Here is a 55,867-nt window from a genome sequence, read left to right as displayed (position 1 = left end):
AAGCCGCTGGAGGTGGAGATCGTCGTCGCCGAGGTCGGCGACTCGTGCGACACCGACCAGATCTACCGGCTCACCTACGACGGGTCGGTCGCCGACGAGCGGGGGGTCGTCGTCATGGGCGGCCAGGCCGAGCAGATCGCACCGGCCGCCCGGGAGCGGTGGCGCCCGGACATGACGCTCGCCGACGCGCTGCAGACCGCCGTCGCGGCCCTCGCCGCCGACCCCGCCGGCGGCGCCCCCCGGGAGCTCCCGGAGTCCCAGCTCGAGGTCGCCGTCCTGGACCGGCGCCGCCCGCGTCGCGCCTTCCGGCGGATCTCCGGCCGGCTGCTCACCGAGCTGCTCTCACCCGACACGAGCACGACCGACGTCCCGGTCACCGACCCCGTCAGGCCAGGGCTGCACGACACGCTGACCGGCGACCCCGGCGGCGGGTCCGGCACCCCGGACGGTGGGCACTCGGGGCTGCCCGACGACGAGCCCCGCTAGACGCACCGGGGCACCGGGCCTCCGCCGGCGCCGGGGCGACGTAGTGTGAGGTCATGGAGCGGCGGATCTTCGGCCTGGAGACGGAGTTCGGGGTCACCTGTGCCGCCAACGGGCAGCGGCGGCTGTCCGCCGACGAGGTGGCCCGGTACCTCTTCCGCAAGGTCGTGTCCTGGGGTCGGTCCAGCAACGTGTTCCTGCGCAACGGGGCCCGCCTCTACCTCGACGTCGGCTCGCACCCGGAGTACGCCACCCCCGAGTGCGACGACGTCCGCCAGCTCGTCGTCCACGACCGGGCCGGCGAGCGGATCCTCGAGGGCCTCATGGTCGACGCCGAACGGCGACTGGCCGACGAGGGGATCGACGGGGAGGTCTTCCTCTTCAAGAACAACACCGACAGCGCCGGCAACTCCTACGGCTGTCACGAGAACTACCTGATCGCCCGGCACGGGGAGTTCAGCCGGCTGTCCGACGTCCTCATCCCGTTCCTCGTCACCCGCCAGCTCCTCGTCGGCGCCGGCAAGGTGCTGCAGACCCCGCGCGGAGCCGTCTACACGCTGTCCCAGCGGGCCGACCACATCTGGGAGGGCGTCTCCAGCGCCACCACGAGGTCGCGACCGATAATCAACACCCGCGACGAGCCGCACGCGGACGCCGAGCGGTACCGCCGACTGCACGTCATCGTCGGGGACTCCAACATGTCCGAGACGACGACGCTGCTCAAGGTCGGCGCGGCACACCTCGTGCTGCAGATGGTCGAGGCGGGCGTCGGCATCCGGGACCTGTCCCTGGAGAACCCGATCCGCGCCATCCGGGAGATCAGCTACGACCTCACCGGGCGTCGTCCGCTGCGGCTGGCCAACGGCCGGGAGGCCTCCGCGCTGGAGATCCAGGAGGAGTACCTCGAGCGGGCCAAGGCGTTCGTCGACTCCACCGGGGCGCCGTCCGAGACGACCAAGCGGGTGCTCGACCTGTGGGAGCGCGGTCTGCGGGCGGTTCGCGAGGGCGACCTGTCCCTGGTCGAGCGGGAGCTCGACTGGGTCATCAAGCGCCGGCTGCTCGAGCGGTACATGAGCCGCCACGACCTGCCGCTGTCGAGTCCCCGGATCGCCCGGCTGGACCTGGCCTACCACGACATCTCCCGCCGGCGGGGCCTGTACAACCTGCTGGCCGCCAAGGGCATGGTCGAGCGGGTGACCAGCGACATCGAGGTCTTCGAGGCCACCGCCGTGCCGCCGCAGACCACCCGGGCCCGGCTGCGCGGTGACTTCGTCCGGCAGGCTCAGGAGCGCCGGCGGGACTTCACCGTCGACTGGGTGCACCTCAAGCTCAACGACCAGGCGCAGCGGACGGTGCTGTGCAAGGACCCGTTCCGCTCGGTGGACGAGCGGGTGGACCGGCTGATCGCCGGGATGTGACCCGTGCGCCGGCAGGGCCAGGGCGCGAGTTAGGGTGCCGTGTCCGGACCGGTGCTCTCGCTGCCGGCAGACCCCGATCCCGAAGGCTCCTCGTGCGTCGACTCCTGGTTCTGCTCCTGCTGCCCGTGCTGCTGCTGGCCGGCTGCGCCGACGGTGAGGACCCCGCCACCCCGGACGGGACGGGCGCCGCCGCGCTGGCGGACGTCACCGTGACGGGGGAGGAGGGCGAGAAGCCGTCGGTGGAGTTCGAGGCGCCGCTCACCCTGGAGGACGCCGCGACGACCGTGGTGACCGAGGGGGACGGCGCCGCCGTGGAGGACGGGCAGCAGGTCCGCGCCCACCTCGTCACCTACGACGGGGCCACCGGCCAGGAGCTCGAGAGCAGCTGGGAGCAGGAGTCCCCGGTCGGCTTCCCGATGGACAGCGCCCAGATCAACCCGGCGCTGTACGAGGGCATCCTCGGTGCGGCCGTCGGCAGCCGGCTGCTCATCGGCGTTCCGCCGCAGGCCGAGGGCGCCAGCACCGCCCTCGTCGTCCTCGACGTCCTCGACGCCCGTGTCGTCCCGACCCGCGCCGAGGGGGAGCCGGTCACCCCGCCCGAGGGCCTGCCGACGGTGACCCTGGACGACGACGGGGCGCCGACGATCACCATCCCGGACGCCGAGCCGCCGACGGACCTCGTCATCCAGCAGCTGATCACCGGGGACGGGCCGCTCGTCGAGCAGGGTCAGCGCATCACCGTGCAGTACACCGGTGTGACGTGGCCGGGCGGCGAGGTGTTCGACTCCACCTGGGAGAACGGCCGGACCGCCCAGTTCGCCATCGGGGTCGGCCAGGTCATCCCCGGCTGGGACACCGGGCTGGTGGGTCAGCCGGTCGGCAGCCAGGTCCTGCTCGTCATCCCGCCGGACCAGGGCTACGGCCCGGAGGGCCAGCCCGACGCGGGCATCGAGGGCACCGACACGCTCGTCTTCGTCGTCGACATCCTCGACGCGTACTGACCCTCAAGCGAACCGCTGTTCGTGATCATGCAATCCCGCCACCCTCAGCCCCACCGACCCGCATCGGTGATCATGCAATCCCGCCACCCTGCCTTCATCCACCCCCCACTCGCAGAATGCTGGGTTGGCGGCACGACACGCCGACAAACCCGTGCCAGGGGCAGCATTCTGTGGGCTCGGGGTGGCGGGATTGCATGATCACGGGGAGGGCTCGGGGTGGCGGGATTGCATGATCACGACGAGGGCGCGGGGGTGGCGGGATTGCATGATCACCGAGTGAGGTGGGCGGCGTGGCGGCCGGCGGCTGCGGCGCTGAGGAAGGCCGGCTCGTCCTCGTCCAGCCCGCGGCCCATCGTCGACAGGCTCACCCCGGTCGCCGGCTGGACGGCGTCCAGCGCCGCGCGCAGCCCTTCGGTGCCGACCTCGACCAGTAGGTGTCGACCGCGCGGCAGGCCGAGCGCGGCGGCCTGCTCCCGGACCGTGGCGCCGAGGGGTCCGTCCAGCGCCGGGACGACGACGTCCGCCGGGGCGAGGGCGACCCGGCCGTAGGCGGTCAGCGAGTGGTGGGACACCCCGTGGTGCCGCTCCCGCGGGTCGGCCCCGGAGACCCGCAGGGACGCCACCGGGCGGCCACCGAGCACGGCGGCGGCGTTGACCGCCTCCCCGGCGGCGACCCCGGAGAAGCCCCACCGGGTGCCGCTGCCGAGGTTGCCGGGGCCCTGGGCCACGACGACCACGTCGGCGCCGAGCACGTGCCGGGCGGCCAGCAGGCCGGTGTGCACGGTGACCGCCTCGAGGTCCCCGCCGAACGCCTGGCCGACGGTCACGCAGCCGGTCAGCCAGCCGGCGTCCCGCAGCCCCGCCACGGTGCGGGAGAACCACGCCGGCAGCGCTGCGCCGTCCGTCATGACGTAGGCCACCCGCAGCCCCGGGTCGACGTCCCGGACGCCGGCCAGCACCGCTGGCAGCGCCGAGTGCAGGTCGGCGACGACGACCGGGGCGCCGGCCAGGTCGTCCGCCGCCGCCATCACCGCGTGGTGCTCCGACTCCTGCTCGTCGACGCCGAGCACCATCGCCTGCAACGGGGTGTAGCGCGCCTTGACGAGGTGCCCCGGCCCGTCCGGCGGGTCGGCGGGCAGCCGGTCGGGCACCGCGACGACGAGCGCGAACCCGCCGGTGCCCAGCCCTCGGGCCTGGGCGGAGGTGTTGAGCAGCACCCGGTCCCCGGCCTGCGGCGTCCCCACCAGCGCGGGGTAGGCGAGCGCCCGGGTGACAGCGGCCTCGACGAGGACGTCGACCTCGACCGCTCCGTGCCACCGGCGCACCACACCGACGACGCGGCCCTCCCGCCAGCGCACCGCACCCACCGGGACAACCGGTTCGCCGGAGCCGCCGCCGGAGCCAGCGGCCGTGCCGGCGTGAGAGTCGGACTCGGAGCCCGGTGCACTGTCCACGGCCGGGCACGCTACCTCCGGTACCGTGCCCCACGATGACCGCACAGCGCACCGAGCGCCTGCTCAACCTGGTGATCGCCCTGCTGGCGACGCGACGCTGGCTGACCAAGGACCAGATCCGGGCCGCCGTTCCGCAGTACGCCGACTGCGCGAGCGACGAGGCGTTCGAGCGCATGTTCGAGCGCGACAAGGAGGACCTGCGCGAGCTCGGCGTCCCGCTCGTCACCGGCTCGGACGACGCCTGGTTCGACGACGAGCAGGGGTACCGGATCGACCGGGAGGCGTACGCGCTGCCGGAGATCCGGGTGACCCCGCAGGAGCTGGCCGTGCTCGGCCTGGCCTCACGGGTGTGGCAGCAGGCCAGTCTGGCGGGGCCGGCGGCCCGCGCGCTGACGAAGCTGCGCGCGCTGGGCGTCGAGGCGGACGAGTCCTCCATCGTCGGGCTGGAACCGCGGGTGCGCACCAGCGAGCCCGCGTTCGCCCCGTTGTACGCCGCCACCCGCGACCGGGTGCCGGTCCAGTTCACCTACCGCACCGGCCGGACGGGGGATGTCGCCACCCGGACCGTCGAGCCGTGGCAGATCACCTCCTGGCAGGGGCACTGGTACCTCGTCGGCCACGACCGGGACCGGGACGACGTCCGGGTGTTCCGGCTGTCCCGGGTCGAGGGACCGGTCGCCCGGGTCGGGACGCCGGGCAGCGTCCAGGTTCCCGAGGACGTCGACACCCGGGCCCTGGTGTCCGGTGCCGTGGCCGAGCAGCCCGTCCGCACGGCGCGGATCGCCCTCGCCGCCGGCGCCGGGCAGTCGCTGCGGCTGCGGGCCGGTCGGCGCGACGACGACGCCGCTCAGATCGAGGTGGAGTTCACCGACGCCGACGAGCTCGTCGAGGAGGTGCTGTGGGCCGGGGCCGGGGCGGTCGTGCTCGCCCCTGACGACGTCCGCGAGGCGGTGGTCTCCCGGCTGCGGGGCGCCGCCGCCGCGCACGGCAGCACGCAGCCGGCCGCCCACGGCGGCGACCTGCCGGGTGGGTCCCGGTGACCGGCGCGACCGACCGGCTGTCCCGGCTGCTGGCGATGGTGCCCTACCTGCTGCAGCGTCAGGGGGTGCCGTTGGCGGACGCCGCCCGGCACTTCGGCATCAGCGAGGACGAGCTCGTCGAGGACCTCGAGCTGCTGTTCGTCTGCGGGACCCCGGGGCACCTGCCGGACGACCTCATCGAGGCCGAGTGGGACTCCGGGCGGGTCTACCTCGGCAACGCCGACGCGATCAGCCGGCCGCTGCGTCTCGGGATCGACGAGGCCGTCGCGCTCCTCGTCGGACTGCGCACGCTGGCCGACGTGCCGGGGGCCGGCGACCGGGAGGCGCTCGAGGGGGCTCTGGCCAAGCTGTCGGCCGCCGCCGGCGAGGTGGTCCCGGTGGCCGAGGCGGTGCGGGTACGCCTGGACGCCGGGGCGGCCGAGGAGGTCCTGGCGACGGTGCGCGCCGCCGTGCGCGACCGACGCCGGCTGCACCTGCGGTACCTCGTGCCGGCTCGCGACGAGGCCACCGAACGGGACGTCGACCCGATGCGCGTGGTCTCCCTGGACGGGCACTGGTACCTGGAGGGCTGGTGCCACCGCGCCGAGGACGTGCGGCTGTTCCGGCTCGACCGGGTCCAGCAGGCCCGGCTCCTGGACGCCGACGGGACCCCGCCACCGCAGGCCCGGGCCCGCGACCTGTCCGAGGCGATCTTCGTCCCCGCACCGGACGACCTGCTCGTCACCGTGGAGCTGGAGCCCGCGGCGCGCTGGGTCGCCGACCAGCACCCGGTCGAGGACGTCGAGGAGCTCGCCGGGGGGCGGCTTCGGGTTCGGCTGCGCACCGCGGACCCGGCCTGGCTGCGCCGGCTCGTCCTGCGGCTCGGTGGCAACGCCCGGGTGGTGGCGCCCCCGGAGCTGGTGGACGCCGTCCGGCAGGCGGCCGAGGGGGCGCTGGCCGCCTACGAGTGAACCGCCTCACCGGCTGAGGCGGGCCCGGTGGCTCAAGCGGCAGCGCGGGATGCCGATGCAGGACGGTGACCGTCGCTGCGGCGGTCCCGGACCGGGAGGTGCCCCGTGACGACGATCAAGGCGTCGTGCCCGACCTGCGGTGACGTCGACCTGCGCCCCCGGCAGGTGCGGCTCGTGGTGTGCAGCGTGCCGGAGCGGTCCAGCTACGCCTTCTCCTGCCCCCGGTGCTCGGCCGAGGTCCGGCGTCCGGCGGACGGCGAGGTCGTGCGGCTGCTGCGCGCCGGCGGGGTCGTCGCCGAGCGCTGGGACATCCCCGCCGAGGCGCTGGAGGAGCGCACCGGCCCGGCCTTGGGCTACGACGACCTGCTCGACTTCGTGCTGTGGCTGGAGCGCGCGGACCTGCCTGCCGCCGCCGCCCAGTTCGCCTCCCGGCCCGCCTCGCGGCCCACCGACCGGCAGCGCTGAGGTGCCGCTGAGCGCCGCCCGGTAGGGTCGTGGCCGTGCCGTGGTTCCTCCTGTGGACGCTCCTCGTCGTCGCCGGCCTGGCGCTGATCGGCTGGCTCGTCTGGCGGGTCGTGCGCTCCGGGGTGGCGCTGGGGCGCGAGCTCGCGGAGGCCTCCGAGCGGGTCGCCGCGCTGTCCGCTCAGGTCGAGCGGCTCCAGGAGGCCACCCGGCGGGAGCCTGAGCTCGCGGTCTTCGACGACCCCGCCCGCCTGCGCCGCGAACGGGACAGGCGCGACCGGGAGCGTCGCCGGGCCCGGGCCCGCGCCGCCCGCCGGCGCGCCCTGTCGGGCTGACCGGCCGCCCCCCGGCGTCTCGGGCCTACACTGGCCGCAACCGCGCCTGGAGGGTCGCCCATCATGTTGCGAAACTTTTCTGACAACCCCCTGCTGCTGCTCGTCCTCATCCTGATCATCATCCTGGTGTTCGGGGCGAAGCGGCTGCCGGACGCCGCCCGCAGCCTCGGCCGCTCGATGCGCATCTTCAAGAGCGAGGTCAAGGAGATGCGTGAGGACGACGACGACGACACCGGACGTCGGGCGCCGCTCGAGGGCCGTGTCGTCGACGACCCCGCACGGCGCTCCACCGTCGACCCGACCGGTGAGCGGACCGGCAGCGTGCACCGCCCGGGAGCCGGCCCGGACGAGCCGCACCGCGGCTGACGCAGCGCCGGCACCCCCGCACCCTTCTGAACCGTGGCCGTCACCGCCTCCCGCCGCCGCAACCCCGAGGGGCGCATGCCGCTGCGGGACCACCTCGTCGAGCTGCGCCAGCGCGTCGTCCGTGCCGGGATCGCGGTTGTCCTCGCCACGGCGGTGGGATGGTTTCTCTACGACCCGCTCGTCAGCGAGCTCACCGAGCCGATCCAGCGGATCTCCGCCGCCGAGGGCCGGGTCGCACAGATCAACTTCTCCCAGGTCGCGTCGTCCTTCGACCTCAAGGTCAAGGTGTCGATCTGGCTCGCCGTGATCATCGCCAGCCCGGTGTGGATCTACCAGCTGTGGGCGTTCATCACCCCGGCGCTGACCCGCTCGGAACGCCGCTACGCCCTCGGGTTCATCGCCGCCGCGGTCCCGCTGTTCCTCGCCGGGATCTGGCTGGCCTGGCAGTTCGTGCCGAACGCGGTGCGCTTCCTCACCAGCTTCACCCCCGAGGGCGGGTCGAACATCGTGGACGCCCAGTACTACCTGGGGTTCGTCATGCGGCTCCTGCTGGCGTTCGGGATCGCCTTCCTGCTGCCGGTGGTGCTCGTCGGCCTGAACTTCGCCGGGCTGCTGCGCGGCCGGAGCATCCTGCGGGCGTGGCGGTGGGTCGTCGTCGTGGCGATGACGTTCGCCGCGATGGCGACCCCCACCCCCGAGGTGACGACGATGTTCATGCTGGCGCTGCCGATGCTGCTGCTGTTCGCCGTGGCCATCGGCATCGCCATGGTCAACGACCGCCGCCGGGACCGCCGTGCAGGTGGCGACGGCGACCTGCCGGACGACGTCCCGAGCCCGCTGTGAGCCGGGCGAGCGAAGCCCGACTCACGGCACACGCAGCACGGCCACGGGGTCCCGGAACGCGGCCACGCATGCCGGGACGATCGCAGCCAGGACAGCCGCACCGACCGTCAGTACCGCGATGGCGAGAGGAAACTGCCAGCCTGGCCAGCCGCCGGTCTGCCACCTGACAACGGCAGCCCCGGCCAGAGAGCCGAGCGAGGCGCCGATCGCGGCTGGAATGGTGATCTGGACTAGGACGAGGGCGACGAGCTGCGGCCTGGTGGCACCGAGCGCACGACGCCGGCCGAAGTCACGTCGTCGGGCCGTGACGCCGGCGTAGACGGTGGCGGAACTGAGGAGCAGCCCTACGGCGAGCGCTTGGACAACCACGACGCGACCGAACGATCCCACTTCTCCTTGTACCGCCGCACGCGCACGAGCGAGGTGCTCCGAGACCTCTACGGCGATCGCGGAGGCGTCGTCTGGTGCGGTCAACGACCTGGCGGCATCGGCGACGTTGCTCACGTCCGCCGGGTCCCCAGCTTCGATCACGATGCTGGACAGCGGCCCCACGTAGTCGGGGTCAACGAGCACTACCCCGTCCCCGAGGTCACCGACGACGCCGGAGGCCTCAAAGACGCCGACCACAGGGTAGGTCTGACCGTCGGACGTTCGCAGCGCTCCGGTCGCCGCGTCGAGACCTAGCGACTGCTGGCTGACAGGACTGACAAGGGCCCCCCGGGGTTGAGCGTCCTGGGATGACCGTAGCGCCGGCGAGGACCCGTACACGGGACGGGCAGGCACCGGTGGACCGTTCGGGACGGTAACGGTGTGCGCATCGATGGTGCGCCCGATTCCGAGCGCCCAGCGCACGCCACTCAGCGCAGCGATGCGGTCGACCGCTGCCGTGGAGATGTTCGCCGATCCCGTGCGGTCGACGACCGTGATGGTCCGGGTCCCGCCTTCATCGATCCGAGCCAGCACCGCCCGCTCGGCACTGATCGACTGACCTGTGGTCCCGAGGGTCAGCAGACACACCGCTAGGGAGATCACCGCTAGCAACACGCTGAGACCAGGTTGACTGCGGGCAACCCGGACGCCCTCGATCAGCACCGCGGCCCGATGCCGCAGGGACGAGGCGCCTGCGAGCTCCTCGTCGGTGGCCCGGCTAACCGAGGTGGAGGCGGCCATCGCTGCGGTCGAGCACTCGTGGGTCGTGGGTTGCGATCACCACTGCGGCACCTCGGTCAGCCGCATGTCGCAGGCTGCCCAGCACCGCGTTGCTAGATGTCTCGTCAAGGTTGCCGGTGGGTTCATCGGCCAGAACGACGCGCGGCTCGTGGATGAGGGCCCGGCACAGGGCGACGCGTTGGGCCTGCCCACCGCTGAGCTGTCCCGGTCGCCGACTGGGGTCGACGTCGACGCCCAGGTCGATGAGCATCTGCCGGGCTCGCACCAGTGCGGGCTTGCGAGACAGACCGTTGTAGACGGTGGACTCCACGACGTTGTCCTGGACTGAGCGGCTGCTGTCCAGGGCTGCATCCTGGAAGACGAAGCCGAACTTCCGGCCGCGCAGCCGAGAGCGGGCCGTGTCGCTGAGCTCGTCGATTCGACGGCCGCCCAGAAGGATCTGGCCTCGCTGAGGTCTCAGCATCAGACCGATCACGTAGAGGAGGGTGGACTTTCCGCGGCCCGAAGGACCTGTCACCGCGGTGATCGCACCAGCCGGTGCCGTGAAATCCAGGTCTTCGAACACTGACGGACTGCTCGCATAGGCGAATGTGCAGGACCGAACCTCGATCACGACTGAGCCTGAGGAACCTGGATCCGGTCGCCAGCGTCGATGCCGCTCACCACCGCCAACCCCTGCGCCGCCGCTCGTACGGTCACATCCCTCTCGACGCCGTCAGACATGATCACATATGTCGTCCCATCGGCTCGGGTCCTGATCGCGCCGACCGGCACCTGCGGCCCTTCCACCCGAGGCACGGTGATCGCCTCGGCCGGCCACCGGCTCTCTCCCGCTACGGGCACCAACGAGCACGTCTGGGCGCAGACCGGGCCGCCGTCCGGGCCCGCCAGCTCGACGGCGCGAATGTTGGGGTCGCTGTCATCGGTCGCTCCAGCGGTTGCGGTCCACCTCTGTCCTGGCCCATCGACGGCGATGGTCACGGAGGAAGTCAGCGTCAGCAGCTGATCCTCGGTGACCTCGGCCCGGAAGACCGGGGCCGCCGCCAGCACCTCGTACAGCGGGTCACCGGGCGCGACCCGATCGCCTACGTCGACTGTGGGGCGGACCCTTACCGGAAGCTCAGGGACAAACACGAGCTCTGTCGCCAGGACGCTACCGCTCGGCCGTGGGTTGCCGTTGTCGCGCTGCCAGGCTTGGACTGCCGACTGGGTGGTAGCGCCAAAGGTCCCTGTCGCTTCGTCGGGGAAGTGCCCTTGCCGCTTGAGAAACAGCTGGAGCTGTTCGACGTCCGGTCCGCGCGTTCCAGGAACGAGGTCCCGGAACATCGGGACCTCGCCTTGAGCAAGCCGAACAGCCGCGAGGTCGACAGTCAAGGGTGCTTCACCTTCGCCCACGCTGTCGCCGGCGCCAGCGCTCACGGTGGTGACGACCCCACCTGCCGGTGACGTCACCGAGAACCTCGTCGGCCACGACGCGACCGCGGTGACCGGGAAGGACTCCTCAACGGCTCCGGTCGCGACCGTGTACTCCAAGGCGGCCGGGGGATGAAGAGGGTCCCGGGGAGGGTCGAGCGCGGTCCGCGCGGACCACCACCCCGCGGCAAACACCGTTGTCGCCACGACGAGCACCAGGAGCGTCCGTGCCGCTGTACGAACGGCCGGTCCCCATCCTGGCCGCCGGCGTCGAGCGTCTGGTGCGGACGTAGCCGTCGGCGGCCTTGACTGCTCAGCCGCCTCTGCGCCGACGTCTGCTCGGGCGTCCAGCGTCATCAGCTGCCCGACTCGGCGAGGACCTCGAGGACGTCCTTGGCCGGACACTGCTGCTGCGCCTCGGTCAGCTCGGGCCCGGACACCTTGTCGTACGGAGTCCATGGTCGAACTCCTGCCGGAGGTGCCACCTGCTGCTGGACCCACGCGTCGGACGTCGGTACCTCAGGGACGGGGTAGCCGTTCTGCTTCAGGCAGTCCACAACAGCTACCTGCGCCGGATACGCCGCGGCCCACTCCTGTGCCGTGAAGGGGGCGGGAGCCGGTGGCGGCCCGTACGTCTTGTCGCAGGCGGCCTGCGCAGCGATGAAGGCCTCCTGGCTGCCGGAGCTCGGCGCAGCCGGATCTGCCTCGTAGCCGAGCTGCCCCGGGGTCAGTCGCATCCGGTACCCGGCTTCGTTCAGGCAGTCCACCATGTTGGCGAAGTAGGCGGTGATTCCCTGTAACTCCTGTGCCCGGCTCGACTCACCCTGCGCCGCTGCGGACGTGCTCTCCTGCGTTGATGTGGCCGAGCCGGGGTCTCCAGGGGCTCCCGAGACGCTTGGCGAGGGGCCGCGACCCGAGCCGGTGGCGCCATCATCCGCCGTGCATCCGGTCACCAGCAGCGTCACCGACAGGGAGAGCGCGAGAGTGCGCGCCATGACATTGCGTCTGCTCCCGCTGCGCTTCATCGCGAACATCGAGGAACAGTACCTGCCTCAGCTGCCACTGGTGCAGTAGGACGTTGCTGAGTAGGCCACGCCCGAACGGTTCGGTTCTTCATCCGGCTCCCCGCTCCTGGAATACAGGTTCATCCCGTTCACGCCCCACCTGCGGCGAATCGTAGGCTCGTTCCGGGTCAGTCAACAAGCGTCGAGATCACGTGGGGCTCGACGCTCGGGGACCCTCCGCGACGCCGACGGTGAGCGGCTCGCGGACCTGCCCTGGCGTGCGACGTCGTCCCGGGTGGGCTGCGGGTGCTGGCCCCCGCGGCGGTGCCTTAGCCTGGCGGGCATGGCCTCACCCGCTGAGCGCTACGCAGCGGCCCGGCGGCGGCAGGCGCAGCAGCGCACCGAGCTGGCCGCCTTCCGTCGCAGTCTGGGCTTCGAGCTCGACGACTTCCAGGTCGAGGCCTGCGAGGCGCTCGAGGCCGGTCACGGCGTCCTCGTCGCCGCACCGACCGGCGCCGGCAAGACCGTCGTCGGGGAGTTCGCCGTCCACCTCGCGCTGACCGGCGGCCGCAAGGCCTTCTACACCACGCCGATCAAGGCGCTGAGCAACCAGAAGTACCACGACCTGGTGGCCCGGTACGGCGCCGACCGGGTCGGGCTGCTCACCGGCGACACCACCGTCAACGGGGGGGCGCCGGTCGTCGTCATGACGACCGAGGTGCTGCGCAACATGCTGTACTCCGGCTCACCGACCCTGGCCGGGCTCGGCTACGTCGTCATGGACGAGGTGCACTACCTGGCCGACCGGTTCCGCGGCCCGGTGTGGGAGGAGGTCATCCTGCACCTGCCGGACGACGTCCTGCTGGTCTCGCTGTCGGCGACGGTGAGCAACGCCGAGGAGCTCGGGGACTGGCTGGACACCGTCCGTGGGGACACCCGGGTGGTCGTCACCGAGCACCGGCCGGTGCCGCTGTGGCAGCACGTCATGGTCGGCACCCGGCTGCTCGACCTGTTCGTCGACGCCACCGGCTCGGCGGTCGAGGGCACCGTGGGCTCCGAGCCCGCCCGCACCTCCGGGCTCGCGGTCAACCCCGAGCTGGTCCGGCTGGCCCGCGAGGAGTCCCGCCGCGAGCGGGGCCCGGCCCGCGGCGGACGTCGGGGGCGCGGGTACCGGCCCCATCCCCGGGCCGGCCGCCCGGGCACCCCGTCCCGGGCCCAGGTCGTCGAGCAGCTCGACGCGGCGGGCCTGCTGCCGGCGATCACCTTCATCTTCAGCCGCGCCGGCTGCGACGCCGCCGTGCGCCAGTGCCTGGCCTGGGGGGTGCGGCTCACCAGTCCCGCCGAGCGCGAGGAGATCCGCCGCACCGTCGAGCAGCGCACCGCCGAGCTGCCGGACAGCGACCTCGCCGTGCTCGGCTACTGGGACTGGCTGGACGGCCTGCAGCGGGGACTGGCCGCCCACCACGCCGGGATGCTGCCGGCCTTCAAGGAGATCGTCGAGGAGCTGTTCTCCCGCGGCCTGGTCAAGGCCGTGTTCGCCACCGAGACCCTCGCCCTGGGCATCAACATGCCGGCCCGCTCGGTGGTGCTGGAGAAGCTGGTGAAGTTCAACGGGGAGCAGGTCGTCGACATCACCCCGGGGGAGTACACCCAGCTCACCGGCCGCGCCGGCCGCCGGGGCATCGACGTCGAGGGGCACGCGGTCGTCCTGTGGCAGCCGGGCCTGGACCCGGAGGCCGTCGCCGGGCTGGCCTCGACCCGCACCTACCCGCTGCGCTCGAGCTTTCGGCCCACGTACAACATGGCCGTCAACCTGGTCGCCCAGGTCGGCCGGCAGCGGGCCCGGGAGATCCTCGAGACCTCCTTCGCGCAGTTCCAGGCCGACCGGGCCGTCGTGGGCCTGGCCCGTCAGGCGCGGCGCCAGGAGGAGGCCCTGGCCGGCTACGCCGAGGCGATGACGTGCCACCTGGGGGACTTCCGCGAGTACGCCGGGCTGCGGCGGCGGCTCGCCGAGCTGGAGAGGCGGGAGTCCCGGGAGGCGTCCCGACGGCAGCGCTCGGACGCGCTCGCCTCGCTGACCGCGCTCAGCGCCGGGGACGTCATCCGGGTGCCGGCCGGTCGACGCGCCGGGTTCGCCGTCGTCCTGGACCCCGGCACCGACGGGGACCTGGACGGGCCGCGGCCGACGGTGCTGACCGCCGAGCGGCAGGTGCGCCGGCTGTCGGCTGGCGACGTCCAGGCCCCGGTGCAGAAGATCGCCCGCGTCCGGGTGCCGCGCGGGTTCAACCCGCGGGACGCCGCAGCGCGCCGGGACCTGGCCTCCTCGCTGCGCAACGCCCTCGCCGAGGGCCGCCGGGACGACGAGCCGGCGACCGGCCCGGCCGCCCGCCCCCGGGACGGCGTCCGGGACGGCGTCCGGGACGAGATCGAGGACCTGCGCCGGCAGCTGCGCCGCCACCCCTGCCACGGTTGCGCCGAGCGCGAGGAGCACGCCCGGTGGGCCGAGCGCCACCACCGCCTGGAGCGGGAGACCGCGGACCTGCTGCGTCGCATCGACAACCGGACGAACACGATCGCGCGGGTCTTCGACCGGGTCTGCGACCTGCTCGTCGAGCTCGGCTACCTCGCCCCCGCCACCTCCCCGGCCGGCAGCGGCGGGGCCTCGGCGGACGACGACCTCGTCGTCACCGAGGCGGGGGAGCGGCTGCGCCGGGTGTACTCGGAGAAGGACCTGCTCGTCGCCGAGTGCCTGCGCCACGGGGCCTGGGACGACCTGGACCCGGCCGGTCTGGCCGCCGTCGTGTCCGCGGTCGTCTACGAGTCCCGCCGGGAGACCGAGGGCATGTCCCCACCCGTGCCGGGCGGGGCGGTGCGGGCCGCGCTGGCCGAGACCGTCCGGATCTGGTCCGACCTCACCGACCGCGAGGAGCGCCGCGGCCTGCAGCCCACCGGCGAGCCCGACGCGGCCCTCGCGCTCGCCGTGCACCGGTGGGCCCGAGGCGCCCGCCTCGACGACGTGCTGACCGAGGCCGACGTCGCCGCCGGCGACTTCGTCCGCTGGACCCGGCAGGTGCTGGACCTGCTCGACCAGGTGGCCAAGGTGGCCGACGCCCTCGGCGACACCCGCCTGCGGCGCACCGCCCGCCAGGCGGCCGCCGCCGTCGACCGCGGAGTGGTCGCCTACGCGGCCGGGTCGCTGTCCGCGGTCCCCGGCCCCACCAGCAGCCGACCGGAACCCCACGACCCCGAGGAGGACCGATGAGAGCCGTCGTCGTCACCACCCCCGGCGGCCCCGACGTGATGGAGGTCGTCGACCGGCCCACCCCCGAGCCGGGCCCGGGCGAGGTGCTCGTCGACGTCGCCGCCGGGGGCGTCAACTTCATCGACACCTACCACCGCTCCGGCGCCTACCCGCTGCCCGCCCCGTTCGTGGTCGGCTCGGAGGGCGCGGGCCGGGTGGTGGCCACCGGTACCGGCGTCCGCGACGTCCGGGTCGGCGACCGGGTGGCCTGGGCGATGGTGCCCGGCACCGGGTACGCCGAGCAGGCGGTCGTGCCCGCCGACCGGCTGGTGCCGGTGCCGGACGACGTCGACGACGAGACCGCGGCCGCCGTCCTGCTCCAGGGGATGACTGCGCAGTTCCTCACCCGGTCCACGTTCCCGGTGTCGGCCGGGGACGACGTGCTCGTGCACGCCGCCGCCGGCGGGGTGGGGCTGCTGCTGACCCAGATGGCCAGCGCCGCCGGGGCCCGGGTGATCGGCACGACGTCCACCCAGGACAAGGCGGCCCTGGCCCGGGAGGCGGGGGCTGCGGAGATCGTGCCCGCGGACGCCGACCTCGCCGCGGAGGTGCGGCGGATCACCGGCGGCCGCGGGGTCGACGTCGTCTACGACGGCGTCGGCCGGGCCACCTTCGACGCCGGCCTGGACTGCCTGCGCCCCCGCGGGATGATGGTGCTGTTCGGCGCGGCCAGCGGCCCGGTGCCGCCGCTGGACCCGCAGGTCCTCAACGCGAAGGGCTCCCTGTTCCTCACCCGGCCGTCGCTGGTCCACTACACCGCCGAGCGGGCCGAGCTGCTCGAGCGGGCCGGGGACGTGCTGGAGCTCGTGCGGACGGGGCGGCTCGCCGTCCGGATCGGTGGCCGCTACCGGCTGGCGGAGGCGCGCCGGGCGCACGAGGACCTCGAGGGACGCCGCACGACCGGCAAGCTGCTCGTCCTCCCCTGACCGGTCAGCTGAGCGCGTCGACGACCCGGGCCAGGCTGGAGCCGACACCCCACCGCTGGGCGAGCCGGACGAGGGCGTCGGGGTCCGCCGGACGCTGCGGCAGCCGGTCGTCGTGGTCGGGCAGGTCGGCGTCGCGGAGCACCCGGACGACGGCCGGGGCCGCCGCCAGGTAGTCCCGGGCCGCGGCCAGGCGGGTGCGCTGGGCCCGGGTGAGCGCCGGGTCGCCCGTCTCGACCGCCCGCAGGACGCCGGCGAGGTCGCCGAACCGGTCGAGCAGCGCCGCAGCGGTCTTCTCGCCGATACCCGCGACGCCCGGCAGCCCGTCGCTGGGGTCGCCGCGCAGCACCGCGAGGTCGGCGTAGCGGTCGCCGTCCGGCACGCCGTACCGCTCGCGCAGCCGAGCCTGGTCGACCACCTCGAGGTTGCTTACCCCGCGGCCGGTGTAGAGGACCCGCACCCCGGCTGCGTCGTCGACGAGCTGGAACAGGTCCCGGTCGCCGGTGACGACGTCGACCCGGCGGCCGGCGGCCACCGCCCGGGTGACGAGCGTGCCGATGACGTCGTCCGCCTCGCAGCCCGGCGCCCCGACCCGGGCGATGCCCAGCGCGGCCAGCGCCTCGGCGATGACCGGCACCTGAGCGGCCAGCGCGGGCGGGACCTCCTCGGCGCCGGCGGCCCCGTCGCCGGCCACCCGGTGAGCCTTGTACGAGGGGAGCGCGTCGACCCGCCACTGCGGCCGCCAGTCGTCGTCCCAGCAGGCGACGACGCCCGCGGGCCGGCCCCGCTGGAGCAGCGTCGCCACCATGTCGAGGAAGCCGCGGACGGCGTTCACCGGCGTCCCGTCCGGCGCGGTCAGCGACTGCGGGACGCCGAAGAACGCGCGGAAGTACAGCGACGCGGAGTCGAGCAGCAGCAGCCGGCCGGGCCGATCGGGGGTCGACACGCGCGCATCCTGTCACCGCGGCGGGCTCAAGGTGGACCGCGGACCTGCCGATGCCGGTGCTGCGGGGCTCCCGGTGGGCCCCGTGGGTACGGGACACGGTGATCCCAACGGTCCTCACCGACCCGCCTGCCGGCGGGCACGGAGACGAACGGTCGCCCAGACCGCTGGGGGAGTGAGTGGCGAGACCGGCCCGGCCGTCAGTCGACGGGCGGGAGCACTCTGATGCACCAGTTCCTGAGGGCCGGGGCACGCCGCGCGGCGGCCCCGGTACTGACGGCGGCCCTGGTGGCCGCCGGCGTGACGGGCCTGGCGCTCGGCCCGCGGGCGGTACCGCCCGTGGAGCCGGGCACCGTGCCCGTGGCGGTCACGGACGACGGCGGGGTGCGGCTCGGGCCGGCCACGAAGTACGTCCGGGGAGACGACGGCGAGGTCCGTCGGATCCGGTGACCGCGGGCCCGGGCCCGGGCGGTGCGCCGTCCGGGCCCGGATCCGCCCGCAGCGTTAGCCTGACCGTCGTGGAGGACACCGACCGGGCGATCGTCCGGCTGCTCGTCCGTGACGGCCGGATGAGCTACACCGACCTGGCCCGGGCCACCGGCCTGTCGACGTCCGCGGTGCACCAGCGGGTCCGCCGGCTGGAGGAACGCGGTGTCATCACCGGGTACGCGGCCGTCGTCGACGCCGAGGCCGTGGGCCTGCCGATCACCGCCTTCATCTCGGTGGCGCCGTTCGACCCGTCCGCCCCGGACGACGTCCCGGACCGGTTGGCGCACCTGGCCGAGATCGAGGCCTGCCACTCGGTGGCGGGGGAGGAGTCCTACATCCTCAAGGTGCGGGTGGCGGCGCCGCGCGACCTGGAGGACCTGCTCGCCCGGATCCGGGCGGCCGCGAACGTGTCGACCCGCACGACCGTCGTGCTGTCCACCCCGTACGAGGCGCGGCCCCCGGCCGTCTGACCTCAGGCTCAGGCCTGGTCGGCCTCAGGCCTGCTCGGCGGCGACGTGCTCCTCGTGCTGGGCGGCCGCCGCCGTCCGGGACGCCGCGGCCTGGGCGTAGGCCGCCGCGTGCGCGGCGTCGGTGGCGCCGTGCCGGCGCCACCAGTCCTGGCCGGCCTGCGGCAGCGTGTCGATGGGGTCGTAGTAGACGTACTCGCGCGACAGCGCCTCGTCGTCCGCCGACTCGATCGACGTCCGGTAGTTCTTCGTCCAGTACGAGATGCCCCGCTCGGTGTCGTAGGTGTCGACCTGGTGCACCCACCGCTTGCCGACGAACGGCACGTCGCACACGATGCGCGGCGTCGCGAACCCGGGCAGGTAGCCCATGATCGAGTGCTGCAGCTGCTGGGCCCGGGCCAGCGAGACCCGCCAGTGCTCGCTGAACGGGATCATGTCGCACATGTAGAAGTAGTACGGGGTGATCGACGCCTCGTCCTGGAGGGCGAACGCGAGGTCGAGCAGCGCCTCGGTGCTGTCGTTGACGCCCCGCAGCAGCACCCCCTGGTTGCGGACGTCGCGGACGCCGGCGTCCAGCATCGCCCGGGCCGCGGCGGCCACGGCTGGGGTCAGGGAACGGGCCGTGTTGACGTGGGTGTGCACGGCCAGGTTGACCCCGCGGGCCCGGGCGACCTGGGCCACCCGGGCGACGCCCTCGACGACGTCGCCGGCGAGCCAGTGCTGCGGCAGGCCCATCAGCGCCTTCGTCGCGAGCCGGATGTCCCGGACGTTGTCCACCTCGAGCAGGCGCAGCAGGAACGACTCGAGGTTCTTCCACGGGAGGTTCGCGACGTCCCCGCCGGACACCACGACGTCGCGCACCTCCGGGTGGCCGCGCAGGTACTCCAGCATCGCCTCGTACCGGTCGACCGGTTTGAGACCGAACTTCAGCTTGGGCACCTGGGGGGTGGAGTTGCCGACCAGGTCCATCCGGGTGCAGTGCCCGCAGTACTGCGGGCAGGTCGGCAGGAGCTCGGCGAGCACCTTCGTCGGGTAGCGGTGGGTGAGCCCCTCGGCGACCCACATGTCCTGCTCGTGCAGGGAGTCCCGGGTGGCGAAGGGGTGGCTCGGCCAGTCGGTGCGACGGTCGGAGAACACCGGGAGCATGTACCGGCGCACCGGGTCCGCGTAGAAGGCCTCGGTGAACGCGGCCCCCGCCGCCGGCATCACCCCGTCGTCGAAGACCCCGGTCGCCGGGACCATGGTGTTCATCATCTGCGGGGTGACGAGCATCGACATCGTCGCCCGCTCGGCCTGGTCGCGCTCCAGGTCGGCGTAGAAGCGGTCCTCGAGCAGGTCGCCCATGAGGGCCCGGAGCTGCTTGACGTTCTTCACGCAGTTGGCCCGCTGCCACTGCACACTGGCCCACTGCTCGGCGGTGACGTCGCGCCAGCCCGGCAGCCGGGTCCAGTCCGGCTCGACGAGCTCACGACGACGGTAGACGTACGGCTGCGGCGGTGTCGTGCCCGGGAAAGCGCTCACACCTGGCAGGATAGCCGCAAGAAGTACTGCGGTACGAGAGCCGTGCCGTAAATCTTCCCGCATGTCGTCGTCTGGGCGAACAACATGGCGAACAACATGCGGCGGACCAGGAGGAGGCACCGTGCCCGTGATGTCCAGCCCGGCAGGGCGCCCGGGGTCCCCGGTCGGCCTGCACCGGGTGCTCGAGCCGGCCGGCGTCCTGCCGCAGGCGGCGACCCGCCTCGACGACCGGCCCGAGCTGTGGCCAGACGAGGTGCGGATCGACGTCGAGACCCTCAACCTGGACGCCGCCAGCTTCCGCCAGCTGTCCACGGCGGCCGGGGGCGACGGGGACGCCGTCCGCCGCGCCGTCCTCGACATCGTCGCCGCGCGCGGCAAGATGCAGAACCCGGTCACCGGCTCCGGCGGCATGCTCATCGGCACGGTCGCAGAGGTGGGGCCGCGCTCACCGCTCGGCCTGCACGTCGGTGACCGGGTGGCCACCCTCGTCTCCCTGTCGCTCACGCCGCTGCGGATCACCGACGGGCTGGCCCGGTGGGACGGGCGCACCGAGCAGGTCCCCGCGGCCGGCCACGCCATCCTGTTCGGCCGCTCCATCGCCGCCGTCCTGCCCGACGACCTCGACCCGGCGCTCGCGCTCATGGTGCTCGACGTGTGCGGGGCGCCGGCCCTCGTGCGGCGGGTCGTCCAGCAGCACCGCACCCTGCGCGGCACCGACCCCACGGTCGCGGTGGTGGGCGGGGCGGGCAAGTCCGGGTCGCTGTCCCTGGCGGCGGCCCGTGACGCCGGCGCGGCCGCCACCGTGGGCGTCGTCCCGGTCGAGCACGAGGCCGAGGCGCTGCGGGCGGCCAGGATCGCCGGGTCCGTCGTCCGCGCCGACGCCCGGGACCCCCTCGCCCTGGCCGGTGCCGTCACCGGCGCCCTCGACGGCCCGGCGGACGTCACCGTGGTCTGCGTCGACGTCCCGGGCTGCGAGCACGGCGCGGTGCTGTCGACGGCGGACGGCGGGACGGTGGTGTTCTTCTCCATGGCGACGTCGTTCAGCGCCGCGGCCCTGGGCGCCGAGGGGCTGGCCGCCGACGTCACGATGCTCGTCGGCAACGGCTACGTGCCCGGACACGCCGACTACGCCCTCGACCTCGTCCGCCGGGACGCCGGCGTCCGGGGGCTGTTCACCGCCCGGCTGGCCGACGGCGCCCGCGGCTGAGAGCCCGCCGGGCGTGCCCGTGCGTCGCGGCCGGGCGGGGCCCGGCACACTGACGGCGTGCCCGTCACCCTCTACCGCAACGGCGCGGTGTACACCCCGGCCGACCCGTTCGCCACCGCCCTCGTCGTCGACGGCGAGACCGTCGCCTGGGTCGGCTCGGACGACACCGCAGCGACCTTCTCCGACGGCGTGGACGAGGTCGTGGACCTGCAGGGCGGCCTGGTCGCGCCCGCCTTCGTCGACGCCCACGTGCACGTCACCGAGACCGGCCTCGCCCTCGGCGGCGTCGACCTGTCGGCGACCCGCACCCTGACCGAGGCGCTCGACCTCGTGGCGGCGGCGGCCCGCCGCGCCCCGGGGCAGCGGGTCCTCGGCCACGGCTGGGACGAGCGGCTGTGGCCCGAGCAGCGGCCGCCGTCGCGCGCCGAGCTCGACCGGGCGGCGTCCGGGGCCGAGGTCTACCTGTCCCGCGTCGACGTCCACTCCGCGGTGGTCTCCTCGGCGCTGGCGCAGCGCGGGGGGCTCGCGGACCTGCCCGGCTGGGACGACGGGCGGGTGGAGCGGGACGCCCACCACCGCGCCCGGGACCTCACCCGGAACCTGTCCGCCGCCGAGCGGCGTGCTGCTCAGGAGCGGGCGCTGCGCGCCGCCGCGGCCGCGGGGGTGGGCGCCGTGCACGAGTGCGCCGCCCCGCACATCGGCTCGCCCGAGGACCTGCAGGCCCTCCTGGCGCTCACCGACGGCGGCGGGTACCCGGTCGTCGTCCCCTACTGGGGGCAGGCGGTCGCCGACGACGAGAGCCTGCGCGCGGTGCTCGACGCCCTGGGCGCCGAGGTCGGCCCGCGGGTCGCCGGGCTGGCCGGGGACCTGTGCGTGGACGGGTCCGTCGGGTCGCGCACCTCGGCGTTCCGGGAGCCCTACGCCGACGCGGTCGCCGCCGGCCTGCCGGCAGACCACCGAGGCCACCTGTACCTCACCGCCGAGGAGGTGGCGGCGCACCTCGTCGCCACGACCCGCGCCGGGTTGCAGGGCGGCTTCCACGTCATCGGCGACGCCGCCGTCGACGCCGTCCTGGAGGGGGCCGCTCGAGCGGCCGAGCAGGTCGGTCTCGAGGCGCTGCGGGGCGCCCGGCACCGCCTCGAGCACGTCGAGGCGGTCGACGACGCGGCCGTCGCGGCGCTCGCCCGGCTCGGCCTGACGGCCAGCGTGCAGCCGGCGTTCGAGGCGTTCTGGGGCGGCCCGCACGGGATGTACGCCGAGCGGCTCGGCGCCGAGCGCGGCACCCGGCTCAACCGGTTCGGCTCACTGGCCGCGGCCGGTGTCCCGCTGGCCCTGGGCTCCGACTCACCGGTCACCCCGTTCGACCCGTGGTCGTCGATCCGGGCCTGCGCGTTCCACTCCGACCCCGAGGAGCGGATCTCCGCGCGGGCCGCCTTCCTCGCTGCCACGCGCGGTGGGTGGCGGGCCGCCCGGCGTGACGGCGAGGGGGTGCTCGTGCCCGGCGGCCCGGCGACCCTCGCGGTCTGGGAGCCGGCGGAGCTCGTCGTCCAGGCGCCGGACGAGCGGGTCCAGGCCTGGAGCACCGACCCGCGCTCGGGGACGCAGGGGCTGCCCGACCTCACCCCCGGCGTCACCCTGCCCCGGTGCCGGCGGACCGTCGTGGCCGGTGCCGTCGTCCACGACGCCCTCTAACGCCCCCACCCCCGTCCCTCTCCCGTGATCATGCAATCCCGCCACCCTCCCTCCCTATTTCGTGATCATGCAATCCCGCCACCCCAGCGCACCCCTCCTCTGCGCAGAATGCTGGGTTGTCGGCGCGACATGCCGCGAGACCGGTGGCGAGTCCAGCATTCTGTGGACGGACGCCTGGCGCTCCGAAGCCAGCAGGCCCCGTTCCCGGGTGGCGGGATTGCATGATCACGAACGGGGTGTTGGGCCCCACGAGGGTGGCGGGATTGCATGATCACCGAGGGGTGGGGGAGGCGGGGGAAGATTTGCGGCGAAAGAGGTTCGTCGCGGGAAGTTCGCCGCCAGGTATGGCGTAGGCTCCGAACATGTCGTCCCGTCCTCTGACTGCACGGACGCGTGCCGACCGGCCCCGACAGCTGCTGGACCTGGACCCGGTCACCGTCCGCAAGGCCCGGTCGCTGGCCCGGCGCGCCACCCGACCGGTCGTCCGTCTGGCCCGGACGCACACGACCGTCTCGGTCGAGCGCGCGACGCTGCGGATGGCCGGCCTGGCCGGAGCGGACGCCGAGCGGGTGCCCTGGGTGAACCACCTCGTGGACGCCGTCCGCGAGCAGGTGGGGATCGAGCACGGGGTCGCGCTCCCGGTCTGGGACGCCCTCGCCCGCGGGCAGGCGCCTGACCTGCTGACGCTGGCGCAGAAGGCGAGCTCGGGCGCGGTGTCGTTCCGGCTGCCGCAGGGTCGGGACGCCGACCGGGTCGCTCGCGCCGCGCGCCGGGACGTCTCCGCCGGGGTCCGGCGGATCGACCGGGCCCGAAAGGACCGGGAGCGCCTGGTCCGCCGCCTCGGCGACCCCCCGCAGCGTCCCTGGATCTACCTCATCGTCGCGACCGGGGACATCTACGAGGACATCCCCCAGGCCCAGGCGGCCGCCCGGGAGGGCGCCGACGTCATCGCCGTGATCCGCTCGACCGGCCAGTCCCTGCTCGACTACGTCCCCGAAGGGGCCACCCGGGAGGGGTACGCCGGCACCTACGCCACCCAGGAGAACTTCCGGCTCATGCGGGCCGCGCTCGACGAGGTCAGTGCCGAGCTGGGCCGCTACGTCCGCCTGACGAACTACGCCTCGGGGCTGTGCATGCCCGAGATCGCGACGCTGGCCGGGCTCGAGCGGCTCGACATGATGCTCAACGACTCGATGTACGGGATCCTCTTCCGCGACATCAACCCGGTCCGCACCTTCGTCGACCAGCGCTTCAGCCGGCAGGTGCACGCCCGCGCCGGCATCATCATCAACACCGGTGAGGACAACTACCTCACCACCGCCGACGCCGTCGAGGCCGCGCACACGGTCACCGTCAGCCAGCTCGTCAACGAGGCCCTGGCCAAGGAGGCGGGGCTGGCGGACTGGCAGCTCGGCCTCGGCCACGCCTTCGAGATCAACCCTGACCTGCCGGACTCCTTCCGGCTGGAGCTGGCCCACGCGCTGCTGGCGCGCCAGCTGTTCCCCCACGCCCCGCTGAAGTGGATGCCGCCGACGAAGCACATGACCGGCGACGTGTTCCGCGGCTACCTGCTCGACGGCTTCTTCAACCTCGCCGGGGCGATGACGGGGCAGGGGATCCTGCTCGTCGGGATGATGACCGAGGCGGTCGTCACGCCGTGGCTCAGCGACCGCGACCTGGCGCTGCAGAACGTCCGCTACGTGCTCAACGCGGCCGGCGGGCTGACCGAGGACTTCGCCCCACCCAGCGACGGCTTCATCGCCACCCGGGCCCGGCAGGTCCTCGCCGAGTCGGTCGACCTGCTGGAGCGGATCGTCGACCAGGGCATGCTCGACGCCATCGCCGAGGGCACGTTCGGGCTGATGCGCCGGCCCGCCGACGGCGGCAAGGGCCTGGACGGCGTCGCCCGGCGCGCGGACGGCTACGTCAACCCGGCCGTCGACCTGCTGGAGGAGGGCGCCACCCGATGACGAGCACCGAGGAGCGCAGCGCCGTCCGGGGGCACGCCCAGGACCCGGGGGAGAAGCGGGTGGTGCGGCCCTACGGCGACACCACCGGCGACGGGATGGTGCAGCTGTCCTTCACCCTCCCCGTGGCCCACGACAAGCGGGCCGAGGGCGCGGCCCTGCAGCTGGCGGCGAAGATGGGCGTCGAGCCGGCGATGGTCGTGCACGCCAAGGCCATGGGACCGCACTTCACGTTCTTCATCGTCTACGGCTCGGTGCACCACCTCGTCGACCTCGCCCAGGTGCAGGTGGTCGAGCGGGAGTACCCGTTGCTGTCCGCCAAGGAGGTGGACACCGCGATCAAGGCGGGGCTGGGTCGCCCGCTCGTCGTCGTCGGGGCGTGCATCGGCACCGACGCGCACACGGTCGGCATCGACGCGATCCTCAACATCAAGGGCTTCGCCGGCGAGAAGGGGCTGGAGTACTACGGCCAGATCGAGGTGGTCAACCTCGGCGCCCAGGTGCTCGTCCCGGACCTCGTCGAGCGGGCCCAGCAGGCCGGTGCGGACGCCGTGCTCGTCTCCCAGGTCGTCACCCAGCGCGACGCCCACCTGCACAACACCCGGGAGATGGCCGCGGCGTTCCGCGAGGCGTACCCGGCGGACCGTCGTCCGCTGCTCGTCGTCGGCGGTCCGCGGTTCGACGAGACCGCTGCGGCAGCGCTCGGCGTCGACCGGGTGTTCGGCAGGGGCACGACCCCTGGGGAGGTGGCGTCGTACCTCGTGCACGCCCTGGTCCCAGGCGGCGGCGCACGCAGCGAGCGACAGGAGCACCACCGATGAGCCAGGAGCAGGACCCCCGGACCGGGCTGACCGTCGTGCACCGCCGGTACGTCCCGTACGCGCACGCCCACTACGCCGGTGATCTCGTCGACGGGGCGTACTGCCTGGGCCTGTTCGGGGACGTGGCGACGGAGCTCTGCATCCGCACGGACGGCGACGAGGGCCTGTTCGCCTCGTACTCCGACGTGCAGTTCCTCGGGCCGGTGCGCGCCGGCGACGTCCTGGAGGTCACCGGGACCGTGGTCCGGGTGGGACGGCGCAGCCGGGAGATCGACTTCGCCGTCCGAGTGGTCTGCCGGGGGCGTCCGGACGTGCGGGAGTCGGCCGCCGAGGTGCTCCCCGACCCGCTGGTGGTCACCACCGCCCGGGGAACCGTCGTCGTCCCGGGCCCGGCCTGAGGCCAGTCCCACAGCGGGGCGGTCAACGGGGGAGCACGGCGGACACGCCGACGGAGACTCCGACACGCAGGACCTTGGTCACGTCTTCGTCAAGAAGCCGGGGCCGCTGACCTGCGCGAACGCACAAAACCGCAGGTCAGACGGCAGTTGACAGGTCGGGGCGGCGGAGTACCTTCGCCCCTGCGGTCGTCGCTGTACGGCGGGGGCCACAGGACGTTCCCGGGGGAGCTGCGGGGCACGGGCCAGCACGGCAGGCGGACCTGCTCGTCGAGCCAGACCCGAGGCGCACGCAGCCCCTCCGGGGCACCGACGTCCTGCCACCTGGCGGTGGGCCCACGGTCAGGCCCGCGTGCTCAGTAGACAACGGACCGTCCCGGGCAGCCAGTCCCGGTCCGGCCCGGTCCGAAGGGCACGCGGGCCGACCGCGTCTCCAGGTGCCTGTCCCACGGCGACTATCGTGACGTGGTGCGCGCACCCACCCCCGTGGCCCCCGTGCTGCCGACCACGGCAGCGGTGGTCGGCGCCGTGGCTGCCGGGCTCGCCCTGGACCTGTCGTTCCCCGACCCGGGCGTCTGGCCACTGGCGCCGGTCGGTGTCGCGCTGCTCGTGCTCTCGGTTGCCGGACGCCGCACCCTGCCCGCAGCCGGGCTCGGACTGCTCGCCGGGTCGGCCTTCTTCGGCCCGCTGCTGCACTGGGCCGGCATCTACGTCGGCTGGATCGCGTGGGTGCCGCTCGCCGTCCTGCAGGCCCTGTACGTGGCGTTGTTCGCCGCAGGGGCGACCTGGGCCCTCCGGTCGCCCGGTGGTCCGTTCGTGCGCGCGGTGGCGGTGGCCGCGTGGTGGGTCGCGGTGGAGGCACTGCGGGCCCGGACGCCGTTCGGCGGGTTCGGCTGGGGCCGGCTCGCCTTCTCCCAGGCCGACGCCCCCACCCTCGGGCTGGCAGCCCTGGGAGGTGCGCCGCTCGTCTCGTTCGCCGTCGCCCTGGCCGGTGGGCTGCTCGCCGCCGGAGCCGCCGCGGCGCTGCGCCGCCGCCGCGACTCTCCGCGCACCGGTGCGGCACGGCCGCGATCCCGGGCCGCCGCCCTGGCCGTCGTCCTCGCAACCGCCGCGACCGTCGTCCTGGCGGCGGGTGCGCTCGTCCCGCGGCCCACGGCCGCGCAGGCGGGCGAGCTGCGGGTCGCCGCGGTCCAGGGCAACGTGCCGCGGGCCGGCCTGGACTTCAACGCCGAGCGCCGCGCCGTCCTGGACAACCACGCCCGGGCCACCACCGAGCTGGCCGAGCGGGTGGACGCCGGCGCCACCGAGCGTCCCGACGTCGTGCTGTGGCCGGAGAACTCCAGCGACATCGACCCGCTGCTCAACGCCGACGCCGCGGCCGTGATCGACGCGGCGGCGCAGGCGGTGGGCGCGCCGGTCCTCGTCGGCGCCGTCCTGCGCGTGGGGGAGGAGAACCTCGCCAACACCACCCTGGTCTGGGAGCCGGGGACCGGCCCCGTCGACGAGTACGTCAAGCAGCGTCCGGTGCCGTTCGCCGAGTACGTGCCGTACCGGGAGGTGTTCCGGCGCCTGACCAGCGCGGTCGACCTGGTCGCCAAGGACTTCGTCGCCGGCGACGAGGTCGGCCTCCTGGAGGCGGCCGGGACGCCGCTGGGCAACCTGATCTGCTTCGAGGTCGTCGAGGACGACCTGGTCCGCGACGCCGTGCGCGCCGGCGGGGAGCTGCTCGTCGTCCCGACGAACAACGCCACCTTCGGGTACACCGACGAGAGCGTCCAGCAGCTGGCGATGAGCCGCCTGCGCGCCGTCGAGCACGGCCGTGCGGTCGCCCACATCTCCACCGTGGGTGTCAGCGCGCTCATCGCCCCGGACGGCGCGGTGCTCGCCGACACCGTTCTGTTCACCACCGCGGTGCTGGAGGGCGACCTGCCGCTACGGACCGCGACGACCCCTGCCACCCGGCTGGGGGAGGCACCAGAGCTGGCGCTGTCGGCGCTCGGCGTCCTGGCCGTCCTGGTCGGCGCCGCTCGGGGACGTCGCCGTGGCCCGGCCCGCCCCGCCGGCCGTGCAGGTGCCCGGAGGCCCGGCCCGGACGGCGACCCGGACCCCACCGGCCCGGCCGGCCCCCGTCGAGCCGTCACCGAGGAGGTGGGCGCGTCGTGAGGGTGCTCGTCGTCGTCCCCACCTACAACGAGCGGGCGAGCCTGCCGGGGACGCTGCGCCGGCTGCGCACCGCGGTACCCGAGGCCGACGCGCTCGTCGTCGACGACGCCAGCCCGGACGGCACCGGCGACCTCGCCGACGCCCTCGCCGCGGACGACGAGCAGGTCCACGTCCTGCACCGGGCGGCCAAGGAGGGGCTCGGGGCCGCGTACGTCGCCGGGTTCGGCTGGGGCCTGGAGCGCGGGTACGACGTCCTGGTCGAGATGGACGCCGACGGGTCCCACCAGCCCGAGCAGCTGCCCCGGATGCTCGCCGCGCTCGCCGACGGCGCCGACCTCGTCCTGGGGTCCCGGTGGGTGCCGGGGGGCGCGGTGCACAACTGGCCCCGCCACCGGCTGCTCCTGAGCCGGGGGGGCAACGTCTACACCCGGCTGGTCACCGGGATCGGGCTGCACGACGCCACCGGCGGGTTCCGGGTGTTCCGGCGGGAGGTGCTCCAGGGCCTGGACCTGGCGGACGTCGCCTCCCAGGGCTACTGCTTCCAGGTGGACCTGGCGTGGCGCGCCGTGCGAGCCGGGTACGACGTCCGCGAGGTGCCGATCGACTTCGTCGAGCGCGCCGTCGGCACCAGCAAGATGAGCCGTGACATCGTCCTGGAGGCGCTGTGGCGGGTGACGCTCTGGGGGGTGACCCACCGGGTGTCACAGGTCACCGGGTCCCTGCGTCGCAGGCGGAGCCGACGTGAGGAGGCGGCGTGGCGGGCGTGAACCGGCGCGGGGGCTGGGTGCGCTGGGTCGTCGTGGCTCTGCTCGTCGTCCCGCTCGCCGAGCTGCTCGTGATCCTGCAGGTCGGGGACCTGATCGGCGGGTGGCCGACGGTGCTGCTCCTGGTCGCCGAGTCGGCTCTGGGCGCCTACCTGCTGGGCCGCGAGGGCCCGGCGACGTGGCGACGGCTTCAGGCGGCTCTGGGCGCGGGCCGGATGCCCTCGGCGGAGCTGACCGACGCCGCGCTGGTGCTCGTCGGGGGGACCCTGCTGCTCACTCCCGGGTTCATCACCGACGCCGTCGGGTTCTTCTGCATCCTGCCCCCGACGCGGCCGCTGGCCCGCCGGTGGGTCCTCGCGGCCTTCCGCCGCCGCGTCACGGCGCGGGTCGTGCCCGGGTCCGGTCCGGCCAGGGGGCCGCAGCGGGGCCCCGGTCCGGACGACGTGATCGAGGGCGAGATCGTCGAGGAGTGACGAGGCCGGCCGCGTCCCTGGGGGGAGGGGACGCGACCGGCCTCGGTTCAGGAGCCGGCGCACGGCCGGCACGGGTCAGGCGCTGCGTCGTCCGCTGTGCAGTCGACCGCTGCGCAGCAGCTCCAGGCGCTCGTCGAGCAGGACCTCGAGCTCGGCGATCGTGCGCCGCTCCAGCAGCATGTCCCAGTGGGTGCGCTGCGGCCGGGTGGGCTTGGCCTCGGGACGCTCGCCGTCCCGCAGCAGCGCCTCAGCGCCGCAGCGGCACTCCCACAGCGGGGGCACGTCGGCCTCCACCGAGAACGGGATGGTGATCGTGTGCCCGTTGGGGCAGTCGTAGACGGCGATGGTGCGCGGGGCCGGCTCGACGCCCTCGTCGTTCTCCATGCTCTGGGCACCCAGTCGGGTGCCTCGCAGGCTGCGGTCGCTCATGTGGTCCCCCTCAGCTCCTCGGGCGACGCCCCGGGTCGAGGCGTTCGGCGTGCCGCTCACCGGGTCCAACGCGGGGCCGGCGAGCGGTGTTCCGGGCGGGCGTGTGGGAGGGCGCACGTCCGCGCGTTGCCGGGGCTGCACCGGCGTGACCGGGGCCGCGGACCTCGCTGCTCACACCTTGCGTGGCTGGACGTTGCCGGCGTCGGCGATGCCCTTGCGGACGTCGACCTTGACCAGCAGGAGCCCACCGACGACGAAGAAGACGAGGAGCGACAGGATCGCGGGGCGGTAGGAGTCGGTGAGCTGGAACATCAGCCCGAACAGGAAGGTGCCGAACCAGCTGGTGCCGCGCTCGGCGGCCTGGTACAGGCTGAAGTACTCGGCCTGGCGACCGAGGGGCACGAGCTGGCTGTACAGCGAGCGGGACAACGCCTGGGTGCCGCCGAGCACGAGACCGATGCCGACGGCCAGCGCGAGGAAGAGGGCGAACTGGCCCTCGGGCAGGACGAAGCCGACGGCCACCACACCGGTCCACATGACGATCCCGTAGAGCACCGACCGCTTGGCGCCGATCCTGGCGGCCATCCGCCCGAACAACAGCGCGCCACCGAAGGCGACGAACTGGACGAGCAGGATCGTGATGATCAGCTGTGACTCGTTGAACCCGAGCTCGGCCTGGCCGTAGAGGCTCGAGGAGCCGATGACGGTCTGGATGCCGTCGTTGAAGAACAGGTACGCCGCGAGGAACAGCAGTGTCTGCGGGTAGCCGCGCAGGTGCTTGAGGGTCTGCCAGAGCTGCCCGAACGACTCGGTCACCAGGTTGCCGCGCTCGACCGGCGCGAGCCGCACGGGAGGCCGGTTGCGCAGCCCGAGGAACGGGATGAGCGTGAACACCCCCCACCAGATCCCCGCACTCAGCAGGGAGATCCGGACCGTCTGGCCGGCGTCCAGACCGAGGGAGCCGCCCATCGTCACCAGCGCCAGGTTGACCGCCAGCAGCAGGCCCCCTCCCAGGTAGCCGAGCGCCCAGCCGCGCGAGGACACCCGGTCCCGCTCGTCGGGGGTGGCGATCTGGACCAGGATCGCGTCGTAGACGACCAGTGAGGCGCCCAGGCAGATGTTGGCGACGAACTGCAGGGCGGCCCCCAGCTGCCAGTTCGTGCCGGTGACGAGGAACATGGACGCCGCGGCCAGGGACCCGACCCAGGCGAACCCGGCGAGCAGGTGCTTGGGGCGAGGTGAGCGGTCGGCGATCGCCCCGACCACGGGCAGCAGCAGCGCCGACAGCAGGGTCGAGGCGGTGACGACGTACAGGGCCAGCGAGCCGGCGGCCACCGGCAGACCGAGGACCGACAGGTCCGTCGTGCAGACCTCGTCGGCGGGCACGTCCGGGCAGGCTGCCGCCCGGGCCACCGACGACAGGTACGGCACGAACAGCACGGTGGCCGTGGTGGTGACGTAGGCGGAGTTGGCCCAGTCGTAGAAGTACCAGGCACGCTGCTCGCGCCTGCGCTCCTGCTCGGTCGCGGCGACGGGGCTCACGGCGGGTGTGGACACGGCGGCATCATCCTGCCCGAGGGCGTCCTCGTGGGAGCACCTCGGGCAGCGTGTCGGCGGTGCCGCCGGTGCCGCCGGTGCGGCCAGTGCCGGTGGCGGTCAGCCGCCGTACTCCCAGTGCCAGGGCTCGGGCCTGCTGCCGTCCTGCTGGGCCCACCCGGGGTGGAACCAGCCGAACAGGGGCGCGTTCCACTGCATCCAGATGTGCTGCTCGGTGCCGAACTCCTCGATCCCCCCGCACAGGTCCACGGCCGTGCCCCACCCGTGGTTGCTCGTGCCGGGCGCCGCGGCCAGGTCGGGTTTGGTACCGAACACGGCCACCTGCGCGTCGAGCGGACGGTAGGAGTCGGTGACGCAGATCGGTTCACCGAACCGCGCCCGGTAGGCCTCGTCGAGCTGGGTGAACGCGTACGCCGCGTCAGCGCGCAGCCGGTGGCCGTCCTGCGGGAGCGGGCACAGCGCGTCGAGGGGCACGGCCCCGTTGGGGTACAGGTGGGTCGGTCCCCCCTTGCAGTCACCCACCGGACCGGTCACCGCGTTCGGACCCTTGCGGCCGGTCGCCGCATCGGCCGCGAGCCGGTGCTGCTCGGCGGCGGCCCGCACGAGGGCCAGCTGCTCGGCCCGCTCCTGGGCGGACTCGACGTCCTTCTCCAGGACCGTGAGCATCTCGTCGAGGACGACGAGCTGCTCCTGCTGCTCGGCGAGCAGGGCGTCGGCCTCCTCCTTGGCCTCGGCCGCGCGGGCAGCGGCCTCCTCGGCCTCGAGGGTCGCGGCGGCGGCGCGGCGGGCGGCGTCCCGCTGGACGGCCGCGGCCTGCTCGGCAGTGTCGACGGCGGTGCCCTGGACGCGCCCGACGACACGGAGCATCGACAGTCGTTGGCCGAGCTCGTCGGTGGTCCGGGCGCCGAAGACGGTCATCAGGCCCTCGTAGTCGGCCATCGCCCCGCCGTCCCGGTAGGCCTTGGAGGCCCAGCGGCCGAGATCGTCGCGGTTGCCGGCGAGCACCTCGCGGGCAGCGGCGAGACGACGCTCCTGGACCTGCTGCTCGGCCTTGGCCGCGTCCTGGTCGGCCAGGGCGCGCTGGTAGCGCTCCATCGCCTCACCGGCCTGGGCCGCGAGCTCGGCCAGGCGGTCCCGGGCGTCCTGCAGGGCCTGCTCCTGGGCGGCCCGTTCGGCCTCCAGCAGCTCGGCGTGCTCCCGCTCGGCCGCCAGGTCCTCGGCACTGGGACCCTCACCGTCGACGGGCAGGTCACCGGGGGACAGGCTCCCGGGCGGGTCCACGGCCACGGTGGCGGCCTCGGCCGGCGCGCCTCCGTCGTCCGCGCCTGCGGGGGCAGGGAGCAGCAGAGCCAGCGAGACGGCGGCCGCCACGGTCGCGACGAGGCGCCGGCCCGGTCTGCTCCGCTCGGTCATGACACCGTCCGTGATCGTCGTCGTGGGACGCACCTGGACGTCGTGCGCCCTCGATGACATCACCGATGTGTTCTCCCCGTAGGTCGTTTGCGCCATGTCCACCAGTCAGCCGTGTCCACCAGTCAGCCATGTCCACCAGTCAGCTGAGACCAGACCGGCCGTTGAGGACGGGGCGACCATAACCCGAGCCGCCGCCGGCGCGCTCGTCCGGCTGTGGACGACCCCGGGGCGTGTGAGCCCGCCGGACGGCCCTAGCGTGGCGGCCGTGACCGACACACCGATGACTCCTCCGATGACGTACCGGCAGCTCGGCGACTCCGGCCTCACCGTCTCCACGGTCGGCCTGGGGTGCAACAACTTCGGGGGCCGCATCGACGCTGAACGAACCCAGGAGGTCGTCGACGCGGCGGTCGACGCCGGCATCACGCTGTTCGACACCGCCGACACCTACGGTGGCACCCCGGGAGCCAGCGAGGAGCTGCTCGGCCGGGCGCTGGGCCGGCGGCGGGCCGACGTCGTCGTGGCGACGAAGTTCGGGATGGACATGGGGGACACCTACGGTGCCGCCCCGCAGGCCCGGGGCTCGCGCCGGTACGTGCGCCGGGCGGTCGAGGCCAGTCTGCGACGGCTCGGCACGGACTGGATCGACCTCTACCAGCTGCACCGCCCGGACCCGCTGACGCCGGTGGAGGAGACGCTGGCGGCGCTGCACGAGCTCGTCCTGGAGGGCAAGGTGCGGTACATCGGGTCGTCGAACTTCGCGGGCTGGCAGGTCGTCGACGCCGACTGGACCGCCCGCACCGCCGGCCTCACCCGGTTCGTCTCGGCGCAGAACGAGTACTCGCTGCTCAAGCGGGACGCCGAGCGGGAGCTCGTCCCGGCGCTGGAGCGCACCGGGGGCGGGCTGCTGCCGTTCTACCCGCTGGCGTCCGGGCTGCTCACCGGCAAGTACCGGCGCGGACAGGGCGCCCCCGCGGGCACCCGGCTGGTCAGCCGCCCCGAGCGCCTGGCGGCCGCAGACTTCGACCGGATCGAGGCGATCGACCGGTACGCCCAGGAGCGCGGGCTCACGATGCTCGACGTCGCGATCGGTGGGCTGGCCGCCCAGCCCACGGTCGCGTCCGTGATCGCCGGGGCGACGTCGGCGGAGCAGGTCCGCGCCAACGTGCGGGCCGGCTCCTGGCAGCCGACCGCCGAGGACCTCGCCGCCCTCGACGAGATCACCTCCGCCCCCCGCGCCTGACCCACCCCCTCCCCGTGATCATGCAATCCCGCCACCCCCACCCGCACCCTCATTCGTGATCATGCAATCCCGCCACCCGCCGACTCGCAGAATGCTGGGTTGGTGGCGCGACACGCCGGCCAGGCTGTGCTGAGCGCAGCATTCTGTGGTGGAGGCGCGCCACCCGACATGGGCTCACACGGCAACGAAGACCAGTTGTCATCCCTCGGGGTGGCCGCCAGCGGCCAGGAGGCGTTCATGCAATCCCGCCACCCTTGACTCCGGAGTGGAGGGTGGCGGGATTGCATGATCACCAAGGAGGAGGACGGGGGAGGGGACGGCGAGGAGGTGCTTGGCCGTGGCACCCTCGGCGGGATGAGCACGCCACTGACCGGAGACCCGCTGACGGTCGACCGGCACCCCGACCTGCACCCCGCGGACCGGCATGACCGGATCCGGGTGCACGGGGCCCGGGAGAACAACCTCAAGGACGTCGACGTCGAGCTCCCGAAGCGACGCCTGACGGTGTTCACCGGCGTCTCCGGCTCCGGGAAGAGCTCGTTGGTCCTCGACACGATCGCCGCCGAGTCGCAACGGATGATCAACGAGACCTACAGCGCGTTCGTCCAGGGCTTCATGCCCGCGCTGTCGCGTCCGGACGTCGACCTGCTCGACGGCCTGACGGCCGCCATCGTCGTCGACCAGGAGCGGCTGGGCGCGAATCCGCGCTCCACGGTCGGGACGGTCACCGACGCCAACGCCATGCTCCGCATCCTCTTCAGCCGTCTCGGTGAACCGCACATCGGCGGCCCCAGTGCGTTCTCCTTCAACGTGCCGACGGTCCGGGCCAGTGGCGCCATCACCGTCGAACGAGGCAGCACTGCGAAAGCGAGGAAGGCGACCTTCAGCCGGCTCGGCGGCATGTGCCCGCGGTGCGAGGGCATGGGGACGGTCTCGGACGTCGACCTGGCGGCCCTCTACGACGAGACCAAGTCCCTGGCCGAGGGGGCACTCAAGGTCCCCGGCTACACGATGGACGGCTGGTACGGGCGCATCTTTGCCGGCAGCGGCTTCTTCGACATGAACAAGCCGATCGCGGCCTACAGCAGACGCGAACTGCACGACCTGCTCCACCGCGAGCCGACGAAGATCAATGTCGACGGCATCAACCTCACCTACGAAGGCCTCATCCCGCGGATCCAGAAGTCGATGCTGTCCAAGGACGTCGACACGCTCCAGCCGCACGTCCGCGCCTTCGTCGAGCGCGCGGTCACGTTCCAGACCTGCCCGGAGTGCGACGGCACCCGGCTGGCGCCCCAGGCGCGCTCGTCGAGGATCCGCGGCCAGAACATCGCCGACCTGTGCCGGATGCAGATCAGCGACCTGGCGGTGTGGGTCCGCGAGCTCGAGGAGCCGACCGTCGCGCCGCTGCTCGCCGGTTTGCAGCACCTTCTGGACGCCTTCACGCAGATCGGCCTGGGGTACCTGTCCCTGGAGCGCCCGTCGGGCACGCTGTCCGGGGGAGAGGCGCAGCGCACCACGATGATCCGGCACCTGGGGTCCGCGTTGACCGACGTCACGTACGTGTTCGACGAGCCCACGATCGGCCTGCACCCGCACGACATCCAGCGGATGAACACGCTGCTGCTCCAGTTGCGCGACAAGGGGAACACCGTGCTCGTCATCGAGCACAAACCAGAGACCATCGACATCGCGGACCACGTCGTCGACCTCGGGCCCGGCGCCGGCACGGCCGGTGGCACGGTGTGCTTCGAGGGCAACGTCACGGGCCTGCGGAGCAGCGGCACCACCACCGGTCGCCACCTCGACGACCGGGCCAGGCTCAAGGACGCCGCTCGGGCGCCGTCCGGGGCCCTCGAGGTCCGGGGGGCGTCCCTGCACAACCTGCGGGACATCGACGTGGACGTCCCGCTCGGCGTCCTGTGCGTCGTGACCGGGGTAGCCGGGTCCGGCAAGAGCTCGCTCGTGCACGGCTCTATCGCCGGCCGCGACGGCGTCGTCGTCATCGACCAGGGCGCGATCCGCGGCTCCCGGCGCAGCAACCCGGCGACGTACACCGGCCTGCTCGACCCGGTCCGCAAGGCCTTCGCCAAGGCCAACGGCGTGAAGCCGGCACTGTTCTCCGCAAACTCCGAGGGTGCCTGCCCCACCTGCAACGGCGCCGGCGTCGTCTACACCGACCTCGGCGTGATGGCCACGGTCGAGTCGGTCTGCGAGGACTGCGAGGGCCGGCGCTTCCAGCTCGCCGTGCTGGAGTACACGCTGGCGGGGCGGAACATCGCCGAGGTGCTCGCCATGTCAGTGAGCGAGGCCGAGGCCTTCTTCTCCGAGGGCCGGGCCCGGACGCCGGCCGCCCACGCCGTCCTGCACCGGCTCGCCGACGTCGGGCTGGGCTATCTGACCCTCGGCCAGCCGCTGACGACCCTGTCGGGCGGCGAGCGGCAGCGGCTCAAGCTGGCCACCCAGATGGGACAGAAGGGCGAGGTCTACGTCCTGGACGAGCCCACCGCCGGGCTCCACCTGGCGGACGTCGAGCAGCTCCTCGGCCTGCTGGACCGGCTCGTGGACGCCGGGCGATCGGTCGTGGTCATCGAGCACCACCAGGCCGTGATGGCCCACGCCGACTGGATCATCGACCTCGGCCCGGGTGCCGGGCACGACGGCGGCCGCGTCGTCTTCGAGGGCACGCCGGCCGACCTGGTGGCTGCCCGCTCGACGCTGACCGGCGAGCACCTCGCGGCCTACGTGGGCGCGGCATGAGCCGGGTGGTGCTCATGTGCGGCCCGGCAGGGTCGGGAAAGTCGACCTACGCACGGCGTCTGGAGGCCGAAGGCATGGTCCGGCTCTCGATCGACAGTGAGCTCTGGAGACGCGGCCACCCGAAGCCATTACCGTCCACGGAGGTCCACAACGAGATCGAGACACAGTTGCGACAGCGGCTGCTTGAACTCGTCACTGCGGGACGGGACGTCGTCCTCGACTTCTCCTTCTGGTCGCGGGCATGCGGAACGAATACCGACGTCTCCTGGCACCCACCGGGGTGATCCCCGAGACGGTCCACGTCGTCACCGACCGGGAGACCGCCCTGGCGCGGCTTCGTGCCCGCCGCGGCACCCATCCGGACGACGTCGTCCTGCCGCCCGAGGTGGCCGCCCGCTACATCGACCACTTCGAGCCGCCCACCGCGGACGAGGGGCCCCTGACCGTCGTCGACGGTGAGGGTCCACCGCCGGACACACCACGGTGACGGTGCCCGGTGCATGTCACCTCGCGACGTGTACCGAGGCCAAGCTTGGCCACGGTGCCTAGAGTGGTGACATGACGACGGTGAACATCGGGCAAGCCAAGACAGAGTTGTCCCGGCTCATTGCACTGGCCCTCGCAGGAGAGGACGTCGAGATCGCGAAGGACGGCGTCCCAGTGGTCCGACTGGTCCCGCTGGACCAGACGAAGCCGGGCGCCCGGTTCCTCGCCGCTCGAGGCTCGCTCGCAGGACGGATCCGGGTCGGCGACGACTTCGAGTTCACCGACGCTGAGCTTGAGGAGATGCTCGACCCGTGAGGCTGCTCCTCGACACCCATGTCGTCCTCTGGCAGCTCTCGGGCGAACGTGAGCTGTCGGCGCCGGCCCGGGACGCGATCGAAGCGGCCGACGACCTGTTGCTGAGCGCGGTGTCATTCGCGGAGATCGGGATCAAGGCTGCGGTGGGGAAGTTGGACGTCCCCGACGACTTGCAGGGGAAAGTCTCCGATGCCGGCGTTCGAGTTCTCGCTCTTTCGCCGGCCCATGGGCTGCACGTTTCTCATCTTCCCGTGCATCACCGCGACCCATTCGACCGACTGATCATCGCCCAAGCCATCATGGAGCGCCTGACCGTCGTCACGGCCGATACTCGTTTCCAGGCTTACGGAATCCGCCTACTGGCTACGTAGTAGCGGGCGAGAAGTGACGGCGATGGAATGTCTCGCCTGAGGTGCCACGATGTGCTACGTGCGCACGATCAGCCAACGGGAACTGCGCAATGACAACGCGGAGGTGATGCGCAGCGTCGAGCAGGGGGAGTCGTTCACGGGACCCGCCGAGGTGTGCCCGTGGCACGCCTGTCGCCGATCAGCCCGGAGTCGGACCTGCAGTGCGTACGGCCCGCCACGTCCTCGACCAGTGCTGCCGGTCGGCGGCGCGTGCAGCTGCCCATCAGCACGACGGCGCTGCTGGGCGACCTGCGCGGTGACCGGTGAGCCGCTGGTACCTGGACACATCCGCGGCGTTGAAGCTCATCATCGAGGAGGTCGAGTCGGACGCGCTCGCCGGCGTCATCGACGAGGAGACCCCTGAGCTGGTGGCCTGCCTGCTCCTGGAGACGGAGCTGCGGCGCGCCATGCACTGGCATCCCGCCCTCAATCAGGAGCTGGCGTCCGACGTCCTCGACGGGGTCTCGCTGTAGGAGGTGCCCGGCTCCCTGTTCCGAGAGGCCGGTCTGCTGCCCGGTGCGCAGCTGCGGTCACTGGATGCTCTTCACCTGACCGCGGCCGTGCGGCTGTCGGTGGATGCCGTCGTCACCTACGACGCCCGAATGATCGATGGTGCGCGCGGCCTCGGGCTGCGCGCCCTCTCGCCCACCTGAGAGACGCCGTTACCGATCATGGTCGGCCGACCGCGCGGACAGTCCCTGTCGGCGTCCGGCGAGGGCGTCGCTGGGCGTGGCCATGATCGAGGCCCGCCCGACTTGATAGCCGATAATGGACATTATGTCACTCCGATCTGAGAGGCGCACGCTCCCGGGATATCGGTTCCCGCCCCCACACGTCGCGCAGAGAGGACGACGTGACTCGGACTGCAGCAGGACGCGGTCCGCCGACGTCATCGGCTCCTCGTCGCCGACATGACGGCCGGTGAAGACATCCCAGCACGTGTCCGACCCGAGGCGAATGGATGTGATGAGGGCCGGGACCGGGCGCTGAGCATAGGCGGAACTAGCGAGCCGGACGGCCAACGACCAGGTCACGCAGGCAACCTGGTCGTGCTCAGTATGCACATCGCTGGCGCGCCGTGGCCTTCTCCGCCCTCAGCCGACGACGGTGTTCCGGACGGCCATCCGGACGACGTCCTGCAGCCTGCCGGTCCGCTCGTACGTCTCACGCTGTCGGGCAGCGCCGTTGCCCCGCTCCCACAGGTCCTGCAGCAGCGACCGCACGGTGCCCAGGTCTCCGTCGTCGTCGAGCGCATCGCTGACATGGTCGACCAGCGCGGTGAGGACGTGCCCTGCCGGCGCCGACCGCAGGTTCCTCGGGTCGACGAGCGTGTCGCGCAGCCCGGAGCGCGCCGCCCGCCAGTTCGCCGCCCGCAGGATCTCCGTCCGGACTGCCGGGACCGGTTCCCCCGCCGCCGCCTGCCGAGCAGCGGTCTCGACGAGGCCGCGGGACAACGCGGCCAGCAGCACGGTGTCGTCCGGGTGCAGACACACGTCGCTGACCCGGACCTCGACCGTCGGGTAGTCGGCCGACAGCCGCGCGTCGAAGTACGTCATCCCCCGGTCGAGCAGCGTCCCGCTCGCGATCAGGCTCTCGATGGTGCCGTGGTAGCCATCGGCGGACCCAAACGGCTCGTAGGGACCGGCCGAGGGCCAGCGGCCCCACACCTGGGTGCGGAAGCTCTCGTAACCACTGTCGGCACCCTGGTAGAACGGGGAGTTCGCCGAGATGGCGATGAGCACCGACAGCCACGACCGGAGCCGGTCCAGGACGGCGACGCCTTCCTCGTCGTCGGCGACCTCCACGTGCACGTGGCACCCGCAGGAGAGCTGCTCGGCAGCGGTCAGCCCGAACTCCCGGGCCATCCGGCGGTACCGCCGGCTCGGGGTCAGTGTCGGCTCGGCCGGCAGCGGCGTCACCGCCAGCGCCGCCAGCTCGACCCCCGCCTCGTGAGCTGCGTCGGCGGCCGCCCGGCGGTAGCGGCGCACCTCGGCGGCGACGTCCTCCAGGCGGCGCCGAGGCCGGGTGGCGGACTCCACCTGCTCCTGCTGGAGCTCGGCCTCCACCTCTCCCCCAGGCCCGTCGTCCCTGCCCAGCCGCTGCGCCGCGCGGCCCAGCACCGCTCCGGCGAGGGCCTTGGGCCGGCCCGTGGCAGGGTCGACGAGGAGCAGCTCCTCCTCCACACCCAGCTGTCGCGTCATCGGGTCAGTGTCGTGGGCGCCGCAGTCCGGTGCGTCGCAGCCACCACAGCCCCACGACCGGCAGCACGAGCGGGACGTAGCCGTACCCGGCGCCGAACTGCGACCACACCGTCGCCTCCGGGAACGCGGCCGGCACCAGGACGCTGATCAGACCGACGACGAGCACACCGACCATCTCGACGGACACCGCCACGACCGCGACCCGGCGGGACGTCGTCCCGCCACGGGCCAGCGCGACGGTGGCGACGATGTAGACGGCCGCCGCGAACCCGGACAGGAGGTACGCGACCGGCGCCGCCGCGAAGTCGGTGGCGATCTGGACGCCGGCCCGGGCGCTGGCGGAGACCGCGAACACCGCGTAGACGGCGACCAGCAGCCGGCCGAAGCCGGCTCCGGTCTCCCCCGGCCGCGTGCTCGGCGACTCAGCCACCGGCGCTCCAGATCTGCTCGAGGCGCAGCACGAGCACCGCGACGACGGCGCCGGCCAGGGCCAGGACGCCGTTGCCCCACCGGCTGCGCTCCCCGATCGCCCAGAACGCGCCGACCGGCAGCAGCAGGACCGCGGTGAGCCAGTAGCCGATGAAGGTGATCGAGTCGACGCCGTCAGCCTGGCCGAGCCGGACGACGCCCACGACGGCGGCGACCATGAGGACGACCTCGACGACCGCCGTGACGAGCAGCTGCGGCCCGCTGACCCGACGTCCCAGCACCGTCTGCACCACGGCCCAGAGCGCGACGACCAGCGCCGCGACGACGAGCCCGGTGGTCAGTGCGGGAGTCACGGGCCGAGGATAGGGAGCCGGCCCGCACGCCTCTCCCCCGGCCTTCCGTCCGGGGACGACGGTCAGCCCGGGGCGACGGTCAGCGTTCCGGCAGGACGCCGTGCGCGGCCGCCAGCCGGTTGAGCTCCTCGAGCCGCCCCTCGTGCACGATGGCGTCCTGGACCTCGCCCTCGGCCCGTGCCCGCTCCAGAGCCGTGCGCGCCTCGGCGATCGCCGTGGTGATGGCCTCGACGAACTCCGGCATGGTGCCTCCTCGGGGAGCCGCTGACCCGCTGCGGACCACGTCATGGTCGCAGACAAGTCAAGAACAGGTAAACCAGGCGCGCCTGGAGGACCGTGTCGCCGTCGTGGCGTTCGGGTCAGGCGGGGTCGAGGACGAGAACGAGGTCCCCGCCCTCCACCTGCTGCACCCCGCCGACCGCCAGCCGGCTCACGGTGCCCGCCACGTGGGCGGTGATCGACGCCTCCATCTTCATCGCCTCGATGGTGGCGACCGTCTGCCCGGCCTCGACGACGTCCCCCTGGGCGACCACCGGGGTGACGACGCCGGAGAACGGTGCCGCCACGTGCCCCGGCGCGCTCGGGTCGGCCTTCTCGGCGGACTTGACGTCCACCTGCACCGACCGGTCCCGCACCTGCACCGGACGCAGCTGGCCGTTGAGCGTGCACATCACCGTGCGCATCCCGCGCTCGTCGGCGTCCCCCACCGCCTCCAGCCCGGCGAGCAGGCTGACGCCGCGTTCAAGGGTGATGACGTGCTCACGGCCCGGCTCAAGCCCGTAGAGGTAGTCCAGCGTGTCGAGCACCGACACGTCCCCGTAGGTGGACCGGACCTGCCGCAGCGACTCCGTCGGCCCGGGGAACAGCAACCGGTTGAGGGTCTGCTGGCGCTCGCGGCCCGGCCGCTGGAGGCCGGCCTCGTCGTCGGCGTCCAGGTCGGCGGCCCGGCGAGGAGCCGGCCGGCCCTGCAACGCGCGCGTGCGGAAGGGCTCCGGCCAGCCGCCGGGCGGGTCGCCGAGCTCACCGGAGAGGAACCCGATGACGGAGTCGGGGACGTCGAACTTCTGCGGGTTCTCGGCGAACTCCGCCGGGTCGGCGCCGACGGCGACCAGGTGCAGGGCGAGGTCGCCGACGACCTTGCTCGACGGGGTGACCTTGACCAGCCGGCCGAGGATCCGGTCGGCGGCGGCGTACATCTCCTCGATCTGCTCGAACTTCTCCCCCAGGCCGAGCGCGATCGCCTGCTGGCGCAGGTTGGACAGCTGGCCGCCGGGGATCTCGTGGTCGTACACCCGGCCGGTCGGCGACGGCAGCCCGGACTCGAACGGCGCGTAGACGCGGCGGACCGCCTCCCAGTACGGCTCGAGGTCCATGACCGCGCGCAGGTCGAACCCGGTGTCCCGCTCGGTGTGCGCCAGCGCGGCGACCAACGCGGACGCCGGCGGCTGGCTGGTCGTCCCCGCCATCGACGCGCTGGCGACGTCCACGGCGTCCACGCCGGCGTCGACGGCCGCGAGCAGGGTCGCGAGCTGCCCGCCGGCGGTGTCGTGGGTGTGCAGGTGGACCGGCAGGTCGAAGCGCTCGCGCAGCGCGCCGACGAGGGTGCGGGCCGCCGGGGGCCGCAGCAGCCCGGCCATGTCCTTGACGGCGAGCACGTGCGCGCCCGCCTCGACGATCTTCTCGGCCAGCCGCAGGTAGTAGTCGAGGGTGTAGAGCCGCTCGCCGGGGTCGGTGAGGTCTGCGGTGTAGCACACGGCGACCTCGGCGACCGCCGTGCCGGTGGCGCGGACGGCGTCGATGGCCGGCCGCATCTGGTCGACGTCGTTGAGGGCGTCGAAGATCCGGAACACGTCGATGCCGACCTCGGCCGCCTCCGCGACGAACGCGTCGGTCACCGCTGTCGGGTACGGGGTGTAGCCGACGGTGTTGCGGCCGCGCAGCAGCATCTGCAGGGCAAGGTTCGGCATCGCCTCGCGCAGCGCGGCCAGCCGCTCCCACGGGTCCTCCCCGAGGAAGCGCAGCGCCACGTCGTAGGTCGCCCCGCCCCAGCACTCCACGCTCCACAGGCCCGGCGTCGTCCGGGCGACGTAGGGCGCGACCGCGAGCAGGTCGCGGGTGCGCACCCGGGTGGCCAGCAGCGACTGGTGGGCGTCGCGGAACGTCGTGTCGGTGACGGCCACCGCGGTCTGCTCCCGCAGGGCCCGGGCGAACCCCTCCGGCCCCAGGTCGCGCAACAGCTGGCGCGTACCCGCCGGCGGTTCGCGCTCCAGGTCGCACGGCGGCAGCTTCGTCGTGGGCGCGAGGGACGCGGGGGCGTCGCCGTGGGGCCGGTTGACCGTGACGTCCGCCAGCCAGGTCAAGAGCTTGGTCCCCCGGTCCGCCGGGGTGCGGGAGGTGAGCCGGTCGAGCCGCTCGTCGATGAACGCCGTCGACAAGTCCCCGGCCAGGAACGCCGGCTCCTCGACGACCGCCTGCAGGAACGGGATGTTCGTCTGCACACCGCGGATGCGGAACTCGGCCAGCGCGCGCCGAGCCCGGCTGACCGCCGTCGGGAAGTCCCGGCCCCGGCAGGTGAGCTTGACGAGCATCGAGTCGAAGTGGGCACTGATCTCGGCGCCGGTGTCCGCGGTCCCGCCGTCCAGCCGGACGCCGGCCCCGCCGGCCGATCGGTACGCGGTGATCTTCCCGGTGTCCGGCCGGAACCCGTTCGCGGGGTCCTCGGTGGTGATCCGGCACTGCAGGGCGGCGCCGTTGACCCGCAGGCTCTCCTGGGCGATGCCGAGGTCGGCGAGGCTCTCCCCGGACGCGATCCGCAGCTGGGACTGGACGAGGTCGACGTCGGTGACCTCCTCGGTGACCGTGTGCTCGACCTGGATGCGCGGGTTCATCTCGATGAACACGTGCTGGCCGGCGCGCGGCCCCTCGGTCTCGACGAGGAACTCCACGGTGCCGGCGTTGACGTAGCCGAGCCGGCGCGCGAAGGCGACCGCGTCCCGGCACAGCGCGTCGCGCAGAGCGGGGTCCAGGTACGGCGCGGGCGCGATCTCGACGACCTTCTGGTGCCGGCGCTGCAACGAGCAGTCCCGCTCGAAGAGGTGAACCGTCTCACCGGAGGCGTCGGCGAGCACCTGCACCTCGATGTGGCGGGGTCGCCCGACCGCCTGCTCGAGAAAGACGGTCGGGTCACCGAAGGCACCCTCCGCCTCGCGCATCGCCGTCGCCAACGCCTCCGGCAGCGCGCGCTCGTCGTCCACCCGGCGCATCCCCCGGCCCCCACCCCCGGCGACCGCCTTGACGAAGACCGGGAACCCGACGTCCGAGGCCGCGGCGAGCAGCTCGTCGACGTCCGCGGACGGCTGGCTGGACCGCAGCACCGGGATCCCCGCCTCGCGGGCCGCCGCGATCGCTCGGACCTTGTTGCCGGCCAGCTCCAGGACCTGCGGCGGCGGACCGACGAACGTGATCCCGGCGTCCTCGCACGCCTCGGCGAGCCGGGGGTTCTCCGACAGGAACCCGTAGCCGGGGTACACCGCGTCCGCCCTGGACTCCTGCGCCACCCGGACGATCTCCGCGACGTCCAGGTAGGCGCGCACCGGGTGGCCGCGCTCGCCGATGAGGTAGGACTCGTCGGCCTTGATCCGGTGGACCGCGTTGCGGTCCTCGTAGGGGTACACCGCGACCGTACGGGCGCCCAGCTCGTAGGCCGCGCGAAAGGCGCGGACGGCGATCTCGCCGCGGTTGGCGACCAGGACCTTGGTGAACACTGCGCCTCCTCGGGACCGGCTCCGGTCCGCGGAGGCTACCGAGGTACCTGGTAGACCAGGAACATGGCACGCACGATCGCAACCAGCACCACGGTCGACCGCGAGGGTCTGCTGGAGTTCGCTCGCACCCGGCACCACGCGGTGCTGCTGACCCGTCGCCGCGACGGATCCCCCCAGGCGTCCCCGGTGACCTGCGGGGTTGACTCCGAGGGCCGGTTCGTCGTGTCGACCTACCCGGAGCGGGCCAAGACGGCGAACGCCCGACGCGACCCCCGAGTCTCCCTCGTCGTGCTGTCCGAGGACTGGGACGGTCCGTGGGTGCAGGTCGACGGCACCGCCGAGGTCCTCGACATGCCCGCCGCGCTTGAACCGCTCGTCGAGTACTTCCGCTCCATCTCCGGTGAGCACCCCGACTGGGAGGAGTACCGGGAGGCGATGCGCCGGCAGGGCAAGTCGCTGATCCGGGTCACGCCGCAGCGCTGGGGCCCGGTCGCCACCGGCGGGTTCCCGGCCAGGCTGGCCGACTGACACCCTGCTGCGGGCGAGGCTCAGTGCCGGCTCCGCGGGCGGGGTGCGCCTAGTGCTGCGTCCACGCCTCGCTCTGGGTCAGCCGCAGCAGGTACACCAACGGGGGCAGGACGATGACGCCGGCCAGGACGGCCACGAGCAGGAGCGCACGCATGGTCGCCGGGGCCCCGGCCGCCTGCTCGATGGTCAGCTCGTCGACGAGCAGCCACGGGTACTGCGCGACCCCCCACCCGAGGATGACCGCCACCACCGCGCCGACGGCGCCGGCACGCGCGGCGGCGTACCGTCGACGAAGAAGGAGCACCAGGCCCGCGGTCCCGGCGACGACAGAGGCCACGATCAGGGGAGCCCCGCGGGTGACGAGGCCCTCGGCGAGCGTCGGTGCGTCGTCCGCGATCGGGAGCAGGACCCCCACGGCCAGCACGCCCGTCACACCGCCGACGACGAGGGTGCGCAGGCGCAGTCTCTCGGCAAGGTCCTCTCGACCGGCGCGGGCCGCGTCGGCGGTCAGGAAGGTGCCGGCGAGGAAGGCGCAGGACGCCACGGTGAGGACGCCGATCAGCAACGAGGTGGGGTTCAGCCAGGACGACCACGCATCGCCCCCGCCGTCGGCGGGCACCCGGCCGGAGGCGATCGAACCTGCCACGGTGCCGAGGAAGAACGGGGCGACCAAGGACGAGGAGGCGAACAGGGCTCCGTGCAGCCGCGCCTCGGCCAGGGTGGCCGAGTACTTGCGGAAGGCGAAGCTCGCCCCTCTCAGCACGATGCCCAGCAGTGCGAGCAGGAGCGGCACGAACAGCGTGGTCATGGCAGCCGCGAACGCCGTGGGGAACCCGGTCCACAACATGACGATCACGTAGATCAACCACACGTGGTTGGCCTCCCAGACGGGTCCGATGCTGTGGTCGACCTGGGTGCGCAGCTCCGCGCCCCGCTCGGCGCTGCCTGCGGTGAGGTCGTAGAAGCCCGAGCCGAAGTCGGCGCCTCCGAGAACGGCGTAGGCGATCACGCCGAGGAACATCGCGGCCGCAACCGCTACCGCCACCGTCGTCATGGCCGCGGCCCCTCGACGTCCGGCTGGTGACCGACCCGAGGAGCCGGAGCGTACGGGCTCGGCAGGTCCTCCTCGCCCTCGCGCCAGCGCCGGGCCATGGACCGCAGGACCACGACGGCTCCGATCGTCATCGCCGTGTACACGACCGCAGTCGTGCCGAGCAGCCACCAGACCCCGTAGGAGTTGGGACCTGCCGCGTCCGTGGTCCTCAGGATGCCGTACACCGTCCACGGCTGCCGTCCGACCTCGGTGGCGACCCAGCCGGCCTCGAGCGCGACGACGGCCAGCGGACCGGTGACGGCGACGAACCGCAGGAACCACGTGCGCTCCAGGAGGTCCCGGCGCCTCCAGCGCAGGAACCAGAACAGCACCACGGCGAGGGCGAGGAGCGTGCCGATGCCGACCATCGTCTGGAACGACCAGTGCACGATGTTGACCGGTGGCCAGTTCTCCGGGGGGATCGTGTCCAGCCCTGGCACCGGCTCGGTCAACGACCCTCTGGCGATGACCGAGCCGAGGACCGGGATGTCCACGGCCCCCTTGACCTCGCCGTCCACGAGCACACCGCCGATCCGTAGCGGCGATGGGCTCTCGGTCGTGGTTGCGAGCTCGAAGGCGGCCAGCTTCGCCGGCTGGCGGTCGACGAGGTCAGTGCCGAGCACGTGGCCGGCGAAGGGCTGGATGACCGCGGCGACGCTGGCGAAGGCGAACGGGATGATGAAACCGACCCGGTGGTGCTCGTCGCGGCGGCCCCGGAGCATCCCGACGGCGTACACGCCGGCGACGGCGAAGCCGACGACCATGTACGCGGCCAGCCACATGTGGAAGAACTGCGGCACGGCGATGTCGTTGAACATCGCCGCCCAGGGGTCGACGTCCGTGACCTCGCCGTCGACGATGCGAAACCCTGCCGGGGCGTTCATCCACGCGTTGACCGAGATCACGCAGAACGTGCCCACCACGCCGGCGACCGTCATGGGGACCAGCATGAGCAGGTGCAGCCGAGCCGGCATGCGCCCCCAGCCGTACAGGTAGATGCCGATGAAGATCGCCTCGACGAAGAACGAGAGACCCTCGAGCGCGAAGGCCAGACCGAGGACGTCGCCGAACCGGCCCATCAGCCCCGGCCACAGCAGCCCCATCTCGAAGCTCAGCACCGTCCCGGAGACCGCCCCGATGGCGAACAGGACGGCCGACACCTTGGCCCAGCGCTGCGCGAGCCGCAGCCCGGTAGCGCTGTCCCGGTACACGCCACGCCAGTGGGCGACGAAGATGATCGCTGGGAAAGCCACTCCGAAGCAGGCCAGGATGATGTGCCACCCCAGCGACAGCGCCATCTGCTGACGCGCCGGCAGCAGACCCGCCGGATCCGTGACGGTCTCGGCGAGAAGGGCCAGTGTCGGCTCCATGAGGCGCGACGATATGGGGCCGTCCGTGGCTCCGCACTTTGTCCTGACTCGACCCGAGTGCTACGGAACCGGCCAGGTGTGCACAGGTTCGTTGCTGTGCATGTGCTCGCAGTACAGCCGCAGCATGCCGGTGAGCGCCTCGGCGCGGTCGGCCCCGCGGTCCTCCAGCGCCTGCACCGTCTCGGTCTGCCAGACAGCGCCGTTGCGTCCGGTCTTCGCGCGGGCCTCGATGACACCCAGGTAACGGTCGCGCACCTCCGGAGCGACACCCCACCGTTCCAGCCCCTCGTGGGCCATCGGCAGCAGCCGGCGCAGGACGAGCTCGTCCGGGGTCACCTCACCGAGGCCGGGCCAGTAGACCGAGGCGTCCATGCCCTGGCGCGCGCAGTTGAGAAAGTTCTCCTCCGCCGTTCCGAAGGTCATCTTCGTCCAGACCGGACGGTCCTCCTCGGCCAGTACTCGTAGCGCCCCGTAGTAGAACGCCGCGTTGGCCAGCACGTCGACGACGGTGGGGCCGGCGGGCAGCGCCCGGTTCTCCACCCGCAGGTGCGGCCGGCCGTCGACGAGGTCGTAGACCGGTCGGTTCCACCGGTACACCGTGCCGTTGTGCAGCCTGAGCTCCTGCAGCCGGGGCGCACCGCCGGCCTCCAGCACGGCCATCGGGTCCTCGTCGGTGACCTCCGGCAGCAGGGACGGGAAGTACCGCACGTTCTCCTCGAACAGGTCGAAGATCGAGGTGATCCACCGCTCCCCGAACCACACCCGTGGGCGCACCCCCTGGTTGCGCAGCTCATCCGGGCGGGTGTCGGTCGCCTGGGTGAAGACCTCGATCCGGGTCTCGTCCCACAGCCGGCGACCGAAGAAGTACGGCGAGTTCGCACCGAGCGCGATCTGCGGCGCGAGCAGCACCTGCGCCGCGTTCCAGCTCGCGGCGAAGTCGGCCGGGGACACCTGCACGTGCAGCTGCACGCTGGTGCACGCCGACTCCGGGGCGATGGACTTCGAGTAGAGGGTCAGCCGCTCGGCACCGGGACCCTCACCGGCGATGTCGATGAGCAGGTCCTCCCCGCGGGCGGTGGAGATGGCGGCGTCCAGGGCGGCGTACCGGGGGGACGTCGTCATCCACTCGCCCTCGAAGTGCTCCGGCATCACCGTCGGCAGGATGCCGGTCATGACGATGTGGGAGCCGGCCTGCTCGGCCTTGGCCTCGGCGGCGTTGAGGGACTCCCGCAGGTGGTCCTCGAGGTCCAGCGCGGCCCGTCCCGGCAGCGGCCGGGGAGCGACGTTGAGCTCGATGTTGTACGCGCCGATCTCGGTCTGGTACCGCTCGTCGGCGATCCGCTCGAGCACCTCGACGTTGGTGAAGGCGGGCTGGTAGTCGGCGTCGACGAGGTTGAGCTCGATCTCCATGCCCGTCATCGGCCGCTCGACGTCGAACGTGGACCGGGCGAGCATCTGCTCGAAGACGTCCAGGCAGAGCTGGACCTTCTCCCGGTAGCGCTGTCGCTGCTCGCGGGAGAACTCCTGGCCGCTGACCTCGTCGCCCACGCTCGACCTCCAGTGCCCCGGCGCTCTCCCGGACCGAGTTGTCCGGCGTCCCCTAGCCTGCCGGTCGGGCGCAGTCTCCACACCTCGGACTGCCACCTCGGCGGGCCCCTCGCGTGACGACGTCCACGCCGAGGCGGTGCGGCCGCCAGTTTGGGGGTGTCGGCCGTGCCAGCACAGAACCGGGCGGCACAGAACCGGGCGGCACAGAATGCTGGGTTCGTCACCCATCTGCCGGCGTGTTGCGCCAGCAACCCAGCACTCTGTGGCCGTGGCCGGCCGCGGAGGGTGGCGGGAGTGCATGATCACGGCGAGAGGGGTGGCGGGATTGCATGATCACCAGGAGAGGGGGGCGGTGGTGCTGGACCTGGACGGCGTGCTCGCCGACACCCGCCACCGGATGCACCACCTGACCGGACGACGCAAGGACTGGGACGGCTTCTTCGCCGCCGCCGTCGACGACCCGGCGCACCCCGAGGGACTCGCCGTGGCCCGCGAGGCGCTCGCCCGCGGCAGCACCGTGATCTACCTGTCCGGCCGCCCCGAGCACCTGCGCCGTGACACGGTGGACTGGCTGCGCTCGGTGGACGCGCCGGACGGCGAGCTCCTGCTGCGCCCCGAAGGCGACCGCCGGCCCGCCCGGCTGGTCAAGGTCGAGGCACTTCGCCGCCTGGCCGACCGCTACCGGCTGGACGTCCTCGTCGACGACGACCCAGACGTAGTCGACGCCGTCCGGTCGGCTCGACCGCCACTGGTGGCGCAGGTGCTCCTCGCCGACTGGCAGCCGCGGCAGGCGACGCTCCACGAGGCCCAGGAGCGGGACGGCCGCACCTGACGATCTCTGGAGGCCTTCCGGGGTCTCAGCCACCTTCGAGACCCCGGAAGGCCTCCAGAGATCGGGTCAGTCAGAGACCGGGTCAGTCGGTGAGGGCCTCGAGCGGGGGGCAGGCGCAGACGAGGTGGCGGTCGCCGTACGCGCCGTCGATCCGGCGCACCGGCGGCCAGTACTTCGCCCGCGGGTCGACGCCACCGGGATACACGGCGGTCCGCCGGTCGTAGGGGTGCTCCCAGGCGCCGACCAGGCTCGCCGCCGTGTGCGGGGCGTTGCGCAGCGGGTTGTCGTCGGCCGGCCACTCCCCCGCCGCGACCCGGTCGATCTCCCGCCGGATATCGATCATGGCGTCGCAGAACCGGTCCAGCTCGGCGAGGTCCTCGCTCTCGGTCGGCTCGACCATCAGCGTGCCCGCGACCGGGAAGGACATCGTCGGCGCGTGGAACCCGTAGTCGATGAGCCGCTTGGCGACGTCGTCGACGGTCACACCGGTCCGCTTGGTGATGTCCCGCAGGTCCAGGATGCACTCGTGCGCGACGAGCCCGCCGCGCCCGGTGTAGAGCACCGGGTAGTGCTCGCGCAGCCGGGCGGCGACGTAGTTCGCGGCGAGCACCGCCACCTGGGTGGCCCGGAGCAGACCGTCCGGCCCCATCAGCCGGATGTACGCCCACGAGATCGGCAGGATGCCGGCCGACCCGAACGGGGACGCGGCCACCGGCCCGACCGGGGCCTCACCCGGGTCGAGGACGTCCGCCGAGGGCAGGTAGGGGGCGAGGTGGGCGCGGACGGCGACCGGCCCGACACCGGGTCCCCCGCCGCCGTGCGGGATGGTGAACGTCTTGTGCAGGTTGAGGTGCGAGACGTCGGCCCCGAAGCGGCCCGGCTGCGCCACGCCGACCAGGGCGTTGAGGTTCGCCCCGTCGACGTACACCTGGCCGCCGACGTCGTGCACGAGGGCGCAGACGTCGGTGATCGACTCCTCGAACACCCCGTGCGTCGACGGGTACGTCACCATGATCGCGGCGAGCCGGTCCCGGTGCTGGTCCACCTTGGCATTCAGGTCGGCCATGTCGACGTTGCCGGCGTCGTCCGTGGCCACGGCGACCACCCGCAGCCCGGCCATCACGGCGCTCGCCGCGTTCGTGCCGTGAGCGGACGCCGGGATCAGGCAGACGTCGCGGCCCTCCTCACCGTTCGCCCGGTGGTAGGCCCGGATGGCCAGCAGCCCGGACAGCTCCCCCTGCGATCCCGCGTTCGGCTGCAGCGACACCGCGTCGTAGCCGGTGATCGCCAGCAGCATCCGCTCGAGGTCGGCGACGAGCGCCCGGGTGCCGGCGGCGTCGGCGTCGGGGGCGAACGGGTGCAGGTCGGCGAAGCCCGGCCAGGTGATCGCCTCCATCTCCGTGGTGGCGTTGAGCTTCATCGTGCACGACCCCAGCGGGATCATCCCTCGGTCCAGGGCGTAGTCGGCGTCGGCGAGCCGGCGCAGGTAGCGCAGCATCGCGGTCTCGGAGCGGTACGCCGAGAACACCGGGTGAGTGAGGTAGGTCGACGTGCGGCGCAGCCCGTCCGGGACCGCCCCGTCCCACCCGAACCACGCGCCCTCGGTGCGGCCGGTGAGCACGGCGACGACGGCGGCGACGTCGTCCGCGGTCGTCGTCTCGTCGCAGGCGACACCGACGTGGTCCTCGTCGACGAGCCGCAGCAGGTAGCCGGCCTGGTAGGCCTGCTCGACGAGGTCGCGGGCCCGCCCTGGCACCCGGACGAGCACGGTGTCGAAGAACGTCTCGTGGACGACGTCCAGCCCGGCGCTGCGCAGCCCCGCGGCCACGGAGGTCGCGTGGGCGTGCACCCGCTCGGCGATCCGCCGCAGACCGTCCGGCCCGTGGTAGACGGCGTACATCGCGGCCATGACGGCGAGCAGCACCTGGGCGGTGCAGATGTTCGAGGTCGCCCGCTCCCGGCGGATGTGCTGCTCGCGGGTCTGCAGGGCCAGCCGGTAGGCGGTGGCACCGTCGGCGTCCCGGGACACGCCCACCAGTCGCCCCGGCAGGGACCGTTCCAGGCCCTGGCGGACGGCCATGTACCCGGCGTGCGGTCCCCCGTACCCGAGCGGGACGCCGAACCGCTGGGTGGTGCCGACGGCGACGTCCGCGCCGATCTCACCGGGCGGGCGCAGCAGCGTCATGGCCAGCAGGTCGGCGGCGACCGTGACGAGGGCTCCCCGCTCGTGGGCGGCGGCGACGAGGCCGGCGTCGTCACGCACGACGCCGCTGGCGCCGGGGTACTGCAGCAGCACCCCGAACACGTCGCCGTCCGGGATCCCGTCGCGCAGGTCGGCGACGACGACCGGCAGGCCCAGGGCCCCGGCCCGGGTCCGCAGCACCGACAGGGTCTGCGGCAGCACCTCGGTGTCGACGACGAGCGCGGCCTGCTGCGAGGCCCGCGAGGCGCGGCGCATGAGCGTCATCGCCTCCGCCGCCGCGGTGGCCTCGTCGAGCACGGAGGCGTTGGCGACGTCGAGCCCGGTGAGGTCGGCGACCATCGTCTGGAAGTTCAGCAGCGCCTCCAGCCGGCCCTGGGAGATCTCCGGCTGGTAGGGCGTGTAGGCGGTGTACCAGGCGGGGTTCTCCAGCACGTTGCGGCGGATCACCCCGGGGGTGTGGGTGCCGTAGTAGCCCAGGCCGATCATCGGCCGCCGGACGGTGTTCGCGGCCGCCAGGGCGCGCAGCTCGTCGAGGACGGCGGCCTCGGACGCCGCGGGCGGCAGGTCCAGCGGACCGTCCATCCGGATGCCGGCCGGGACGGCGGCGGCCACGAGCGCCTCGAGGTCGGGGTACCCCACCACCTCGAGCATGCGCGCGACCTCGGCACCGTCCGGCCCGACGTGCCGGTCGGTGAACCGCTCGACGCGGTGGCCCTCGCTGGCGGGGTAGGGGCTCGTCGTGCGGTGCGGGCTGCTGGTGGGCTGGGTCATCCGGAGGCTCTCCTCGTCACCCGGGCGTCCCGGGTACACGGACCTGCCTCCCCCTCTGTCGCCGGTCGCTCCAGAGTCGCCTCGCCCGCACGGTCCGGGCGCCTGAGAGGTTCCGGGGAGTTTGCCCCTTCGGCGCCCCGTCGCCGGCCCGGGGCCGGTCGCGGGGACTCTCCCGCGCGGGGTCTTCGACACCGCGGACGCTACCAGGGCCGACGCCCCGCCCTCCACGGGGCGCCGGTACCGTGACGCGCGTGCTGGTTCTGAGCGTCGTCAGCCTCAAGGGCGGGGTGGGCAAGACGTCGGTCGCACTCGGGCTGGCCTCCGCAGCCCGGCACCGCGGGGTACGCACTCTCGTCGTCGACCTGGACCCCCAGGGGGACGCGACCACCGGTCTCGCAGTCGACCTGCGCGAGGTCGAGGACGCCGGCGGCGGCCAGACCGCGGACGTCCTGCAGTCCTCCCGTTCCTCCGTCGTCCGCCGAGCGGTCCGGGTCAGCGGCTGGGACGCCGCCCTGGACGGCGACGGGGTGGTGCACGTCCTGCCCGGCGGCCCCCGGACCGCGACCCACGACGTCCCGGAGCTGCACGGCCGGCGGTTGCACCGACTCGGCAACGCCCTGGCGCACCTCGAGGACGACTACCGGCTCGTCATCGTCGACTGCCCGCCGTCCCTCGGCGGCCTGACCCGGGCCGGCCTGGCCGCGGCGGACCGGGCCCTCGTCGTCACCGAGCCGGGCCTGTTCGCCCTCAACGCGGCAGACGGAGCGCTGCGGGCGGTCGCCGACCTGCGCCAGGGCCCGGCGCCGGACCTGCAGCCGCTCGGGATCCTGGTGAACCGGGTGCGCAGCCGCTCGAGCGAGCACGACTACCGGCTCAGCGAGCTCAAGGGGCTGTTCGGACCGCTGGTGCTCTCCCCCATGGTGCCCGAGCGCAGCGCGCTGCAGCAGGCCCAGGGGAGCTCAAAACCGCTCCACGAGTACCCGGGCCACGGGGCCGCCGAGCTGGCCGGTCTGTTCGACCAGCTCCTGGGCCGGGTGCTGCGGGTGCGTCAGCGCCGGCGCCGGCCGGAGTGAGCTGGTTCTCAGCCGGTGCGCCGGCTGCGCCGGACGGCGAGCTCGTCGCCGGGGTGGTCCGCGGGCGGCTCCTCGCCGGCGCGCTCGCTGGGTAGCGCGGCCAGGGAGCCCTCGACCTCCCGCCACACCCGGCCCACGGCGATCCCGAAGACGCCCTGACCGCCCTGGACCAGGTCGACGACCTCGTCGGCGGAGGTGCACTCGTAGACGCTGGCGCCGTCGCTCATCAGGGTGATCTGGGCCAGGTCCTCCACCCCGCGCTCGCGCAGGTGGGCGACCGCCGTCCGGATCTGCTGGAGGGACACCCCGGTGTCCAGGAGCCGCTTGACGACCTTGAGCACGAGGATGTCGCGGAAGCTGTAGAGCCGCTGGGTGCCCGAGCCCGTCGCGGGACGGATGCTCGGCTGCACCAGCCCGGTCCGGGCCCAGTAGTCGAGCTGCCGGTAGGTGATGCCGGCGGCCTTGCAGGCGGTCGGCCCGCGGTAGCCGGAGTCCTCGTCGAGGACCGGCAGGTCGTCGTCGAAGAGGAGTCCCTGCGTCCGTACGGGCACGCCGCGCGCCGTGTCGCCCGTCGCGTCGGTGCCGCTCACGCCGACCTCCCTGTCCTGTCCTGGCACGAGGTCCCACCGGCAGGTGCGGCGGCGGGGCGGTGTCGGGACGCTGTCTGTGCTCGCACGGTACGGCCGGTGGGGGGGCGGGTCAACGAGGCGGCGTTCCTCGCGGCGGGCGTGTCGCCGGACAGGTGACCTTCGACCTCAACCTGAGGTCTGCTCTCCGCCCGGCGGGGACTCGAAGTCCTCGGCACTGACCTGGTCGAGGAACTCGCGGAACTTCTCCACCTCGTCCTCGTCCTCCTCGGGCACCGGGATGCCGCCGGCGTCCAGCACGCTCTCGGCGCCGAGGATGGGACAGCCCACCCGCAGCGCCAGCGCGATCGCGTCGGAGGTGCGCGAGCTGACGGTGAGCCCGCCGTCGAGCACCAGCTCGGCGTAGTAGACGTTGTCCCGGACGTCGACGATGTCCACCCGCTCGAGGGTGCGACCGACCGCCTCGATGACGTCCTTGAGCAGGTCGTGGGTCAGCGGCCGGGGCGGGACGACGCCCTGCTGGGCGAAGGCGATGGCGCTCGCCTCCGGGACGCCGATCCAGATCGGCAGGTAGCGGTCCCCGTCCCGCTCCCGCAGCAGCACGATGGGGTTGTTCGAGGGCATCTCCACCCTCACACCGACGACGTCGAGCTCTCGCACGAGCCCACGGTAACCCCCCGGCGGCAGCCCGGCGACGGGGTCACCCGTTGGGCCCGCCGAGGGCGCTACGCACCAGCGTGGCGTGCAGCCGGACGCACAGCGCCGAGATCTCCCGTGCCACCTCGTCGGCGCGGGCACCCGCACCGGCCTGCCGCTGCCGGCGCAACGGGCTGACGACCTGCTCGACCAGGCCGACCTCCCGGTCGGCCGCGGTGCGGAACGGGCGCAGGTGCCGGGCCTCGATCCCGAAACCGCGCAGCTCGGCCGCCACCGTCGCCACCTCCAGGTCGTCGGCGTCGTACCAGCCGCCCGAGCCGGCGGACACCAGCCCGTAGCTCTCCAGCGCGGTGAGGAGGTCCTCGTCGGCCCCGGCGGCCTCGCACAGCTCGGCGCGGGTGAGCCGCAGCCGGCGGGCCGCGGGCGCGAACCTCTCCGGGCCCGGAGTGGAGTGGTCCGGCACCACGCGGGGGGCACGCGGTGCGCCCCCCGGCAGCTCCGGTGGCTCCAGGCCCCGGTCGAGGGCGTCGAGGTACTCCCGGATCACCCGCAGCGGCAGGTACCGGTCCCGTTGCAGCGCGAGCACGAGCCGGAGCCGTTCGACGTCCTGGGGGGAGAACTTGCGGTAGCCGGACGGCGTCCGCTGGGGCTCCACGAGCCCCTGGTCCTCCAGGAACCGGATCTTGGAGTGGGTGACGTCCGGGAAGTCGGGCTGCAGGGCGGCGAGCACCTCACCGATGGTGTGCAGCCGGGGTTCGCCGCGACCGGCGGCCCGGCGGG

55 protein-coding genes and 1 riboswitch (2 of these 56 cut by a window edge) are annotated in these 55,867 nt (G+C 73.3%); of the genes, 33 read left to right on the top strand and 22 right to left on the bottom strand.

Features of this window, described 5'->3' with window-relative positions; translation table 11 throughout:
• The 3 genes from prcA to ACFP6A_RS10585 form a co-directional block, all read left to right on the top strand.
• Positions 1 to 486, top strand: the 3' portion of a protein-coding gene (prcA, locus tag ACFP6A_RS10595; protein WP_379603479.1) for a proteasome subunit alpha. Its footprint begins 345 nt before the window's first position; only the last 486 of its 831 coding nucleotides appear in the window; its start codon lies off the left edge, out of view; it ends in the stop codon at positions 484 to 486.
• 53 nt (positions 487 to 539) lie between these two features.
• A complete protein-coding gene (gene pafA, locus ACFP6A_RS10590) occupies positions 540 to 1,901 on the top strand; it encodes a Pup--protein ligase (RefSeq protein WP_379603478.1) in 1,362 nt (453 codons plus the stop codon).
• 92 nt (positions 1,902 to 1,993) lie between these two features.
• Positions 1,994 to 2,902: an FKBP-type peptidyl-prolyl cis-trans isomerase gene (locus tag ACFP6A_RS10585; RefSeq protein WP_379603477.1), complete on the top strand. Its 909-nt coding sequence runs from the start codon at positions 1,994 to 1,996 to the stop codon at positions 2,900 to 2,902.
• A 269-nt stretch (positions 2,903 to 3,171) separates the two neighbouring features.
• Here ACFP6A_RS10585 and ACFP6A_RS10580 read toward each other — a convergent pair whose 3' ends face one another.
• Positions 3,172 to 4,260, bottom strand: a complete 1,089-nt coding sequence (locus ACFP6A_RS10580) for a DUF3866 family protein (RefSeq protein WP_379603502.1) — start codon at positions 4,258 to 4,260, stop codon at positions 3,172 to 3,174.
• Positions 4,261 to 4,391: 131 nt separating this feature from the next.
• Between ACFP6A_RS10580 and ACFP6A_RS10575 the strand changes: the two genes are divergently transcribed.
• The 6 genes from ACFP6A_RS10575 to tatC all read left to right on the top strand — a co-directional run bounded on the left by ACFP6A_RS10575 (position 4,392) and on the right by tatC (position 8,352).
• Positions 4,392 to 5,396, top strand: coding sequence for a helix-turn-helix transcriptional regulator (locus ACFP6A_RS10575; protein WP_379603476.1), 1,005 nt, complete (start codon positions 4,392 to 4,394; stop codon positions 5,394 to 5,396).
• The gene (locus ACFP6A_RS10570) at positions 5,393 to 6,346 is read left to right on the top strand and encodes a helix-turn-helix transcriptional regulator (RefSeq protein ID WP_379603475.1); all 954 of its coding nucleotides are present in this window, start codon (positions 5,393 to 5,395) and stop codon (positions 6,344 to 6,346) included. Before ACFP6A_RS10575 ends, ACFP6A_RS10570 begins: the two co-directional genes overlap by 4 nt.
• Positions 6,347 to 6,451: 105 nt before the next feature.
• Positions 6,452 to 6,811 (top strand): hypothetical protein, encoded by a 360-nt coding sequence (locus ACFP6A_RS10565; protein ID WP_379603474.1) that lies wholly within the window; start codon positions 6,452 to 6,454, stop codon positions 6,809 to 6,811.
• A 35-nt stretch (positions 6,812 to 6,846) separates the two neighbouring features.
• Entirely contained in the window at positions 6,847 to 7,143 is a 297-nt protein-coding gene (locus ACFP6A_RS10560; protein WP_379603473.1) for a hypothetical protein, read from the top strand.
• A gap of 63 nt (positions 7,144 to 7,206) precedes the next feature.
• The gene (tatA, locus tag ACFP6A_RS10555) at positions 7,207 to 7,509 is read left to right on the top strand and encodes a Sec-independent protein translocase subunit TatA (RefSeq protein WP_379603472.1); all 303 of its coding nucleotides are present in this window, start codon (positions 7,207 to 7,209) and stop codon (positions 7,507 to 7,509) included.
• A gap of 33 nt (positions 7,510 to 7,542) precedes the next feature.
• Positions 7,543 to 8,352 carry a twin-arginine translocase subunit TatC gene (gene tatC / locus ACFP6A_RS10550; RefSeq protein WP_379603471.1) on the top strand — a complete coding sequence of 270 codons (810 nt, stop codon included), beginning with the start codon at positions 7,543 to 7,545 and terminating at the stop codon, positions 8,350 to 8,352.
• A gap of 21 nt (positions 8,353 to 8,373) precedes the next feature.
• Here the strand turns inward: tatC and ACFP6A_RS10545 are convergent, their stop codons facing one another.
• The 4 genes from ACFP6A_RS10545 to ACFP6A_RS10530 all read right to left on the bottom strand — a co-directional run bounded on the left by ACFP6A_RS10545 (position 8,374) and on the right by ACFP6A_RS10530 (position 11,969).
• The gene (locus tag ACFP6A_RS10545) at positions 8,374 to 9,444 is read right to left on the bottom strand and encodes an FtsX-like permease family protein (protein ID WP_379603470.1); all 1,071 of its coding nucleotides are present in this window, start codon (positions 9,442 to 9,444) and stop codon (positions 8,374 to 8,376) included.
• Between the two features lie 55 nt (positions 9,445 to 9,499).
• The gene (locus ACFP6A_RS10540; RefSeq protein WP_379603469.1) at positions 9,500 to 10,087 is read right to left on the bottom strand and encodes an ABC transporter ATP-binding protein; all 588 of its coding nucleotides are present in this window, start codon (positions 10,085 to 10,087) and stop codon (positions 9,500 to 9,502) included.
• A gap of 44 nt (positions 10,088 to 10,131) precedes the next feature.
• Complete coding sequence (locus tag ACFP6A_RS10535) at positions 10,132 to 11,151, bottom strand: peptidoglycan-binding protein (protein WP_379603468.1); 1,020 nt, start codon at positions 11,149 to 11,151, stop codon at positions 10,132 to 10,134.
• 140 nt (positions 11,152 to 11,291) lie between these two features.
• Complete coding sequence (locus ACFP6A_RS10530; RefSeq protein ID WP_379603467.1) at positions 11,292 to 11,969, bottom strand: hypothetical protein; 678 nt, start codon at positions 11,967 to 11,969, stop codon at positions 11,292 to 11,294.
• 313 nt (positions 11,970 to 12,282) lie between these two features.
• Here ACFP6A_RS10530 and ACFP6A_RS10525 point away from each other — a divergent pair, with 313 nt between their 5' ends.
• Together ACFP6A_RS10525 and ACFP6A_RS10520 are read left to right on the top strand one after the other, a co-directional pair.
• Positions 12,283 to 15,201, top strand: coding sequence for a DEAD/DEAH box helicase (locus ACFP6A_RS10525; protein ID WP_379603466.1), 2,919 nt, complete (start codon positions 12,283 to 12,285; stop codon positions 15,199 to 15,201).
• A complete protein-coding gene (locus ACFP6A_RS10520; RefSeq protein WP_379603465.1) occupies positions 15,198 to 16,166 on the top strand; it encodes a quinone oxidoreductase family protein in 969 nt (322 codons plus the stop codon). Before ACFP6A_RS10525 ends, ACFP6A_RS10520 begins: the two co-directional genes overlap by 4 nt.
• A 4-nt stretch (positions 16,167 to 16,170) precedes the next feature.
• Here the strand turns inward: ACFP6A_RS10520 and ACFP6A_RS10515 are convergent, their stop codons facing one another.
• Positions 16,171 to 17,109, bottom strand: a complete 939-nt coding sequence (locus ACFP6A_RS10515; RefSeq protein WP_379603464.1) for a 5'-3' exonuclease H3TH domain-containing protein — start codon at positions 17,107 to 17,109, stop codon at positions 16,171 to 16,173.
• 222 nt (positions 17,110 to 17,331) lie between these two features.
• Between ACFP6A_RS10515 and ACFP6A_RS10510 the strand changes: the two genes are divergently transcribed.
• A complete protein-coding gene (locus ACFP6A_RS10510) occupies positions 17,332 to 17,556 on the top strand; it encodes a hypothetical protein (RefSeq protein WP_379603463.1) in 225 nt (74 codons plus the stop codon).
• Between the two features lie 68 nt (positions 17,557 to 17,624).
• The gene (locus ACFP6A_RS10505; protein ID WP_379603462.1) at positions 17,625 to 18,065 is read left to right on the top strand and encodes an Lrp/AsnC family transcriptional regulator; all 441 of its coding nucleotides are present in this window, start codon (positions 17,625 to 17,627) and stop codon (positions 18,063 to 18,065) included.
• A gap of 24 nt (positions 18,066 to 18,089) precedes the next feature.
• On the opposite strand, the gene ACFP6A_RS10500 is transcribed toward ACFP6A_RS10505, so the two are convergent.
• Positions 18,090 to 19,583, bottom strand: a complete 1,494-nt coding sequence (locus ACFP6A_RS10500; protein WP_379603461.1) for a KamA family radical SAM protein — start codon at positions 19,581 to 19,583, stop codon at positions 18,090 to 18,092.
• A 130-nt stretch (positions 19,584 to 19,713) separates the two neighbouring features.
• On the opposite strand from ACFP6A_RS10500, the gene ACFP6A_RS10495 reads away from it, so the two are divergent.
• The 8 genes from ACFP6A_RS10495 to ACFP6A_RS10460 all read left to right on the top strand — a co-directional run bounded on the left by ACFP6A_RS10495 (position 19,714) and on the right by ACFP6A_RS10460 (position 29,065).
• Positions 19,714 to 20,790 carry an L-erythro-3,5-diaminohexanoate dehydrogenase gene (locus ACFP6A_RS10495; protein ID WP_379603460.1) on the top strand — a complete coding sequence of 359 codons (1,077 nt, stop codon included), beginning with the start codon at positions 19,714 to 19,716 and terminating at the stop codon, positions 20,788 to 20,790.
• Positions 20,791 to 20,847: 57 nt separating this feature from the next.
• The gene (locus tag ACFP6A_RS10490; protein ID WP_379603459.1) at positions 20,848 to 22,482 is read left to right on the top strand and encodes an amidohydrolase; all 1,635 of its coding nucleotides are present in this window, start codon (positions 20,848 to 20,850) and stop codon (positions 22,480 to 22,482) included.
• A gap of 362 nt (positions 22,483 to 22,844) precedes the next feature.
• A complete protein-coding gene (locus tag ACFP6A_RS10485; RefSeq protein WP_379603458.1) occupies positions 22,845 to 24,452 on the top strand; it encodes a lysine 5,6-aminomutase subunit alpha in 1,608 nt (535 codons plus the stop codon).
• Entirely contained in the window at positions 24,449 to 25,270 is an 822-nt protein-coding gene (locus ACFP6A_RS10480; protein ID WP_379603457.1) for an OAM dimerization domain-containing protein, read from the top strand. Before ACFP6A_RS10485 ends, ACFP6A_RS10480 begins: the two co-directional genes overlap by 4 nt.
• Positions 25,267 to 25,668: a hotdog domain-containing protein gene (locus tag ACFP6A_RS10475; protein WP_379603456.1), complete on the top strand. Its 402-nt coding sequence runs from the start codon at positions 25,267 to 25,269 to the stop codon at positions 25,666 to 25,668. Before ACFP6A_RS10480 ends, ACFP6A_RS10475 begins: the two co-directional genes overlap by 4 nt.
• Before the next feature lie 465 nt (positions 25,669 to 26,133).
• Positions 26,134 to 27,828 carry an apolipoprotein N-acyltransferase gene (lnt, locus tag ACFP6A_RS10470; RefSeq protein WP_379603455.1) on the top strand — a complete coding sequence of 565 codons (1,695 nt, stop codon included), beginning with the start codon at positions 26,134 to 26,136 and terminating at the stop codon, positions 27,826 to 27,828.
• Positions 27,825 to 28,595, top strand: a complete 771-nt coding sequence (locus tag ACFP6A_RS10465; RefSeq protein ID WP_379603454.1) for a polyprenol monophosphomannose synthase — start codon at positions 27,825 to 27,827, stop codon at positions 28,593 to 28,595. The genes lnt and ACFP6A_RS10465 overlap by 4 nt, the downstream gene beginning before the upstream one ends.
• Positions 28,583 to 29,065: an FxsA family protein gene (locus ACFP6A_RS10460; RefSeq protein WP_379603453.1), complete on the top strand. Its 483-nt coding sequence runs from the start codon at positions 28,583 to 28,585 to the stop codon at positions 29,063 to 29,065. The genes ACFP6A_RS10465 and ACFP6A_RS10460 overlap by 13 nt, the downstream gene beginning before the upstream one ends.
• 75 nt (positions 29,066 to 29,140) lie before the next feature.
• Here the strand turns inward: ACFP6A_RS10460 and ACFP6A_RS10455 are convergent, their stop codons facing one another.
• The 3 genes from ACFP6A_RS10455 to ACFP6A_RS10445 form a co-directional block, all read right to left on the bottom strand.
• Positions 29,141 to 29,494, bottom strand: coding sequence for an RNA polymerase-binding protein RbpA (locus tag ACFP6A_RS10455; protein ID WP_379603452.1), 354 nt, complete (start codon positions 29,492 to 29,494; stop codon positions 29,141 to 29,143).
• A 171-nt stretch (positions 29,495 to 29,665) separates the two neighbouring features.
• Positions 29,666 to 31,051: an MFS transporter gene (locus tag ACFP6A_RS10450; RefSeq protein WP_379603451.1), complete on the bottom strand. Its 1,386-nt coding sequence runs from the start codon at positions 31,049 to 31,051 to the stop codon at positions 29,666 to 29,668.
• Between the two features lie 99 nt (positions 31,052 to 31,150).
• Positions 31,151 to 32,464, bottom strand: coding sequence for a D-alanyl-D-alanine carboxypeptidase family protein (locus tag ACFP6A_RS10445; protein WP_379603450.1), 1,314 nt, complete (start codon positions 32,462 to 32,464; stop codon positions 31,151 to 31,153).
• 292 nt (positions 32,465 to 32,756) lie between these two features.
• Here ACFP6A_RS10445 and ACFP6A_RS10440 point away from each other — a divergent pair, with 292 nt between their 5' ends.
• From ACFP6A_RS10440 to ACFP6A_RS10400, 9 genes are all read left to right on the top strand, one after another.
• Positions 32,757 to 33,707, top strand: a complete 951-nt coding sequence (locus ACFP6A_RS10440) for an aldo/keto reductase (protein ID WP_379603501.1) — start codon at positions 32,757 to 32,759, stop codon at positions 33,705 to 33,707.
• A 354-nt stretch (positions 33,708 to 34,061) separates the two neighbouring features.
• Entirely contained in the window at positions 34,062 to 36,467 is a 2,406-nt protein-coding gene (locus ACFP6A_RS10435) for an ATP-binding cassette domain-containing protein (protein WP_379603500.1), read from the top strand.
• Positions 36,464 to 36,751 (top strand): AAA family ATPase, encoded by a 288-nt coding sequence (locus ACFP6A_RS10430; protein WP_379603449.1) that lies wholly within the window; start codon positions 36,464 to 36,466, stop codon positions 36,749 to 36,751. The genes ACFP6A_RS10435 and ACFP6A_RS10430 overlap by 4 nt, the downstream gene beginning before the upstream one ends.
• The gene (locus ACFP6A_RS10425; protein ID WP_379603505.1) at positions 36,709 to 36,954 is read left to right on the top strand and encodes a hypothetical protein; all 246 of its coding nucleotides are present in this window, start codon (positions 36,709 to 36,711) and stop codon (positions 36,952 to 36,954) included. The genes ACFP6A_RS10430 and ACFP6A_RS10425 overlap by 43 nt, the downstream gene beginning before the upstream one ends.
• A 71-nt stretch (positions 36,955 to 37,025) precedes the next feature.
• Entirely contained in the window at positions 37,026 to 37,268 is a 243-nt protein-coding gene (locus ACFP6A_RS10420) for a type II toxin-antitoxin system Phd/YefM family antitoxin (RefSeq protein ID WP_379603448.1), read from the top strand.
• On the top strand, positions 37,265 to 37,639 hold the full coding sequence (locus tag ACFP6A_RS10415) for a type II toxin-antitoxin system VapC family toxin (RefSeq protein ID WP_379603447.1): 375 nt from the start codon (positions 37,265 to 37,267) through the stop codon (positions 37,637 to 37,639). The genes ACFP6A_RS10420 and ACFP6A_RS10415 overlap by 4 nt, the downstream gene beginning before the upstream one ends.
• 159 nt (positions 37,640 to 37,798) lie before the next feature.
• Positions 37,799 to 37,945: a hypothetical protein gene (locus ACFP6A_RS10410; RefSeq protein ID WP_379603446.1), complete on the top strand. Its 147-nt coding sequence runs from the start codon at positions 37,799 to 37,801 to the stop codon at positions 37,943 to 37,945.
• Positions 37,942 to 38,151 (top strand): hypothetical protein, encoded by a 210-nt coding sequence (locus ACFP6A_RS10405; protein WP_379603445.1) that lies wholly within the window; start codon positions 37,942 to 37,944, stop codon positions 38,149 to 38,151. Before ACFP6A_RS10410 ends, ACFP6A_RS10405 begins: the two co-directional genes overlap by 4 nt.
• Positions 38,152 to 38,154: 3 nt before the next feature.
• Entirely contained in the window at positions 38,155 to 38,331 is a 177-nt protein-coding gene (locus ACFP6A_RS10400) for a hypothetical protein (protein ID WP_379603444.1), read from the top strand.
• A 441-nt stretch (positions 38,332 to 38,772) separates the two neighbouring features.
• On the opposite strand, the gene ACFP6A_RS10395 is transcribed toward ACFP6A_RS10400, so the two are convergent.
• The 5 genes from ACFP6A_RS10395 to ACFP6A_RS10375 all read right to left on the bottom strand — a co-directional run bounded on the left by ACFP6A_RS10395 (position 38,773) and on the right by ACFP6A_RS10375 (position 44,425).
• Positions 38,773 to 39,879: a glutamate--cysteine ligase gene (locus ACFP6A_RS10395; protein ID WP_379603443.1), complete on the bottom strand. Its 1,107-nt coding sequence runs from the start codon at positions 39,877 to 39,879 to the stop codon at positions 38,773 to 38,775.
• Between the two features lie 4 nt (positions 39,880 to 39,883).
• Positions 39,884 to 40,309 carry a hypothetical protein gene (locus ACFP6A_RS10390; protein ID WP_379603442.1) on the bottom strand — a complete coding sequence of 142 codons (426 nt, stop codon included), beginning with the start codon at positions 40,307 to 40,309 and terminating at the stop codon, positions 39,884 to 39,886.
• Entirely contained in the window at positions 40,302 to 40,661 is a 360-nt protein-coding gene (locus ACFP6A_RS10385) for a hypothetical protein (RefSeq protein ID WP_379603441.1), read from the bottom strand. Before ACFP6A_RS10385 ends, ACFP6A_RS10390 begins: the two co-directional genes overlap by 8 nt.
• Positions 40,662 to 40,740: 79 nt before the next feature.
• The gene (locus ACFP6A_RS10380; RefSeq protein ID WP_379603440.1) at positions 40,741 to 40,905 is read right to left on the bottom strand and encodes a hypothetical protein; all 165 of its coding nucleotides are present in this window, start codon (positions 40,903 to 40,905) and stop codon (positions 40,741 to 40,743) included.
• A 115-nt stretch (positions 40,906 to 41,020) separates the two neighbouring features.
• Positions 41,021 to 44,425, bottom strand: coding sequence for a pyruvate carboxylase (locus ACFP6A_RS10375; RefSeq protein ID WP_379603439.1), 3,405 nt, complete (start codon positions 44,423 to 44,425; stop codon positions 41,021 to 41,023).
• 63 nt (positions 44,426 to 44,488) lie between these two features.
• Between ACFP6A_RS10375 and ACFP6A_RS10370 the strand changes: the two genes are divergently transcribed.
• Positions 44,489 to 44,953 carry a PPOX class F420-dependent oxidoreductase gene (locus ACFP6A_RS10370; RefSeq protein ID WP_379603438.1) on the top strand — a complete coding sequence of 155 codons (465 nt, stop codon included), beginning with the start codon at positions 44,489 to 44,491 and terminating at the stop codon, positions 44,951 to 44,953.
• Positions 44,954 to 45,002: 49 nt separating this feature from the next.
• On the opposite strand, the gene ACFP6A_RS10365 is transcribed toward ACFP6A_RS10370, so the two are convergent.
• From ACFP6A_RS10365 to ACFP6A_RS10355, 3 genes are read right to left on the bottom strand one after another with little or no spacing between them, the layout of a single operon-like run.
• The gene (locus ACFP6A_RS10365; protein WP_379603437.1) at positions 45,003 to 46,007 is read right to left on the bottom strand and encodes a cytochrome d ubiquinol oxidase subunit II; all 1,005 of its coding nucleotides are present in this window, start codon (positions 46,005 to 46,007) and stop codon (positions 45,003 to 45,005) included.
• The gene (locus ACFP6A_RS10360; RefSeq protein ID WP_379603436.1) at positions 46,004 to 47,416 is read right to left on the bottom strand and encodes a cytochrome ubiquinol oxidase subunit I; all 1,413 of its coding nucleotides are present in this window, start codon (positions 47,414 to 47,416) and stop codon (positions 46,004 to 46,006) included. The genes ACFP6A_RS10365 and ACFP6A_RS10360 overlap by 4 nt, the downstream gene beginning before the upstream one ends.
• 60 nt (positions 47,417 to 47,476) lie before the next feature.
• Positions 47,477 to 48,964, bottom strand: coding sequence for a glutamate-cysteine ligase family protein (locus tag ACFP6A_RS10355; RefSeq protein WP_379603435.1), 1,488 nt, complete (start codon positions 48,962 to 48,964; stop codon positions 47,477 to 47,479).
• 298 nt (positions 48,965 to 49,262) lie between these two features.
• Here ACFP6A_RS10355 and ACFP6A_RS10350 point away from each other — a divergent pair, with 298 nt between their 5' ends.
• Positions 49,263 to 49,796, top strand: a complete 534-nt coding sequence (locus tag ACFP6A_RS10350; RefSeq protein ID WP_379603434.1) for an HAD family acid phosphatase — start codon at positions 49,263 to 49,265, stop codon at positions 49,794 to 49,796.
• 82 nt (positions 49,797 to 49,878) lie between these two features.
• Here ACFP6A_RS10350 and gcvP read toward each other — a convergent pair whose 3' ends face one another.
• Positions 49,879 to 52,770 carry an aminomethyl-transferring glycine dehydrogenase gene (gcvP, locus tag ACFP6A_RS10345; protein WP_379603433.1) on the bottom strand — a complete coding sequence of 964 codons (2,892 nt, stop codon included), beginning with the start codon at positions 52,768 to 52,770 and terminating at the stop codon, positions 49,879 to 49,881.
• Positions 52,771 to 52,850: 80 nt separating this feature from the next.
• Positions 52,851 to 52,955: riboswitch (glycine riboswitch) on the bottom strand.
• Positions 52,956 to 53,021: 66 nt separating this feature from the next.
• On the opposite strand from gcvP, the gene ACFP6A_RS10340 reads away from it, so the two are divergent.
• Positions 53,022 to 53,843: a ParA family protein gene (locus tag ACFP6A_RS10340; RefSeq protein ID WP_379603432.1), complete on the top strand. Its 822-nt coding sequence runs from the start codon at positions 53,022 to 53,024 to the stop codon at positions 53,841 to 53,843.
• 8 nt (positions 53,844 to 53,851) lie between these two features.
• On the opposite strand, the gene ACFP6A_RS10335 is transcribed toward ACFP6A_RS10340, so the two are convergent.
• From ACFP6A_RS10335 to ACFP6A_RS10325, 3 genes are all read right to left on the bottom strand, one after another.
• Positions 53,852 to 54,433 carry a MerR family transcriptional regulator gene (locus ACFP6A_RS10335; RefSeq protein WP_379603431.1) on the bottom strand — a complete coding sequence of 194 codons (582 nt, stop codon included), beginning with the start codon at positions 54,431 to 54,433 and terminating at the stop codon, positions 53,852 to 53,854.
• 165 nt (positions 54,434 to 54,598) lie between these two features.
• Positions 54,599 to 55,090, bottom strand: a complete 492-nt coding sequence (locus tag ACFP6A_RS10330; protein WP_379603430.1) for a bifunctional nuclease family protein — start codon at positions 55,088 to 55,090, stop codon at positions 54,599 to 54,601.
• A gap of 40 nt (positions 55,091 to 55,130) precedes the next feature.
• Positions 55,131 to 55,867 carry the 3' portion of a MerR family transcriptional regulator gene (locus ACFP6A_RS10325; protein WP_379603429.1) on the bottom strand. The gene runs 16 nt beyond the window's last position, so only the last 737 of its 753 coding nucleotides appear in the window; its start codon lies off the right edge, out of view — the gene reads right to left on this strand; the stop codon is at positions 55,131 to 55,133.

It is taken from the genome of Quadrisphaera sp. GCM10027208 (assembly GCF_042658805.1).
In the GTDB taxonomy this organism is placed as follows: domain Bacteria; phylum Actinomycetota; class Actinomycetes; order Actinomycetales; family SCSIO-59966; genus SCSIO-59966.
This window is presented reverse-complemented; position numbering and strand designations above follow the sequence as displayed.

Excerpts from the sequence above, each read along its gene's own strand:
- tatA (WP_379603472.1), top strand. The coding sequence starts at position 7,207 with ATGTTGCGAAACTTTTCTGACAACCCCCTGCTGCTGCTCGTCCTCATC.
- ACFP6A_RS10425 (WP_379603505.1), top strand. The coding sequence starts at position 36,709 with ATGCGGAACGAATACCGACGTCTCCTGGCACCCACCGGGGTGATCCCC.
- ACFP6A_RS10475 (WP_379603456.1), top strand. The coding sequence starts at position 25,267 with ATGAGCCAGGAGCAGGACCCCCGGACCGGGCTGACCGTCGTGCACCGC.
- ACFP6A_RS10350 (WP_379603434.1), top strand. The coding sequence starts at position 49,263 with ATGATCACGGCGAGAGGGGTGGCGGGATTGCATGATCACCAGGAGAGG.
- ACFP6A_RS10430 (WP_379603449.1), top strand. The coding sequence starts at position 36,464 with ATGAGCCGGGTGGTGCTCATGTGCGGCCCGGCAGGGTCGGGAAAGTCG.
- gcvP (WP_379603433.1), bottom strand. The coding sequence starts at position 52,770 with ATGACCCAGCCCACCAGCAGCCCGCACCGCACGACGAGCCCCTACCCC.
- ACFP6A_RS10480 (WP_379603457.1), top strand. The coding sequence starts at position 24,449 with ATGACGAGCACCGAGGAGCGCAGCGCCGTCCGGGGGCACGCCCAGGAC.
- ACFP6A_RS10455 (WP_379603452.1), bottom strand. The coding sequence starts at position 29,494 with ATGAGCGACCGCAGCCTGCGAGGCACCCGACTGGGTGCCCAGAGCATG.
- ACFP6A_RS10420 (WP_379603448.1), top strand. The coding sequence starts at position 37,026 with ATGACGACGGTGAACATCGGGCAAGCCAAGACAGAGTTGTCCCGGCTC.
- ACFP6A_RS10380 (WP_379603440.1), bottom strand. The coding sequence starts at position 40,905 with ATGCCGGAGTTCGTCGAGGCCATCACCACGGCGATCGCCGAGGCGCGC.
- ACFP6A_RS10360 (WP_379603436.1), bottom strand. The coding sequence starts at position 47,416 with ATGGAGCCGACACTGGCCCTTCTCGCCGAGACCGTCACGGATCCGGCG.
- ACFP6A_RS10485 (WP_379603458.1), top strand. The coding sequence starts at position 22,845 with ATGTCGTCCCGTCCTCTGACTGCACGGACGCGTGCCGACCGGCCCCGA.
- ACFP6A_RS10435 (WP_379603500.1), top strand. The coding sequence starts at position 34,062 with ATGAGCACGCCACTGACCGGAGACCCGCTGACGGTCGACCGGCACCCC.
- ACFP6A_RS10520 (WP_379603465.1), top strand. The coding sequence starts at position 15,198 with ATGAGAGCCGTCGTCGTCACCACCCCCGGCGGCCCCGACGTGATGGAG.
- ACFP6A_RS10510 (WP_379603463.1), top strand. The coding sequence starts at position 17,332 with ATGCACCAGTTCCTGAGGGCCGGGGCACGCCGCGCGGCGGCCCCGGTA.
- ACFP6A_RS10370 (WP_379603438.1), top strand. The coding sequence starts at position 44,489 with ATGGCACGCACGATCGCAACCAGCACCACGGTCGACCGCGAGGGTCTG.
- ACFP6A_RS10575 (WP_379603476.1), top strand. The coding sequence starts at position 4,392 with ATGACCGCACAGCGCACCGAGCGCCTGCTCAACCTGGTGATCGCCCTG.
- ACFP6A_RS10440 (WP_379603501.1), top strand. The coding sequence starts at position 32,757 with ATGACGTACCGGCAGCTCGGCGACTCCGGCCTCACCGTCTCCACGGTC.
- ACFP6A_RS10445 (WP_379603450.1), bottom strand. The coding sequence starts at position 32,464 with ATGACCGAGCGGAGCAGACCGGGCCGGCGCCTCGTCGCGACCGTGGCG.
- ACFP6A_RS10495 (WP_379603460.1), top strand. The coding sequence starts at position 19,714 with ATGTCCAGCCCGGCAGGGCGCCCGGGGTCCCCGGTCGGCCTGCACCGG.
- pafA (WP_379603478.1), top strand. The coding sequence starts at position 540 with ATGGAGCGGCGGATCTTCGGCCTGGAGACGGAGTTCGGGGTCACCTGT.
- ACFP6A_RS10530 (WP_379603467.1), bottom strand. The coding sequence starts at position 11,969 with ATGTTCGCGATGAAGCGCAGCGGGAGCAGACGCAATGTCATGGCGCGC.
- ACFP6A_RS10525 (WP_379603466.1), top strand. The coding sequence starts at position 12,283 with ATGGCCTCACCCGCTGAGCGCTACGCAGCGGCCCGGCGGCGGCAGGCG.
- ACFP6A_RS10365 (WP_379603437.1), bottom strand. The coding sequence starts at position 46,007 with ATGACGACGGTGGCGGTAGCGGTTGCGGCCGCGATGTTCCTCGGCGTG.
- ACFP6A_RS10395 (WP_379603443.1), bottom strand. The coding sequence starts at position 39,879 with ATGACGCGACAGCTGGGTGTGGAGGAGGAGCTGCTCCTCGTCGACCCT.